Raw genomic sequence first — 56,667 nt, 5'->3', positions numbered from 1 at the left:
GGTGCTCGCGGAGTCGGCGGAGACGTCGGCCGCGGTGGCCGCGGAGGTCGCCGAGACCTCCACGGCCTCGGCGGACGAGACCCCCGAAGCCGCGGCGGCCTCGGGGACTGCCGAATCGGACGCTCCGGCCACGGACGCTCCGGCCACGGATGCCCCCGCGAAGGACGCTCCGACCAAAGAGAAGTAAGTAACACCGAGCCCCCGCCTTGCAATGTAAGGCGGGGGCTTTGTGTTGGGTAAGAATGTAGGGGTGCTCCAGCAAATATTCAGCCCCTCCGTCCAGCACACGCTCGACCTGATCGGCATCTTCGTCTTCGCCATCTCGGGCGCGCTGCTGGCCGTCCGCAAGAACTTCGACGTGTTCGGCATCGCCATGCTCGCGGAGGTCACCGCGCTGGGCGGCGGGGTGTTCCGCGACCTGGTCATCGGGGCGGTGCCGCCGGCCGCCTTCACCGACCTGGGGTACTTCCTCACGCCCCTGCTGGCCGCCCTGCTGGTCGTCTTCCTGCACCCGCAGGTGGAGCGCATCCAGACGGGCGTCAACGTCTTCGACGCGGCCGGCCTCGGCCTGTTCTGCGTCACGGGCACGACGAAGGCGTACGACCACGGCCTCGGCCTGACCGCGTCGGCCGCCCTGGGGCTCGCCACCGCCGTGGGCGGCGGAGTGCTGCGCGACGTGCTGGCCAACGAGGTGCCCTCGCTGCTGCGCTGGGACCGCGACCTCTACGCGGTCCCGGCGATGGCCGGCGCCGCCATGGTGGCGCTGTGCATCCGTTACGACATGCTCACCCCGCTGGCCAGCGGACTGGCCGCGGTCACCGCTTTCGTCCTGCGGTTGCTCGCGATGCGCTTCCACTGGCGAGCTCCGCGCGCCTGGAACCGTCGTTCGACGGTGCGTGAGGAGTAGTCCGCTTCCCGCCGACCACCGCGCGCTGGCCCATCTGCGTCGTCAGCCAGCGGAACGCCGGCGCCACCTGCGGCCGCCACAGCCCCATGGTGTGCCCGCCCGCGCTGCTCGGGATGTACACGACGTGCACGGTCGTCGGCGCCTTCGCCTCCTTGCGCAGGGCCATGGCCGCCTCGTAGCCGTCGTGCGGCTGGCCCGAGAGGTAGAGCGCCACCGGCGGCGGGACGGCGGCCTTGCGCAGCAGCAGGTACGGGTTGTTCGCCCGGCGCAGGGCCGGGTCCTGCGCGGCGAGCGAGTCGCGCTCGACCACCGGGTCGTTGTACCCGGACAGGCTCACCGCCGCCCGGTAGCGGTCGGGGTGGGCGACGGCGAGCTTGGTCGCGCAGTGGCCTCCCGCCGAGTACCCGGCGACCGCCCAGCCCTTGGGCGCGGGCTGGGCCCGGAAGTTGTCCGTGACCATCTTCGGCACGTCGACGCTGAGCCAGCTGTCGGCGTTGACGGTGCCGGCGACGTTGGCGCAGCCGGTGTCCACGCCGGGCAGCAGCGTGGTGCGCGGCGCGACCAGGATGAACGGCGCGACCTTGCCCTCGCGCATCAGCGGGGCCAGCTGCTCGTGCACGTGCAGCGTCCCGTACCAGGTCTTCGCGGACCCCGGGTAGCCGGGCAGCAGCTCCACGACGGGGAAGGCGCGGTGCGCGTAGGCCGGCTCGTCGTACTGCGGGGGCAGCCAGACGTAGACCTCGGCGTTCACACCGGAGACCCGGCCCTGGACCTGGGTGACGCGCACCCCGCCGGCCGCGCGCATCGCGGGGCCCTCGGCCTGCGTGAACTTCTGTCTGACCTTCGGCAGCCGGTCCAGCGCGATGCCGCCGGTGCCGTCGGCGCCCAGGTCGGCGGCCTGCTGCACATGGGTGCCGGTGCCCAGGAGGTCGTCCCAGGTGTCGTACAGGCCGTTGGAGTTGTTGACCATGACGAAGACCAGGGCCACGGCCGTGGTCTGGGCGAACAGCAGCATCATGACCCGGGCCGCGGCGCGCAGGATCCGCGGCCCGCGCAGTCGCGACCACAGCAGCAGCGGCAGCAGCACGGCGACGGCGGACAGCGCGATCAGGGTGTAGAGGAACGGAGTCCCGGTGAGGCTCATGTCCTTGCAGAGGGAAAACGGGGCGTCAAGGTTACGGACGAGTTCGGACACTTACCAAGAAATTGCGGACCCCGGCCGAGAACGCGCTCCCAGGGTGCCGTCGCCCGGCCGACGCGCACCGTGAAAAAGCTACCGCTTAGTAATCAAGTGTTGTAGCGTGCAGCCATGCCAGAAGCAGCTACTGCGACGGCCCGGCGGGCCGCCATCGGTGACAGTGAGTTCGACCGGGACACCGCGCTCACGCGACGTGCCCCCGGCGTCTACGACATCGACCTGTCGGCCGGCTGGACGATCATCAGCGCCGTCAACGGCGGATATCTCCTCGCCGTCCTCGGCCGCGCGCTCGCGGACGCCCTGCCGCACGACGACCCGTTCACGATCTCGGCGCACTACCTCACCGCCTCCCAGCCGGGCCCGGCCGTCGTCCGCACGGAGGTGGTCCGCTCCGGCCGCACCCTGTCGACCGGCCAGGCCTCGCTCCTGCAGTACGACGAGGAGGGCAACGAGGTCGAGCGGATCCGCGTCCTCGCCTCCTACGGCGACCTGGACGCTCTGCCGGACGACGTCCGCACCACGGCGAAGCCGCCCGCGTTCCCGCCCCTCGACCAGTGCTTCGGCCCCGAGGACGGACCGGCGCCGGTCGACGGCAGCTCCGCCATCGCCGACCGTCTGATGCTCAAGCTCGACCCGTCGACCCTCGGCTGGGCGCTCGGGCAGCCCTCCGGCAAGGGCGAGATGCGGGCCTGGTTCGGGCTGAAGGACGGCCGCGACCCCGACCCCCTCTCCCTCCTCCTCGCCGTGGACGCCCTGCCGCCCACCGCCTTCGAGATCGGCCTGCGCGGCTGGGTCCCCACCGTCGAGCTCACGGTCCACGTCCGCTGCCGGCCGGCTCCGGGCCCGCTGCGCGTCTCGATCACCACCCGCAACCTCGCCGGCGGCTTCCTGGAGGAGGACGCCGAGGTCTGGGACAGTGCGGACCGGCTGGTCGCGCAGTCGCGCCAACTGGCACGGGCCCGACTGGCCTGACAGTCGCTCTTGTCACGGACCTGTACCGGGCCGCCCCTCGGCCCCGGACGGGAAGTGCCAGGTCGGCGCGGTGACTTGAGACCCGATTTACCCGATGGACAGGCGGGGGACAGAGAGGGCTCAAGGAAGCCCCAGGCGCCGTTGGTTGAGTTCCGGCCTCAGGTTCTCCTCATCCTCCCTGGAGCTGTCTCTCATGAAGCGTGCGCTGATGCCCGTCCGTCTCGTCCCCGCGGTGGCGCTGCTGGCGCTCTCGCCCCTCGCCCTCGTGGCCTGCGGCTCGAACGACTCCTCCTCCGGCGGCGGCGCCTCCTCCCAGCGGTCCTGCCGGCCGCCGTCGGGAAACGGCTCGGGCATGCCGGGCGGCGCTCCGTCGGGAACCCCGTCGGGCGCTCCGACCGGGGCGGCCTCGGGGCAGCCGACGGCCACTCCGACCGGAACACCCACCGCCCTGCCCACCGGCATGCCGACCGGTGTTCCGTCCGGCGCTCCGAGCGGCGGCCCCGGCGCCGGTCAGGGTGGCCCCGCAGGCGGTCAGGGCGGCGGCTGCGGCGGTCCCGGAGGCGGCCAGGGGGCTCAGGGCCGGCAGGGTCAGCAGGGGCAGCAGGGCTGAGGGGCGGTTCGCCCACGTGGGCGGCGCATCCGGGAGCGGGTGCGCCGCCCCTGCGCGTGCCGGGCGTGCCGCGCACGCCGGGCGTGCCGGGCGCGCAGGGCGTGCCGCGCGTGCCGGGCACGCAGGGCGTGTCGCGCGTCGGATCGGGCGGCGGTGGCTCAATCCAGCCAGTGGTGGCGGCCGATGCTGATGAGCCGCATCTGGCGGGTGGCGAGCCGGTTGATCCGCTCCCGGTCCTCCGGCGAGCCCTCCAGCCCCTCCAGGAACAGCGAGGCCGTGATGAGCATCTGGTCGACGTACAGGTGCGAGAGCATCAGCAGGTCGTCGTCGCTCCAGCCCTCGGCCTCGGCGTCCTTGGCCAGTTCGACCTTCACCTCCTGGGCGAACCGGCCCAGTTGGTCCCGGATCGCCTCCCGCACCGGCTGGACTCCGCCATGTCGCTCCCGGGCGATGAAACGGACGTGTGCGGGGTACGCGTTGACATGACCGGCGATCAACTCCACAGCGCGTGTGATGCGTTCGGCGCTGGAGTCGGCGGACGTCACCGTGGTCCGGATCATCGGGTGCAGGCTGCCCAGCGCCTCCTCGACCAGGGCCACGCCCAGATCCGCGGTGGAGCGGAAGTGGCGGTAGAAGGCGGTCGGGGCGACCCCGACGGCGCGGGTGACCTCGCGCAGGCCCAAGCTGCTCAGGCTCTGCTCCTCCAGCAGTGCCAACGCCGCGTCCATGAGGGCCTGCCGGGTCTTCTGCTTCTGGGCCTGCCGAATGCCGAGGGTGTGACTCATGTCATCCAGTTAACAACTGTTCTCCGGAATTGAAAAGCCGCAGGACGCGCTAGACTCGAGAGTCAGTGAACAACTGTAACTACAACTGTTCACCCAAATTTTACGGAGGGGGATCCGATCCCATGCTGTTCCTCGTCGCCGCACTGCTGCTGCTCGGCGTCGTCCTGGGCACCGTCGCCCACGCGCCGTTCGCCTTCACCCTCGTGGCCGCCACCGTGATCGCCGCCTGGCTCGGCATCTTCGCGATCCGTGAGCGTCACGGCCGCCGGAACACCTCGACCCGCTGACCACCCCGCCGAACGACAGGAGTCGACCGACCATGCAACTCACCGCACCTGCCACGCGCCGCACCGGCGTCCGGGACGCAGACGGCATGGCCGTCGCGTCCTTCATCCTCGGCCTCCTCGGCCTGCTCGTCCTCAACCTCGTCCTCGGTCCGATCGCCATCGTCCTGGCCTCGGTGGCCCTCTGGCGGGGCACCGCCCGCCGTGGACGCGCCTACCTCGGCCTCGGGCTGGGCGTCGCCGACCTCCTGGTCCTGGTGGCGTTCATGCAGGCGGACTCGACGGTGTCCTGGAGCTTCTGAGCGCCGGGCCCACCTGGCAGCGAGGCGAGCCGGCCGGCCCCCGTAGAATCGGGGCACCATGGCATACCTCGACCACGCCGCGACCACGCCGATGCTCCCCGAGGCGGTCGAGGCACTCACCGCGCACCTGGGCCTCACCGGCAACGCCTCTTCCCTGCACGCAGCAGGCCGACAGGCCCGCCGCACGGTCGAGGAGGCCCGTGAGACGCTCGCGGAGGCGCTCGGCGCCCGCCCCAGCGAGGTCGTCCTCACCTCCGGCGGCACCGAGGCCGACAACCTCGCGGTCAAGGGCCTGTACTGGTCCCGGCGCGACGCCGACCCGGCCCGCACCCGTGTCCTGGCCAGCCCCGTCGAGCACCACGCGGTCCTCGACGCCGTGCACTGGCTCGGCGAGCACGAGGGCGCCACGGTCGAGTACCTGGCGGTCGACTCCTACGGCCGGGTCCACCCCGAGGCCCTGCGCGAAGCCCTCGCCCGCAACCCGCACGACGTGGCCCTGGCCACCGTCATGTGGGCGAACAACGAGATCGGCACGCTGATGCCGGTCCGCGAACTGGCCGACGTGGCCGCGGAGTTCGACGTCCCGCTGCATGCCGACGCCGTCCAGGCCTTCGGCCAGGTCCCCGTCGACTTCGGCGCCTCCGGCCTCGCCGCGATGACCGTCTCCGGCCACAAGATCGGCGGCCCCTACGGCATCGGCGCCCTGCTGCTGGGCCGCGAGCACACCCCCGTGCCCGTCCTGCACGGCGGCGGCCAGGAGCGCCACGTCCGCTCCGGCACCCTCGACGTCCCGGCGATCGCCGCCTTCGCCGTCGCCGGCCGCCTCGCCGCCGAACAGCGCGAGTGGTTCGCCCGTGAGATCGGCGCCCTGCGCGACGCCTTGATCGACGCGGTCCGCACGGCCGTCCCGGACGCGATCCTCGGCGGTGATCCCGTGGAGCGGCTGCCGGCCAACGCCCACTTCACCTTCCCGGGCTGCGAGGGCGACTCCCTGCTGCTACTCCTGGACGCGCAGGGCATCGAGTGCTCCACCGGCTCCGCCTGCACCGCCGGCGTCGCCCAGCCCAGCCATGTCCTGCTCGCCACCGGAACCGACCCCGACCTGGCGCGCGGCACCCTCCGCTTCTCCTTCGGGCACACCTCCACGGAGGCCGACGTCGAGGCCGTCGCCAAGGCGATCGGCCCGGCGGTGGAGCGGGCCCGAGCGGCGGGCCTCACATAGCGGGCCACCACCCCCCGTCACCGCGCACGGCCACCCGCCGCCACGCGTCACCGCGCACGGCCACCCGCCGCCACGCGTCACCGCGCACGGCCACCCGCCGCCACGCGTCACTGCGCGAGGGCCGGCGGACGCTCACGGCCGCCCATGGCCGATGCTCAGGCGGCGGCGGTGCGGGCCTCCCGCACGAGCCGCAGATACCGGTCCCAGTCCCAGTGCTCGCCGGGGTCGGTGTGGTCCGTCCCCGGCACCTCCACGTGTCCGATGATGTGTTCACGGTCCACGGGGATGTCGTACCGCCGGCAGATCGCGGCGGTCAGCCGGGCCGAGGCGGCGTACATCGCGTCCGTGAAGTCCTTCGGCCGGTCCACGAAGCCCTCGTGCTCGATGCCGACACTGCGCTCGTTGTAGGAGCGGTTGCCCGCGTGGTACGCGACGTCCAGCTCGCGGATCATCTGCGTGACCCGCCCGTCCCTGCCGACGATGTAGTGCGCCGCGGCCTTGTGCCCCGGGTCCTCGAACGCCTTCACCGCGCTGGCCAGATCGCCCTGGGTGACATGGATGACGACCATGTCTATCCCGTAGTCGTCCGGCCGGTCCGCCCAGCGGAAGTTCGCCTCCGACGCCGCCACCCACCGCGCGCCCCGGTAGTCCACCGCGCCCTCGACCCGCGCCCTGCGCACGCCCGGCAGCCGCCAGTACAGCCTCGACAACTCGTCACGCGCCAGCACACCCGTGCCGACGGCGGCCGCCGCCCCGCCGATCAGCAGGGCACGTCGCCCGATCCGCCGGTCGGAGTCGCTCTTCTTCTCCCCCATGTCCGTGCCCTTCCTCGCCCCTCGTGATCGTCAACGGATACTCGCGGGCCGCGGTTCCCGGCGACCCGTACCCTGGAAGGGTTATGACTGAGACCTCGCCGCGCCCCCGCCCCTTTCGCGTACTCGCCGCCATGTCCGGCGGCGTGGACTCCGCCGTCGCCGCCGCCCGCGCCGCGGAAGCCGGCCACGACGTGACCGGCGTCCACCTCGCGCTCTCCGCGAACCCGCAGTCGTTCCGCACCGGCGCCCGGGGCTGTTGCACCATCGAGGACTCCCGCGACGCCCGCCGCGCCGCCGACGTCATCGGCATCCCGTTCTACGTGTGGGACCTCGCCGACCGCTTCCGCGAGGACGTCGTCGACGACTTCGTCGCGGAGTACGAGGCCGGCCGCACCCCGAACCCCTGTCTGCGCTGCAACGAGAAGATCAAGTTCGCGGCGCTGCTCGACAAGGCGCTCGCGCTGGGCTTCGACGCGGTGTGCACCGGCCACTACGCCAAGGTGATCGTCAACGAGGACGGCACCCGCGAACTGCACCGCGCCTCCGACATGGCCAAGGACCAGTCGTACGTCCTCGGCGTCCTGGACGACCGCCAGCTCGCCCACGCGCTGTTCCCCCTCGGCGACACGGTGACGACGAAGGACGAGATCCGCGCGGAGGCCGAGCGCCGCGGCCTGGCGGTCGCCAAGAAGCCCGACTCCCACGACATCTGCTTCATCGCCGACGGCGACACCCAGGGCTTCCTCGCGAAGCGGCTGGGCAGGGCGGAGGGCGACATCGTCGACGAGTCCGGCGCGAAGATCGGCACCCACGAGGGCGCGTACGGCTTCACCATCGGCCAGCGCAAGGGGCTGCGCATCGGCACCCCGGCGCCCGACGGCAAGCCGCGCTACGTCCTCGACATCTCCCCGGTGGACAACACGGTGACGGTCGGCCCGGCCGCCGCCCTGGACGTGACCGCCCTGACGGCGATCAAGCCCCGCTGGTGCGGCGCCGCCCCGACCGGCCCCGGCGCCTACACGGCGCAACTGCGCGCCCACGGCGGCGAGACCGAGGTGACCGCCGAACCGGTCGACGGCCGCCTGGAGGTCACCTTCGCCGAGCCGGTCCGGGGTGTGGCCCCCGGCCAGGCGATCGTGCTCTACGACGGCACCCGCGTGGTGGGCTCGGCCACGATCGCGTCCACGGTGCGGGCGACGGCCGGGGTGGCCTGACCTACCCGCCGAAGACGGCCGGGGTGGCCTGACCTACCCGCCGAAGACGGCCGGGGTGGCCTGACCTACCCGCCGAAGAACTCCGCCAGCACCGGCGCCAGGACGTTCGGGTCGACCATGTGGGTCTGGCCCGGCAGCGTCCGGTACGTGCCGTCGGGGGCCGCGTCCGCGACCGCGCGCGTGGCCTCGCGCAGCCAGGGCGGACTGGCCTCGCCCGCGACGGCCAGCACGGGCACGCCGACCGACGCCAGCCGCTCCCGGGGCGGCCGCCCGTCGCCCATGACGGCGTCGTCGTGGGCGAGGCTGGGCGCGATGGCCTCCATCCCCGCCCACATGGGCGACTGACGGGCCCCCTGGATCATCTCCTCGGCCAGCCCGGTCAGCCGCAGGAACAGCTCGACAGCGTCCCCGCGGCGTCCCTGCGCGAGCGCCCGGGTGAGGTTCGCCGTGTACGCGGCGCGCTCCTGCACCGCCTCCTCGTCGAGGGCGAACGGCGTCTCGTACACGGCGACCCGGCTCACCGGCAGTCCGCCGGCCGCCGCCTCCAGCACCAGCGCGCCGCCGGAGGAGATGCCGTACAGCCCGGCCTCGCCGCCCGCCGCCTCCATGAGGGCCGCCAGGTCCTCGACCTCGCGCTCCACCGCGTACGGCTCGGTGTCGCCGCTCTCGCCGCGGCCCCGGCGGTCGTACCGGAGGACGGTGAAGCGGTCGGCGAGCAGCCCGGCCAGGGGCGCCATGGTGCCGCCCGTGGACATCGCTCCGCTCACCAGGATGACCGCCGGGCCGTGTCCGGCGCGGGTGTACGCGAGTTCGGTGCCGTCGCGGGAAACAGTCTTCTTGTCCATGCTCATGCAGACTGCCGCACGGCGCGGCGGTCGTCGGCCTGCGACACCCGGCCTACGGCACCTCGGCCTACGGCACCTCGGCCTACGGCACCTCGGCTTCCGGCGCCCCGGCTTCCGGCTCCCCCGCGTCCGAGACCTCCACTTCGTAGAAGCAGAGACGGCCCCTGATCTCGGCCACGTCCGGCTTGGGGTCGGGATACGCCCAGACGAGGTCCGCCGCGTCCTGCAGCGACCAGTAGGAGGCCGTGCCCTTGAAGGGGCAGTACGTGTGGGTGTCGGAGGGGGTCAGCAGGTCGAGCCGTACGTCGTCGGCGGGGATGTAGTACCGCACCGGACAACCGGTCTCGCGCAGCACGAGCGCCCGGTCGGTCTCGGCCAGCACGCGGCCCCCGTGGACGACCCTGATGTGCCGGTCGCCCTGCTCGATCGTGATCGTGTGTCCTCGGGTCATGCCGGGAAAGCACTGGCGGGCCCCCGGTTCTTCCCGCGTACGGTGGCCGCATGCGTATCTGTGTCTTCCTCTCCGCCGCCGACCTCGACGACCGGTACACCCGCCCCGCCCGCGAGTTCGCGGAACTGCTCGGCAAGGGCGGCCATGTGCTCGTGTGGGGCGGTTCCGACGTCGGCCTGATGAAGGTGGTGGCGGACGGCGTGCAGGAGGCCGGCGGACGGCTGTGCGGGGTGTCGGTGGGCTTCCTCGCGGCGAAGGCGCGGGCCGGCACCGACGAGATGGTCGTCGCCAAGGACCTCTCCGAGCGAAAGCGGCTGCTGCTGGAGAAGTCCGACGCCGTGGTGATCATGGTGGGCGGCACCGGGACCCTCGACGAGGCCACCGAGATCCTGGAGCTGAAGAAGCACGGTCACACGGACAAGCCGGTGGTGCTGCTGAACACCGCGGGCTTCTACGACGGGCTCAAGGAGCAGTTCCGGCGCATGGAGGACGAGGGGTTCCTGCCCCGCCCCCTCGCCGACCTGGTGTTCTTCGCGGAGGAGCCGGTGGCCGCGCTGGCCTACCTGGAGGAGAGCCAGGGCATCGCGTAGGGCCCGGGTGATGCGAGCATGGCGGGCATGGCTACTCATGTGATCACCGGAGCGGGCTCCGGCATCGGCGCGGCCGTCGCCCGCCGCCTGCACGCGCGCGGGGACGAACTCGTGCTGCACGCGCGCGACGCGGGCCGCGCGAAGGAACTGGCGGCGCGGTTCCCCGGCGCGCGGACGCTCGTCGGCGACCTGGCCGACCCCGACAAGCTGAGCTGGGCCTTCTCCCACCAGACGCTCCCCGACCGGGTGGACTCCCTCCTCCACGTCGCCGGAGTGGTCGACCTCGGCCCGGTGGGCGACCTCACCCCGAAGTCGTGGCGTCACCAGCTCAACGTCAACCTGATCGCCCCCGCCGAGCTGACCCGGCACTTCCTGCCCCAGCTGCGTGCCGCCCACGGGCACGTGCTCTTCGTGAACTCCGGGGCGGGCCTGCGGGCGAGCGCCGACTGGTCCGCGTACGCCGCCTCCAAGCACGGTCTGAAGGCGCTCGCGGACTCGTTGCGCCAGGAGGAGCACGGCAACGGCGTCCGCGTCACCTCCGTCTACCCCGGCCGCACCGCCAGCCCCATGCAGGCCAAGGTCCACCAGCAGGAGGGCAAGGAGTACGACCCTGCGGAGTGGATCGACCCCGAGTCGGTGGCGACGACGATCCTGATGGCGATCGACCTGCCGAGGGACGCGGAGGTCAACGATCTGACGGTGCGTCCGGGGCGCTGAGGGCGGCTTCGCGTTCCGGGTCGGCCTCCGCGCCTACGTACGCTTCACCTGTGAACGCACACTTCAGTTTCGGCCCCGCCACCGGTATCGGCTCCATGCCGGGCGGTGACGCCCGCGAGGCCGCCAAGACCGTCACCGGGTCCTTCGACGACTTCCCGCACCTGCCCGAACTGCCCGCCCGCGGCCCCGGCGCGGACATGATCGGCCGCACCGCGGGGATGCTCGTCGAGCTGTACGCGCGCGTGGAGCCCAGCGGGTGGCGGATCGGCGACCGGCCGGGGCGGGACACCAGGCGGGCCCGGTCCTGGCTGGGGGAGGACCTCGACGCGCTGGAGGAGTTCGCCCACGGCCACGAGGGGCAGGTCAAGGTGCAGGCGGTCGGGCCGTGGACGCTCGCCGCCGCACTGGAGCTGAAGCACGGCGAGGCCGCGCTCTCCGACCCCGGCGCCTGCCGCGACCTGGCCGGGTCCCTCGCCGAGGGTCTGCGCCTGCACCTCGCCGAGGTGCGCCGCCGGCTGCCGCGGGCGCAGCTCGTGCTCCAGCTCGACGAGCCCTCCCTCACCGCCGTGCTCCGCGGCCATGTGCGGAGCGCCAGCGGCTACCGCACCCACCGCGCCGTCGACCGGCAGGTCGTGGAGGCCACGCTCCGGGATGTCGTCGGGGTTCACGGCGACGGGCCCGTCGTGGTCCACTCGTGCGCACCGGACGTCCCGTTCGCCCTCCTGCGCCGGGCCGGCGCGGCGGCGGTCTCGTTCGACTTCTCGCTCCTCACCGAGCGTGACGACGACGTGATCGGCGAAGCGGTGGAAGCGGGCACCCGGCTCTTCGCCGGTGTCGTGGCGGGAGTGGACGGTCCATTGTCAGACCCTGCCGGTAGCGTCAGGGGTGTCAGGACGCTGTGGCGCAGGCTGGGACTGCAACCGGGGCTTCTCGCGGAGGCGGTCACGCTCACGCCGTCGTGCGGCCTCGCGGGGGCCTCTCCCGCGTACGCCCGCCAGGCCCTCGCCCACTGCGTCCGGGCGGCGAGATCCCTCGCGGACAACCCAGAGTAACGGGAGGACAACACGGTGGCCGGCGACAGGCAAGCGGAGACGACGGTGCCCACCGAGGCACGGGAGAAGCACGCGCAGCTCGCTGAGCAGATCGAGGAGCACCGCTTCCGGTACTACGTGAAGGACGCCCCCGTCATCAGCGACGCGGAGTTCGACAGGCTCCTGCGCGCCCTGGAGGCGCTGGAGGAGGAGTACGCCGAACTGCGCACGCCGGACTCGCCGACCCAGAAGGTCGCGGGCGCGTACGAGACGGAGTTCACGGCCGTCCAGCACCGCGAGCGGATGCTCTCGCTGGACAACGCCTTCGACGACCTGGAGCTCGCCGCGTGGGCCGAGCGCGTCCACCGGGACGTCGGCTCCTCGGTGTACCACTTCCTGTGCGAGCTCAAGGTCGACGGCCTCGCCGTCAACCTGACGTACGAGAACGGGCGCCTCACGCGCGCGGCGACCCGCGGCGACGGCCGCACGGGCGAGGACATCACGCCCAACGTGCGCACCATCGCGGAGATCCCGGACCGGCTCTCGGGCGACGGGGTGCCCTCGCTCGTGGAGATCCGCGGCGAGGTCTACTTCCCGATGGAGAAGTTCGAGGAGCTCAACGCGCGCCTGGTCGAGGCCGGCGACAAGCCCTTCGCCAACCCGCGCAACGCGGCGGCCGGTTCGCTGCGCCAGAAGGACCCGCGCGTCACCGCCTCCCGCCCGCTGCACATGGTCGTGCACGGCATCGGCGCCCTGGAGGGCTACGAGGGCCTCGGCCGTCTCTCCGAGGCCTACGACCTGCTCAAGACGTGGGGCCTGCCCACGTCCCGGCACAACAAGGTGGTCGAAGACCTCGACGGCGTGCGGGAGTTCATCGCGTACTACGGCGAGAACCGGCACTCGGTGGAGCACGAGATCGACGGGGTGGTCGTCAAGCTCGACGAGATCCGCCTGCAGGGCCGGCTCGGCTCGACGGCCCGGGCGCCGAGGTGGGCGATCGCCTACAAGTACGCGCCGGAGGAGGTCAACACCAAGCTCGTCGACATCAAGGTGGGCGTCGGGCGCACCGGCCGCGTCACGCCGTACGCCCAGGTCGAGCCGGTGACGGTGGCGGGTTCCGAGGTCGAGTTCGCCACCCTGCACAACCAGGACGTCGTCAAGGCCAAGGGCGTCCTGATCGGCGACACGGTGGTGTTGCGCAAGGCCGGTGACGTGATCCCGGAGATCCTCGGTCCGGTGGCGGACCTGCGCGATGGCACCGAGCGCGAGTTCGTGATGCCGTCCGAGTGCCCCGAGTGCGGGACGCCGCTGCGGCCCATGAAGGAGGGCGACGTCGACCTGCGCTGCCCCAACGCCCGCACCTGTCCCGCGCAGTTGCGCGAGCGGCTGTTCTACCTGGCCGGCCGCAAGGCCCTGGACATCGAGCACTTCGGGTACGTGGCGGCGGCCGCCCTCACCAAGCCGCTGGAGCCCGAGGACCCGCCGCTGGCCGACGAGGGCGACCTGTTCGACCTCACCATCGAGCGGCTGCTCCCGATCAAGGCGTACGTCCTCGACCAGGACAGCGGTCTGCCCAAGCGGGATCCGAAGACCGGCGAGGAGAAGATCGCCACGGTCTTCGCCAACCAGCAGGGCGAGCCGAAGAAGAACGCGCTTGCCATGCTGGAGAACATCGCGGCCGCCAAGGAACGCCCGCTGGCACGGATCCTCACCGGCCTGTCGATCCGCCATGTCGGTCCGGTCGCGGCGGAGGCGCTGGCCCGCGAGTTCCGTTCGATCGAGCGCATCGAGCAGGCGACCGAGGAGGAGTTGGCGGGCACCGACGGGGTCGGCGCCATCATCGCGGCCTCGCTCAAGGAGTGGTTCGCCGAGGAGTGGCACCAGGAGATCCTGCGCAAGTGGAGGGCGGCCGGCGTCCGCATGGAGGAGGAGGGCTCCGGGGAGGACGAGGGGCCGCGTCCCCTCGAAGGGCTGACGGTCGTCGTCACCGGCACCCTCGAACGCTTCACCCGTGACGGCGCCAAGGACGCCCTGCAGAGCAGGGGAGCCAAAGTGACCGGCTCGGTTTCGAAAAAAACGTCATTCGTCGTTGTGGGTGACAGCCCCGGATCAAAATATGACAAGGCGATGCAGCTCAAGGTGCCGGTCCTGAACGAGGACGGCTTCACGGTCCTGCTGGAACAAGGGCCGGAGGCGGCGGCCGAAGTGGCCCTTCCCACCGAGGAGTAGCCCGGAGCGGCGGTTGAAGGCCACCCGATCGGCGCATACCAGATGCATACGGGTGGCCGGGGCGCATTCGGGCAACCGTCGGCGACCGCTGCCCGTGGAAGCCTTCTGCGGCCTACTGTTGAGATGTGCGCCTGCCGTGCCCAGCTGCGGTCGGGGCATCCCCGGGCTCCGGGCGAGCGGGGGCAAGGGTTTTCCAACGCGGCGCCGCCCGGGGTTGTCGGGCAACGGGCCGCGTGGCGTGGGCACCGCCGGCTGTGAGAGGGACGGGAATGGAACCGACCGAGAGCGCCGCCCCGGACGCACGGCTGCGCCGACGCCGGGTCGCCGGCGTCTGGTGGGGGAGCCGGTGGCCGGTGCGCTCCGAAGGGCGTCCGGGCGCGGACGCGTACGTACCGCACACCGAGCCGCATTCCACCCTGGGCGCGCGCGCCTCCGTCCAGCCGCCCACCGGACTGCCCGGCGCCGAGTCCGACCGGCACCTGTCCTGGCCCGCGCTGCCCGCGGCCGTCGTCGGAGCGGCCGCCTTCGCCCTGGGCGCCGGGTTCTACCGCGCCTTCACCGGCGGCCACGCGCTCTTCCCGTCCGGCACGGTCGGCTGGTCGCTGGCCGTCCTGGCCGGAGTCATCGTCGGACACCTGGTCCTGCTCGGCCGGGCCCGCTGGTGGGGCGGCACCGGCTCCGGCGCCGCCCTCACCCTCGCGGTGCTGCTGCTGTACGGCTGGGTGCCCGCCGGAACGGTCAGCCTCACCGTCGTCGTACTGGTGGGCATAGCCCGGCGCCACCGCTGGCGGCAGGGCGCCCTGCACGGAGCGGTGGACCTCCTCGGCATCGGCGCGGGCGCCCTCCTGCTGGCCGCCTGCGGCCGGATACCGTCCGTGGAGCGCCCCTGGACCCCGGACAGCTGGTCGCTGTACACCGCCCCCCAGGTCGTCCTGGTGGCCGTCACCTACCTCGCGGTCACCCGCGTCCTGCTCTGGTACCTGCACGCCCCGCGCTCCGGCGGACTGCCCACCGTCGCCCGCACCGCCCTGGTCAGACAGGGCCTGGTCGCGGTCGCCCTGCTGGGCATAGCGCCGCTGATCTGCGTGGTGGCCGCGGCCGAGCCGATCCTGCTGCCGCTGTTCGCGATCCCGCTCATCGCCCTCGATTCCACCCTGTGGATAGCGCGGGCCCGCGCCGAGGAACAGCTGCGCGACCCGCTGACCGGGCTGCCCAACCGCCAGTGGCTCCTGGAACGCATCTGGACCGCCCTGGACGACGCCGAGCGCATCGGCGCCCGGGCCGCCCTGATGCTGATCGACCTCGACCGTTTCCGCTCGGTCAACGACACCCTCGGCCATCTCGCCGGCGATCGGCTGCTGCTGCAGATCGCCGACCGGCTGCGGCTCGCCCTCCCGCGCGGCGCGGAGGTCGCGCGGCTGGGCGGTGACGAGTTCGCCGTCTTACTGCCCGTGGCGGACTCCACGACCTCCGCGAGCCGTGTCGCCCGCGCGCTGGTCGCCGACCTGAGTTCGCCGCTCGACCTCGACGGCCTCACCCTCGTGTTGGAGGCCAGCGCCGGGGTCGCCGTCTTCCCCGACCACGCACTCGACGCCGAGGGCCTGCTGCGCCGGGCCGACGTGGCGATGTACCAGGCCAAGCGGGACCGCACGGGCGTGGAGGTGTACGAGTCCAAGCGCGACTCCAACACCCCCGACAGGCTCGGCCTGCTGGGCGACCTGCGGCGCGCCCTCGACGCGCACGAGGTGCAGCTGCACTACCAGCCGAAGGTCCGCTTCGACGGACAGGTGGCGGGGCTGGAGGCCCTGGTCCGCTGGGTGCACCCGGAGCGCGGGAAGGTTCCGCCGGACGAATTCATAGCGATCGCCGAGTCGTCCGGCCTGATGCCCCACCTCACCGAGTACGTGCTGGACACGGCGCTCGGCCAGGTCGCCCGGTGGCGGGCCCAGGGACTCTATGTGCCCGTCGCGGTGAACGTCTCCCCCCGCGACGTGCACACGCCGGGCTTCGCCGGATCCGTCGCCGCCCGCCTCGCCCGGCACGGAGTCCCCGCGGGAGCGCTCCAACTGGAGATCACCGAACACGTGCTGCTGGAGGACCCGCAGCGCGCCGCCGACACCCTCAACGGGCTGACCGGACACGGCGTGAAGATGTCCCTGGACGACTTCGGCACCGGCTACTCCTCCCTCGTCCACCTGCGCCGGCTGCCGGTGAGCGAGCTGAAGATCGACCGTTCCTTCGTCGCCCGGCTGGCCGTGGACGCCGAGGACGCCGAGATCGTGCGCTGCACGGTCGACCTCGCGCACTCCCTGGGGCTCGTGGTGGTCGCCGAGGGCGTCGAGGACGACGAGACCTGGGAACGCCTGCGCGACCTGGGCTGCGACGCCGTCCAGGGCTGGCTGGTGGCCGCGGCGATGCCCCCCGAGGAGACGACGGCCTGGCTGCGCGCCCGCGGCTCACGCGGCTGGCAGCGCCCCGCGGCGGCCCTCCCGGCAGCGGCGTCCGACGAGTAGCCGTCCCGGCCGTCGGCAAAGCGTTTCACGGGCATGCCGCCCCGCCCCATAGGATTGGGCCAAACCACACACTCACTCCACCCCAGAGGAACGCTGCATGCCTGGCATCACGCGCGAGGAGGTCGCCCACCTCGCCCGGCTGGCGCGTCTGGAGCTGAAGCCCGAAGAGCTCGAACACTTCGCGGGACAGCTGGACGACATCATCGGCGCGGTCGCCCGCGTCAGCGAGGTCGCCGACCAAGACGTACCGCCGACCTCGCACCCGCTCCCGCTGACCAACGTCATGCGGGCGGACGAGGTCCGTCCGTCGCTCACCCCCGAGCAGGCGCTCTCCGGCGCCCCGGCCCAGGAGCAGCAGCGTTTCAAGGTGCCGCAGATCCTGGGGGAGGACTAACCGACATGACGGACAACGTCACCATCATCAAGCTCACCGCCGCCGAGACCGCCGCGAAGATCGCCTCGGGCGAGCTCACGGCCGTCCAGGTCGCCGAGGCCCACCTGGCGCGCATCGAGGCCGTCGACGAGAAGGTCCACGCCTTCCTGCACGTCGACCGCGACGGCGCCCTCGCGCAGGCCCGCGCGGTCGACGAGAAGCGGGCCCGGGGCGAGAAGCTCGGCCCCCTGGCCGGCGTTCCGCTCGCGCTCAAGGACATCTTCACCACCGAGGGCATCCCGACCACCGTCGGCTCGAAGATCCTCGAGGGCTGGATCCCGCCGTACGACGCGACGCTCACCAAGCGGCTGAAGGCCGCCGACGTCGTCATCCTCGGCAAGACCAACATGGACGAGTTCGCCATGGGGTCCTCCACCGAGAACAGCGCCTACGGCCCGACCGGCAACCCCTGGGACCTCACCAAGATCCCCGGCGGCTCCGGCGGCGGCTCCTCCGCCGCGCTCGCCTCCTTCCAGGCGCCCCTGGCCATCGGCACCGACACCGGCGGCTCCATCCGCCAGCCGGCCGCCGTCACCGGCACCGTCGGCGTCAAGCCGACCTACGGCGCCGTCTCGCGCTACGGCATGGTCGCCTTCTCGTCCTCCCTCGACCAGGGCGGCCCCTGCGCCCGTACGGTCCTGGACGCGGCGCTGCTGCACGAGGTCATCGCCGGGCACGACCCGCTGGACTCCACGTCCATCGACGCGCCCGTCCCGCCGGTCGTCGAGGCCGCCCGCAACGGCAGCGTCGAAGGCATGCGCGTCGGCGTCGTGAAGCAGTTCCGCGGCGAGGGCTACCAGGCCGGCGTCATCCAGCGGTTCGACGAGTCCGTCGCGCTGCTGAAGGAGCTGGGCGCCGAGATCGTCGAGCTGGACTGCCCGTCCTTCGACCTCGCGCTGTCGGCGTACTACCTGATCGCGCCGTCGGAGTGCTCGTCCAACCTCGCCCGCTTCGACGGCCTGCGCTACGGCCTGCGCACCGGCGACGACGGCACCCGTTCGGCCGAGGAGGTCACCTCCCTCACCCGTGAGGCGGGCTTCGGCCCCGAGGTCAAGCGCCGCATCATGCTCGGCACCTACGCCCTGAGCTCCGGCTACTACGACGCGTACTACGGCTCCGCCCAGAAGGTCCGCACGCTGATCACGCGCGACTTCGAGAAGGCCTTCGAGCAGGTCGACGTGATCGTCTCGCCGACGACCCCGACCACCGCCTTCGCGATCGGCGAGCGCGCCGACGACCCGATGGCGATGTACCTGGCCGACCTGTGCACCATCCCGACCAACCTCGCGGGCAACGCGGCCATGTCGCTGCCCTGCGGTCTGGCCCCGGAGGACAACCTCCCGGTCGGTCTGCAGATCATCGCCCCGGCGCTGAAGGACGACCGTCTTTACAAGGTCGGCGCCGCCGTCGAGGCCGCCTTCGTGGAAAGGTGGGGGCACCCGCTTCTCGAGGAGGCTCCGTCGCTGTGAGTGCACTGAACAAGGCCAAGGGCTTCAAGAAGTCCAAGTCCGGCACGTACCTGTCCATGGCCGCCACCGCGTTCGGCGCGCTCGGCGTCGCCAAGCGGCTGAAGAAGGCCCGCGCGGAGAACGACACGCTGGTCCTGATCGACGCCACCGTGTCCGCCGCCGCCATCGTCACCGGCCTCGCCATCCTGTACCGCGAGCTGAAGCGGCTGGGCGACGACGACGTCCTGCTGGGCTGAGAGGGAAGTTTCACCGTGACCACCACGACCGACCTGGTGTCGTACGAGGACGCGCTGGCGTCGTACGACCCCGTCATGGGCCTCGAGGTCCATGTCGAACTCGGCACCAAGACGAAGATGTTCTGCGGCTGTTCGACCGAGCTCGGTCAGGACGCCAACACGCAGACCTGCCCCACCTGCCTCGGCCTGCCCGGCTCGCTGCCCGTCGTCAACGCGATCGGCGTCGAGTCCGCGATCAAGATCGGTCTCGCGCTGAACTGCGAGATCGCCGAGTGGTGCCGCTTCGCCCGGAAGAACTACTTCTATCCGGACATGCCGAAGAACTTCCAGACCTCCCAGTACGACGAGCCGATCGCCTTCAACGGCTACCTCGACGTGCAGCTGGAGGACGGCGAGACCTTCCGCGTGGAGATCGAGCGCGCCCACATGGAGGAGGACACCGGCAAGTCGACGCACGTCGGCGGCGCCACCGGCCGTATCCACGGCGCGTCCCACTCCCTGCTGGACTACAACCGCGCCGGCATCCCGCTCATCGAGATCGTCACCAAGCCGATCGAGGGCGCGGGCGAGCGTGCTCCCGAGGTCGCCCGGGCCTACGTGCGTGAGCTGCGCGAGGTCATCAAGGCGCTCGGCGTCTCCGAGGCCCGTATGGAGATGGGCCAGATGCGCTGCGACGTGAACCTGTCGCTGCGCCCGCACGGCCGGGAGAAGTTCGGCACGCGGTCCGAGACGAAGAACGTGAACTCGCTGCGGTCCGTGGAGCGTGCGGCCCGCTTCGAGATCCAGCGGCACGCGGCCGTGCTCAACGGCGGCGGCACGATCGTCCAGGAGACCCGCCACTTCCACGAGGACACCGGGTCCACGACCTCGGGCCGCGTGAAGGAGGAGGCCGAGGACTACCGGTACTTCCCGGAGCCCGACCTCGTCCCGGTGGCCCCGTCCCGCGAGTGGGTCGAGGAGATCCGCGCCGGGCTGCCGGAGCTGCCGCTGGCCCGCCGCAACCGGCTGGTCGCCGAGTGGGGCATCACCGCCCTCGACATGCAGTCGATCCTCAACGCCGGCGCGCTGGACCCGATCGTCGCCACGATCGACGCCGGCGCCGACGCGGCCTCCGCCCGCAAGTGGTGGATGGGCGAACTGGCCCGCAGCGCCAACGAGTCGGGCGTCGCGCTCGACGAGCTGGCCATCACGCCCGCGCAGGTCGCGCGGGTCGCCGAGCTGGTGAGCAAGGGCGACCTCAACGACAAGCTGGCCCGTCAGGTCATCGAGGGCGTCCTCGCCGGCGAAGGCGCCCCGGACGAGGTCGTCGAGAAGCGCGGGCTGAAGGTCGTCTCCGACGACTCGGCGCTGGGCACGGCCGTCGACGAGGCCATCGCGGGCAACCCGGGCATCGCCGACAAGATCCGCGGCGGCAAGGTGGCCGCGGCGGGCGCCCTGGTCGGCGCCGTGATGAAGGCCACGCGCGGCCAGGCCGACGCGGCCCGCGTCAAGGAGCTGATCCTGGAGAAGCTGGGCGTCACCGAGGGCTGAGGCCCGCACGATCGCCGCAGGGGTGCACCGCGAACCGGTGCACCCCTTTCCCCTGTCCCCGGCCCGACGCGCTACGCTCGCCCGCCATGAGTGCACGAACCGACTCCGACCCCCACAGCGACATAGAGGACCCGGACGAGGAGTACGGCACCGAGGACGCCCGGCGGGCCCGCTGGACGGCGACCGCCGCCGGAGCGCTGCTCACCCTCGCCGGCCTCGCCGCGTCCCTCATGCGCCTCACCCGCTCCGCCCCGGCCCTCGTCCCGTCGGCCTACGCCCTCGGCGCCGCGGTCTGCGCGCTGGCCGCGTTCCTCGGCTCCCGGGGCCGCACCCGGCGCGCCCTGTGGCTGCTCATCGTCGGCGTCATGGTGATGGCGTTCGGGGACCAGGCCGACTGACGCGGCCCGACTGACGTGGCCTGACAGGGCTGCCGTTATTGTCCTGTGATCTGTCTCCCACTCCTGTGAAAAGACACACGAACGAAACAAACGATCTCGTGCGCCTGCAAGAGTGATCCCGCATCGCTCATACGTTCTTTGCGGGCTGTTTCCCGGTCAAAGATCCACAATTCACCCTCCGGGAGCACGTCAGTGGCAGCCCTCGCACGTTGGTGTGTCCGCAACCGCCTCCTCGCGGTACTGCTCTGGCTTCTCGCCCTCGGCGGCACGGCCACGGCAGCCGTCGTCGCCGGGGCCGCGTACTCCAACGACTACGAGGTTCCCGGCACCGAGTCCGGCCGCGCCACGCGGCTGCTGACCGAGGGCTTCCCCGGTCTCGGCGGCGACAGCGACACCGTCGTCTGGCACACCGCCTCGGGCACGGTCCGCGCCGCCGACGTCGAACAGACCATGACCCGCGCCCTGGAGAAGATCGCCGACCTGCCCGGCGTGGCCTCCGTCGCCGGCCCCTACGGCGACCAGGGCAGGGCGCAGATCAGCAAGGACGGACACACGGCGTACGCCACCGTGGTCTTCGAGGACCGCGCCGAGGACGTCGGCAGGGGCCGGGCGCAGGCCGTCGTCGACGTCGCGGAGGCGGCCGGGACCGACGGGCTCCAGGTCGAACTGGGCGGCAGCGCCATCGCCCTCACCGAGTCCTCCGGCGGACATCTCGCCGAGGTCGCCGGCGTGGTCGTCGCCGCGGTGGTGCTGTTCCTCGCCTTCGGCTCGCTCGCCGCCTCCGCCCTGCCCATCGCCACCGCCCTGGTCGGCGTCGGCACCGCGTACGCCGGGATCGTGCTGCTCGGGCACGCCATGACCGTCGCCGACTTCGCGCCCATGCTGGGCATGCTGATCGGGCTCGGCGTCGGCATCGACTACGCGCTGTTCATCGTGACCAGGCACCGGCGCGGGCTGAAGCGCGGGCTCACGGTCGCCGAGGCCGCCGCCAACGCCGTCGCCACCACCGGACGCGCGGTCGTCTTCGCGGGCGCCACGGTGTGCATAGCCCTGCTCGGCATGCTGATCCTGCGGCTGAGCTTCCTCAACGGCGTCGCGATCGCCGCCTCACTGACCGTCGTGCTCACGGTCGCCGCGTCCGTGACGCTGCTGCCCGCCCTGCTGTCCTTCATCGGCATGCGCGCCCTCAGCCGCCGAGAACGCCGCCGGCTCGCCGAGCACGGGCCCCAGCCGGAGCTGCCGACCGGGTTCGCCGCCCGCTGGTCCGCGTTCGTGGAGCGCCACCCCAAGCTGCTCGGCTCGCTCGCCCTCGTCGTCATCGCCGTCCTCGCCCTGCCCACCTTCTCCCTCCGCCTGGGCAGCTCCGACCAGGGCAACGGCCCGGAGTCGGCCACCACCCGCCAGGCCTACGACCTGCTCGCCGAGGGATTCGGGCCGGGCGTGAACGGTCCGCTCACCCTGGTGACCCGGGTCGAGGGAGCCCAGGACCGGCTCCCCCTCGACAACCTCGACGCCGCCCTGCGCGCCACCGACGGCGTGGCGTCCGTGACGCCGGTGACCTTCGGCTCCGGCGGCCGCACCGCCTACCTCACCGTCGTGCCGCAGTCCGCTCCGCAGTCGCAGCGCACCAGTGATCTCGTCGACCGGCTGCGCGCCGAGGTGCTGCCCCGCGCCGAGACCGGCACCTCCCTCGACGTGCACGTCGGCGGGGTGACCGCCGGCTACGACGACTTCGCGGACGTCATCGTCGACAAGCTGCCGCTGTTCGTCGGGGTCGTCATCGGCCTGGGCTGTCTGCTGCTCCTGCTCGCGTTCCGGTCCGTCGGCATACCGCTCAAGGCCGCCGTGATGAACGTGGCCGCCGTCGCCGCCGCGTTCGGAGTCGTCGTGGCGATCTTCCAGTGGGGCTGGGGGAGCGAGCTGCTGGGCCTCGGCCGGGCCGGGCCGATCGAGCCGTTCCTCCCGGTCATCATGGTGTCGGTCCTCTTCGGCCTCTCCATGGACTACCAGGTCTTCCTGGTCAGCCGGATGTACGAGGAGTGGCTGGAGACCGGCGACAACCGGCGCGCCGTCCGGATCGGCCTCGCCGAGACCAGCCGGGTGATCAACTCCGCCGCCGTCATCATGATCTCCGTCTTCCTGGCCTTCGTCCTCAGCGGCGACCGGGTGATCGCCATGTTCGGCATCGCGCTCGCCGCCGCCGTCGCCCTCGACGCCTTCGTCCTGCGCACGCTGCTGGTGCCGGCGCTGATGCACCTGCTCGGCGGCGCCAACTGGTGGCTGCCCCGGCGGCTCGACAAGCACCTGCCGAGGATCAGCATCGAGCCGCCCGAGTGCCGTGCCGCCCATGAGAGGCTCAGCGAGGCAGTGGAGGAACTTCAGAAGGAGTCCCGACCGGATGTACGCGATATCGCTGGGTGACGACGGAGCCGAGCTGCGTCCCCTGGAGCCCTGGCACGCCGAGGAGTTCCTGGCGCACCTGGAGCGCGGCCGGGAGTTCATCAACCGGTTCGTCCCCTTCGGCTCGAAGGCCACCGACGCGGCGAGCGCGCGCGTGGCCCTCCAGCGCTACGCCGACATGCGGGCCGCCGACACCGGCTCCCTGCACGGCATCTGGCTGGACGGCAGGCTCGTCGGCGGGGTGCTGTTCCTCAACTTCGACGCCGAGGCCGCGAACTGCGAGGTCGGCTGCTGGCTGGAGCCCTCCGCCACCGGGCGCGGGCTGATCACCAGGGCCATGCGGGTGCTGATCGACTTCGCGGTGGAGCAGCGCGGGATCCAGCGGATCGAGTGGGTCGCCTCCGCGGGCAACGCGCCCAGCCTGAACGTCGCCCGCCGGCTCGGCATGACCCGCGACGGCGTGCACCGGCAGGCCTACCCCTATCGTGGGGTGCGGCACGACCTCGAGGTGTGGTCCGTGCTGGCCCAGGAGTGGCGCGAGGCACGCGCGCGTGCCGCTCACAACGATCATTAAGGGACCTCTCAGAGAGCGTCCGTACGGTGCGAGGTATGGGAACCAAGACTGCTGACGAGGCCGGCCCCGCGACCGGCGCCGAGACCAGGACCGACGAGGAGAAGATGGACCTCACCAAGACCGACGCCGTGGACGAGGCGACCCGGAGCGAGGAGCTCTCGGACGCCGAGGAGGACGTCGCCGGGTTCGCCGCCGAGGACGGTGAGGGCGTTCAGGAAGGCCCCACCGGCGTCGGCCAGGGTGCGGGCGCCGTCGTCTCCGCCGTGCTCGGCTTCGTGTCGCTCACCGGCAGCTGGATCGGCACCGTCGCCGGCGCCCGCCAGACCCTCGTCGGCCAGCTGGGGACCTCCTCTTCGGCGAGCGTCGCCAAGCAGATCCAGGCGGTCTACGGCGACGCCTGGCAGACCACCGCGCTGTGGGCGGGTCTGTTCGCGCTGGCCGCGCTGGTCACCGGCGTCGTGGTGCTGGCCCGCCCCGCCTTCGGCAGCCCCGCCCGTCCGCAGGCGGCCTGGATCAAGTCGGTCTCCTGGGCGGGCGTCGTCCTCGGTGTCATCGGCCTGCTCCTGGCCGTCCTGAAGTACACCGACGCACTGCTCGGCCTGCCCTCCGCGGGCTGAGTCCCCGCACGTCACGAGGGGCCTTAGGCCGGCCGTAAGCACCTTACGGCCGGCCTGAGGCCCCTTTGGCGCGTCTAAGGCCCCGACGGCGGCCGAAGATGCGGAACTCTCCCGATGTGGCACACCCCCCTGGGAGACGAAGGTTGAGGCATCGCACCAAGCGACACCGCACACCGGACTCCCAGGGGGACACACCATGTTCGCGTACGAACTCCAGCAGGCCCGCTCCGCCGAACTCCGCCGCCAGGCCGCGGAAGAGCGCCTGGCCCGCGAGGTTGCCCGCAGCGCTCGCACCGCCCGCCGCGAGGCCGCCGCACGCGCCGCCGCCGAGCGGTCCGACGGCGGCGCCGGGAGCGAATCGCATAGCCGCCGCCCACGCCGGCCACGGTTCCCCCGGCCGGCGTGAACGCCGACGTCGACCAGGGCGGCCGCACGGGGGTCGGCCGCCCTGCCGTCGAAGGCACGGCGATAACCGCTGGGCCCTCCCCGGACGCGCATGCGATGCTCGCCTCCGTGGAGACCAGGTCCGTCAGCCCCGTCTTCGTCGGCCGCACCGACGAGTTGGACACCCTGTACGACGCGCTCTCCCGCGCCGCCGCGGGAGAGCCGCAGGCGCTGCTCATCGGCGGCGAGGCCGGGGTCGGCAAGACCCGGCTCGTCGAGGAGTTCGCCACGGCCGCCTGCCGCCGGGGCGCCGTCCTCGCCCTGGGCGGCTGCGTCGAGATCGGCGCCGACGGGCTGCCCTTCGCCCCGTTCTCCACCGCCCTGCGCGCCCTGCGCCGCGCCCTGCCGGACGAACTGGCCGCCTGCGCGGCAGGCCAGGAGGAGGAACTCGCCCGGCTGCTGCCGGAACTTGGACACAGCGGGACCGCACGCCACGACGAGGAGGGCTTGGCCCGGCTCTTCGAACTCACCGCCCGGCTCCTGGAACGCGTCGCCGCCGAGCACACGGTCGTCCTCGTCCTGGAGGACCTGCACTGGGCCGACGCCTCCACCCGCCACCTGCTGTCCTACCTGCTGCGCACCCTGCGCACCGGCCGTCTCGTCGTGCTCGCCACCTACCGCGCCGACGACATCCACCGCCGCCACCCGCTGCGCCCCCTGCTCGCCGAACTCGACCGGCTGCGCACCGTCCGGCGCCTCGAACTGGACCGGCTCACCCGCGACGAGGTCTGCCGCCAGATCGCCGGCATCCTGGCCCGGGAACCCGACCCCGCCCAGGTCGACGACATCTTCGAACGCTCCGACGGCAACGCCTTCTTCGTCGAGGAACTGGCCGTCGCCGCCCACGAGGGCTGCTGCACCGGCCTCACCGACTCCCTGCGCGACCTGCTGCTCGTCCGCGTCGAGGCGCTGCCCGAGTGCGCCCAGAACGTCGCCCGGATCGTGGCCGAAGGCGGATCGACCGTCGAGTACCGGCTCCTCGACGCCGTCGCCCGGCTCGCCGAGGACGACCTCATCGAGGCGCTGCGCGCCGCCGTGAACGCCAACCTCCTGCTCGCCACCACCGACGGCGACGGCTACCGCTTCCGCCACTCCCTGGTCCGCGAGGCCGTGAGCGACGACCTCCTGCCCGGCGAACGCTCCCGCCTCAACCGCCGCTACGCCGAGGCCCTCCAGGCCGACCCGACGCTCGTCCCCGCCGACGAGCGCGTCATGCGGCTGGCCAGCTACTGGTACCACGCCCACGATCCGGCCAAGGCCCTGCCCGCCGTCCTCGACGCCTCCGTGGAGGCGCGCTCCCGGCGCGCCTACAGCGAGCAACTACGGCTCCTGGAACGGGCGATGGAACTGTGGGAGTCCGCCCCCGAGGACGTGCGGGCCGCGCTGCGCCCCGTCGACTACACCGAGGCCTACCCCCCGTGCGGCTGCGACCCCGCGACCACCCCCCTGCGCTACCTCGACCTCATGGCCGAGGCCACCGTCGCCGGCCGGTACAGCGGGGAACGCGAACGCTCCCTGACGATCGCCAAGCGGGCGCTGCGACTGCTGGAGGACGAGGACGACCGTCCCCCTGGCTCCCCACTTCCCTCGCGCCGGGGGGATCCCCAGCGCGCCGCCTGGTTCTGGGTGCAGCGTTCCCGCTTGGTCCGCTCGCTCGGGCGGGGCAGCGGCCGCGAGGAACTGACCACCGCGCAGGAGCTGGTGCGGGGTCTGCAGCCCAGCGAGGTGCACGCCGAGGTGCTCATCCACAGCGCCAAGTGGGCCACGATCCACGATCCCGGACCCGAGGCCTACGAGGCCGCCGAGCGGGCCGTGGAGTACGCGCGCATGATCGGCTCCCGCGAGACCGAGCTGGACGCCCGCCAGGTCCTCGGCGTCCTCATGGTCCACGCCGGGCACATCGAGGCCGGACTCGCCGAGCTGCATGAGGTCCGGGAACGGGCGCTCGCCGAGGACGCCCCCGCCGTCGCCCTGAACGCCTACGTCAACCTCCCCTCCGAGTTGGAGGCGGTCGGCCGTTCCCGGGAAGCCGTCCCGATGCTGGAGCAGGGCCTCGACTTCGCACGGCGGCACGGACAGCCCGACACCGAGGCCTGGGTGTGGGGCAACCTCGCCGAGTCCCTCCTGTCCCTGGGCCGTTGGGACGAGGCCGAGCGCGCCTGCGCCTCCGCCGGCCGGGTGGGCCAGGGCGTCGCGGTCCGGGGCGCCAACGCCACCCTCCGCGCCGAACTCGCCCTCGCCCGCGGCGACCTCGCCGAGGCCGACCGCCAACTCGCCGCCGGGCGGCACTTCTTCAGCTCCCACGCGCACGCCCCCCAGCACCATCTCCCTCTCACCCGCCTCGCCGTCCAGCTGGCCGCGGCCCAGGGCCGGCCGCTGGACGCCCGCGGCCACATCGCGCCCGTCCTCGACCGCGGCTTTCCGCCCGGCACCCAGCGCGACGCCTGGCCCCTGCTGCTCGCCGCCGCCTCCGCAGAGGGAGAGGCCCGAGCGCTGCCCGCCGCCGACGCGGGCCGCGCCGACCTCCTCGCCCGCATCCGGGCGGCCGCCCGGACGCTCGTCACCGTCGCGCCCGTCTGGCAGGCCCACGAACGCTGGGTCCGCGCCGAACTCCTGCGCGCCGAGGGCCGCACCGACCCGGACGACTGGTGCGAGGTCGTCAGCGCCTTCGAGTGCCTGGAACGCCCCTACGATCTCGCCCGCGCCCGGCACCGCCTGGCCGAGGCGCTGCTCTCCGCCGGCGGGGAGGCCGAGCGCGACCGGGCCGCCGAACTCCTGCGCCTCGCCCACGCGGTCGCCGTCCACCTCGGGGCCCGTCCCCTCGTCGACGCCGTCGGTCTGCTCGGCCGGCGCGCCCGCCTGTCCCTGGCCTCCGCCCCGGGCCGGCCGGACGCCCCGACCGGGCCCGTGGACCCGCTCACCGCCCTGGGCCTCACGGGCCGGGAACGCGACGTCCTGCGCCTGGTGTCCGAGGGCCGCACCAACCGCCAGATCGCCGAGGAGCTCTACATCTCCCCGAAGACGGCGAGCGTCCACGTCTCGAACATCCTGTCCAAGCTCGACGTCTCGGGCCGGGGCGAGGCGGCGGCGGTGGCCCACCGTCTGGGGCTGTTCCCGCCCAGCGCCGACGACCGGCTGGTCGCGGGATGATGGGCGGACCACGCCGACCGCGATCCGGCACGGCAGAGGAGAACGATGTTCAACCCCTTCGAGGAACTCTTCGCACCGGGCCGCAAGCACACCCGGGACGAGCAGAACCGGCTGGAGCTGACCCGGGTGGACGTCGGCGACGGCGATCCCGGGCGGGGGCCGATAGACCTCGCCTCCGGAAAGGTCGTGGTCCGGGCCGCCGAGCCGGAGCCCGCACAGGAGGAGACGACGGCGGTCGAGGCGACGGCGGTCGAGGCACCGGCGGTCGAGGCGACGGCGGTCGAGGCACCGGCGCAGGAGAAGACGGTGGACGAGGCGGCCGCGCAGGACGAGTGACGGCGTGGGAGGAGTGACCGCGCAGGACGAGTGACGGCGTGGGAGGAGTGACCGCGCTGGACGCGTGACGGTGCTCAGCTCACCCGCAGCTCCAGGATCCGGTCGTCCCCCGTCTTCGGGGCTCCGCGGCCGTCCGTGTTGCTGGTCGTGACCCAGAGCCTGTCGCCGCCCGCCGCCACCACCGTGCGCAGCCGGCCGTACCGGCCCTCGAGGAAGGGCTGCGGCGCGGCCGAGGCCGTCGTGCCGTCGAGCGGGATGCGCCACAGGCGCCGGCCCCTGAGTCCGGCCATCCAGATCGAGCCCTCGGCGTAGGCGATGCCGCTGGGGGAGGCCTCGTCGGGGTGCCACTGGGCTATCGGATCGCGGAACCTCGCGTTCTTCGACGTGCCCTCGGCCGACGGCCAGCCGTAGTCGGCGCCGGGCGCGATCGCGTTCAGTTCGTCCCAGGTGTCCTGGCCGAACTCCGAGGCGAACAGACGCTGTTCGGCGTCCCACGCCAGCCCCTGCACATTGCGGTGGCCGTACGAGTACACCGGCGAGTCCGGGAAGGGGTCGCCGGCGGCCGGTTCGCCCTCCGGGGTCAGGCGGAGGATCTTGCCGCCCAGGGACTTCCTGTCCTGGGCCAGACCCCGGTCGCCGCTCTCCCCGGTGCCGACGTACAGCATGCCGTCGGGGCCGAACGCGATCCGGCCACCGTTGTGGATCATGCCCTTCGGGATGCCCTTGAAGACCGTGTCGGGCGCCCCCAGCTGGTCGCCGGCCGGCCGCTTCGCGTCATAGATCATGCGGACGACGCGGTTGTCCGAGGCCGAGGTGAAGTACGCGTAGACCATGCGGTCCGAGGCGTAGTCGGGGGACAGGGCGAGACCCAGCAGACCTCCCTCGCCCGCGGCGGAGACGCCGGGCACCTCGCCGAGCTCGGTCTTCGCGCCCGTCTTCTCGTCCACCCGCGTGATCGTCCCCTCGTCGCGCGAGGCGATCAGCAGGCCGCCCTCGGGAAGGGGCGCGAGGCCCCAGGGGCTGTTCAGGCCCTCGGCGACCGTGCGCACCACCGTGACCGTGCCCTTCGCGGGCGGGGGCTTCTCGGCGGCCGGCGAGGTCCGCGCGGCCGTGGGACGGGGCGAGGCGCTCACGGAGGCCCCCGCCGACCCCCCGCCGCCGGAGGAACAGCCGGCGGTCGCCAGCAGGGCGCTCGCGGCCAGTACGGCCGACACAGCTCGACGTCGCACGATCATGGTCCCTTCGGCACGGTGGTTCCTTCGACAGGCTCCACTTGTCCTACGCGGCGCACGCCTCCCGGGTTCCCGATCCGCGTCGGCACCACCCTGAAGCGGCACTCACTCCCACGATCCCCTGGCCCCGGGCAGCCGCGCCATCTCCGCCAGGTCCTGCGGCGTCAGGCGCAGACCGGCCGCCGCCGCGTTCTCCGTCACCCAGCGCTCCTGCTTGGCGCCCGGGACCGGGACGACATGCCGGCCCTGCGCCAGCACCCAGGCCAGGGCGACCTGCGCCGCCGTCACGGTCTCGCCGTGGCGGGCGGCGACCCGGCGCAGGCCGACGACGATCGGCTGGTTCGCGGCCATCATCTCGGCGGTGAAGCGGGGGTGGCGGGCGCGCATGTCGTCCGGTTCGAAGCCCTGACCGGGGGTCAGCGTGCCCGTGAGGAAGCCGTTGCCGAGCGGCATCGCCGCCAGGAAGCCCACGCCCCGCGCCTCGCACCACGGCAGCAGGCTGCCCAGCGCCTCCGGCGACCACACCGACAGTTCCGCCTCCACCGCGCTCACCGGGAACACCTGCTGCACGCGCCGCAACTGCCGAATCGTTCCGTCGTGCAGTCCTCCCGACCGGCGACCGCCCCGCGCCCCCACCGCGCACAGCCCCAAGGCCCGTACCTTGCCCGCCCGGACGAGATCGGCCATCGCTCCCCAGGTCTCCTCGACCGGGACCTCGGGGTCGGGGCGATGCAGCTGGTAGAGGTCGATGACGTCCGTCTGCAGGCGTCGCAGCGACGCGTCGCAGGCCCGTCTCACGTACCCGGGACGGCCGTTGGCCACGATGTGCTGATCACCGACGAGCAGCCCGACCTTCGTCGACACGAACGCGTCCTCGCGCCGCTCCTTCAACACCCGCCCCAGCAGCAGCTCGTTGGTGAACGGGCCGTACATGTCGGCGGTGTCCAGCAGGGACGAGCCCGCGTCCAGCGCCCGGTGCACCGCCCGGAGCGACTCGTCGCCCCGCTGCCGCGACCCGCTGTACGCCCAGCTCATCGGCATGCACCCGAGGCCTACGGCCCCCACCTCGAGCGCCCCCGCGCCGATCGTCCTGCGCTCCACCTGCCCGAAACCCTCCCTCGCCAGACCCCCCAACCTAACCTCTGCGCCGACGCGCACCTGACATAGCCTCCTGGCATGACCGCTGACCTGGCACGTGACGTCTGGCTGCCCATCCCGCCGGAAGAGATCGAGGGCCTCCCGCAGGGCCCGCGTTACCGCTTCTGGAACGGAGAGGAGGACTTCCCGGCCGACCCGGCCGACTGCGTCTTCTACGTCGTCCCCTACATGAAGCCCGCCGAGCTCGGGCAGCGGCCGCTGCCCGCGATGAGCTCGCTGCAAGTGGTCCAGACCCTCTCCGCCGGCATCGACCACGTGCAGTCGGCTCTGCCCTCGTTGCCCCCCGGTGTGCGGCTGTGCAACGCGCGGGGGGTGCACGAGGCCAGCACGGCCGAGCTCACGCTCACGCTGATCCTCGCGTCGCTGCGCGGGATCCCCGACTTCGTGCGGGCCCAGGACCGGGGGGAGTGGCTCGGCGGCTTCCGGCCCGCGCTCGCCGACAAGAACGTGCTCATCGTCGGATACGGCTCCATCGGCTCCGCCATCGAGGACCGGCTCGTGCCGTTCGAGGTGGCGCGGGTGGCGCGCGCTGCGCGCTCCTGGCGCACGACGGCGCGCGGTCCCGTGCATCCGATCGCCGAACTGCCCGCCCTGCTCCCCGAAGCGGACGTCGTGATCCTGTGCACGCCGCTGAACGAGACGACGCTCGGCCTGGTCGACGCCGACTTCCTGGCCCGGATGAAGGACGGCGCGCTGCTGGTCAACGTGGCCCGCGGCCCGGTCGTGGACACCGAGGCGCTGCTCACCGAACTGGACAGCGGCCGCATCACCGCCGCCCTGGACGTCACCGACCCCGAACCCCTGCCCCCGGGCCACCGGTTGTGGACCGCGCCGGGCGTCCTCGTCAGCCCGCACGTCGGCGGCCCCACCTCCGCCTTCCGGCCCCGCGCCGAGCGCCTGCTGACGGACCAGTTGGACCGCTTCGTGAACCGGCGGCCGCTGCGCAACGTGATCCTTACGACGGGCACGGCGGACGGATCGTGACGGCCGTGGCGGTCCCGTAGGCCGGTCCGGACACCCTCCGCAGTCCTCCGGACGCGGTCTGTACCTCATCCGGGCGCATATGCCGATGATCGTCACGCAGCGTAGAGGAACTATGTCCCTGAGTGACGAGACTGGTGTATCGTCCCGACAGGGGCTGCGCCGCGCACGATCGGCGTCAGGGATGGACATTTCAGACTTGTGAGGGGGGCGACGGGCGATGCACGGCCTATGGACGAACGATCCGACGCGGCGGAGCCGCCGCCGGCGACCCTGGCGCTCGGCCGAGCGCGGACCCGGTCTCGGCACTCACCACGGCCCTCACCACCGCGGGTGCGGCGGCGGCCACGGGAGGCAGACGCAGCCGACGCCCCGGGACCCGGGGCGGCCGGGAGCGACGCGGACCGGGAGGTCGCGGTGAGTTCGCCGTCGACCTCCACGCCCCTCCTCGACGGAGTGCTGCGGCCGCAGCCCCCGGCGGGAAGGCCGCGCCCCGCGCCGCCGTCCGCCGACGGCACCGGATCGAACCTGGTCCACCAACTGCTGCTGGCCCTGCTGTGCGCGGGGTACGCCATCGGTTCCGCGGTCGGCTGGGGTTCGGACCGACTCGCGCTCATCATGGGCGACTTCGGGCTGACCGCCGCAGCCGGCACGGCCGCCGTCTCGTGCTTCCTCTACGGGCGCAGCCGCCGGGTCCGCTTTCGACCCGCCTGGCTGCTGTTCTCGCTCTCCTCGGTGATGGCGGCCTTCGGCAACCTGGTCTGGGGCTGGTACGAGGTGGTCCTGGGGCGGCCCGTGCCCAGCCCCAGCTTCGCCGACCTGTTCTTCCTGTGCTTCGCGCCCCCGGCCATCGTGGGGCTGCTCGTACTCGCCGCCCGCCCCATGACGAAGGCGGGCTGGGTCTGCCTGGCGCTGGACGCCTGGCTGATCGCCGGCTCGCTGCTCACGCTCTCCTGGAGCCTCGCGCTCGCCCAGGCGGCCAAGCTCGACGGTCCGAGCGTCTCGCACGCGGCGCTGTCCCTGGCCTACCCGCTGCTGGACATCGCCCTGGTCAGCATGGTGCTGGTGCTGCACTTCCGGCGCACCTCGGTGAACCGCACGGCGGTCAACACCGCCGTGGGCGCCCTCGCGCTGACCGTGATGTGCGACGCCCTGTTCACCTCACCGCTGCTGCACAACAACTACCGGTCGGGCCAGCTCCTCGACGCGGGCTGGTTCGCCGGCTCGCTGCTCCTGGCGTACGCGCCCTGGGCCGCCTCCCGTCGGCAGGCGGCGGACGAGGGACACACCCGCGTGGTGCGCGAGCACCTGCCCGGGCAGCGCCCCGGCGGGCACCCCCAGGTGCCTCCGCACGCGTCCGGCGCCGCACAGCCGTCCTCGCCGCAGACCCCGCTGCACATGCAGGCGCAGACGCCTCCCCAGGGGGGCGACCACGGCCGGTATCCGGTCACCCGGCCCATCACCGGCTCCCTGGCCGCGCTCACGCCCTATCTCGCCGCCGCCGTCTGCACCCTGGGGATCCTCTACAACGTCCTCAACGGCCGCAGCGTCGACCGCGTGGTGCTGCTGACCGGCGGCACGGTCGTGCTCGCCCTCGTGGTGCGCCAGGGGATCATGCTGCTCGACAACATCACCCTCACCCAGGAACTGGCGCAGAAGGAGAACCACTTCCGCTCCCTGGTGCAGGGTTCCAGCGACGTCATCATGATCGCCGCCCCCAGCGGCGTCCTGCGCTACGTCTCCCCGGCCGCCGCCGGGGTCTACGGGCGGCCCGCCGAGGAGCTCGTGGGCACCGAACTGGCCGGGCTCATCCACCCGGAGGACCTGGGGTGCGTGGTGCACGAGGTGCGCCGCTTCCTCGCCGCCAGTCCCCAGGACGAGCCCACCACCCGCATCGAGTGCCGGTTCCGTTCCGGCGACGGGGGCTGGCTCAACGTCGAGTCCACCGTCAACCGCCACCACGGCGGCCTGCTCTTCAACAGCCGGGACGTGACCGAGCGGGTACGCCTGCAGGCCCAGCTCCAGCACAACGCCGAGCACGACCCGCTCACCGACCTGCCCAACCGCGCGCTGTTCACCCGGCGCGTCCAGCAGGCCCTGTCCGGCCGGCGCAGCTCCGACCGGGGGCCCGCCCTGCGCAACACCGCGGTCCTCTTCATCGACCTCGACGGATTCAAGGCCGTCAACGACACCATCGGCCACGCGGCCGGCGACGAGCTGCTGGTCCAGGCGGCCCGCAGGCTCCAGGACGCGGTGCGCAAGGGCGACACGGCCTCCCGGCTGGGCGGCGACGAGTTCGCGGCTCTGATCGTCGGCGACGGCACCCGCGACCGCGCCGCCCGCGAACGGCACATACAGGAACTCGCCGACCGCCTCAGGATCACGCTCTCCCAGCCGTACCTCATCGACGGCAACGAGGTCCGGGTCGCCGCGTCCATCGGCGTCGCCTTCGCCGACCCGGGACTCGGCGCCGGTGAGCTGCTGCGCAACGCCGACCTCGCCATGTACCGCGCCAAGGCCGGCGGCAAGGGGCGGGTCGAGCTGTACAAGCCACAGATGCAGCAGGACGTCGTACGCAAGGTGGAGCTGGCCACGCGGCTGCGCGCGGCGCTGCACGACGGCGAGTTCGCGCTGCTGCACCAGCCCGTGGTGCGCCTCGAGGACGGCCGGATCTCGTCGGTCGCAGCCCAGGCCCGCTGGCGCTCCTCGCAGGGGGTGCTCTTCACGCCCGCCGAGTTCCTTCGGGTCGCCGAGGACAGTGACAAGACGGCCGAGCTGGGCCGCTGGATGCTGGAGGAGGCCGTCGAGCAGGCCGCCGACCGGACCGCGAGCGGGCTGACCCTGCCGGTGGTCGTGCGGGTGGGCGCACGGCGGCTCATCGACCGGTCGATGCCGCTGGGCTCCGTGGAGGCGTTGCTGACGCGGCACGGGCTGCCGTCCGGATCGCTGGTGGTCGAGCTCGCCGACACCGACCCGAGGGTGCCGCTGGACGAGCTGGAGCGCCGTCTGGGGGCCCTGAAGCGCCTCGGCGTCCGGATCGCCCTGGACGGCTTCGGCAGCGGCTACGCGGCCCTCACGGCGCTGCGCCGGCTGCCCGTCGACATCCTCAGGCTCGACCGCTCGCTGGTCGAGGGCGTCGTCGAGTCCGCGCGGCTGCACAAGATCACCAGCGGTCTGCTGCGGATCGCCGGCGACCTGGGGCTCCAGTCCCTGGCCGAGGGCGTCGACCTGCCCGAGCAGGTGGTCGCTCTGCGCGCGATGGGCTGCACGCACGGCCAGGGCATGGCCTTCTCCGGGCCGCTGGACGAGTACCGGCTGCGCCGGGCCCTCGCGACGGGCCGCTACCCGGTGCCGCACGGGCCCGCCGAGCCCGCGTTCGCGGGCGGGGGAACGGGGGTGTACACCAGTGGTGTCCACGCCGGTGGCGTCGCCGCCGGCGGTGTCACCACCGTCCTGGGGAGCGGAAGTGCCCTTCGCTCACATAATGAGACGCCCGTCCCACCCACTTGACAGTCGGTGCGCGCCAGGGGGAGGGTCAATGCCATGCGCACCCGAATTCTCGTACTTGGAAAGCGCGTCGGCTGAAGCTGGTGACGTCCGGGCGGACCGGAACTCGCAGCGACCCACACCCGGCGCGCTCCCCTCGCTTGCCTTTTGGCACGAGGGGTTTTTTGTTGCACAAAACCCGCAGCACCCCCCAGCACGACTCTCAGTAAAACCCTCAGCATCGAGAAGAGAATGCCGATGACCGAGCAGGCCACCGGGGCCCATCCGCAGCCGCGGCCCCGATCCGGAGGACAGCACTCCGCGTCCGTCGAGCACGTGACGGGTGCGCAGTCCCTCATCCGTTCTCTCGAGGAGGTCGGCGCCGACACGGTATTCGGCATTCCCGGCGGTGCGATCCTTCCCGCCTACGACCCGCTGATGGACTCGACGCGGGTCCGTCACGTCCTGGTCCGCCACGAGCAGGGCGCGGGCCACGCGGCCACCGGGTATGCGCAGGCCACCGGCCGGGTCGGTGTCTGCATGGCCACCTCGGGCCCCGGCGCCACCAACCTGGTGACCCCGATCGCCGACGCCCACATGGACTCGGTGCCGCTCGTGGCGATCACCGGCCAGGTGGCGTCCAAGGCGATCGGCACGGACGCCTTCCAGGAGGCGGACATCGTCGGCATCACCATGCCGATCACCAAGCACAACTTCCTGGTCACCAAGGCCGAGGACATCCCGCGGGTCATCGCGCAGGCGTTCCACATCGCCTCCACCGGCCGCCCCGGCCCGGTCCTGGTCGACATCGCCAAGGACGCCCTCCAGGCGAAGACGACGTTCTCCTGGCCGCCCGTCATGGACCTGCCCGGCTACCGCCCGGTGACCAAGCCGCACGCCAAGCAGATCCGCGAGGCCGCCAAGCTGATCACCGCCGCCAGGCGGCCGATCCTGTACGTCGGCGGCGGCGTCCTCAAGGCCGGCGCGACCGCCGAGCTGAAGGTCCTCGCCGAGCTGACCGGCGCGCCCGTCACCACCACGCTGATGGCGCTGGGCGCGTTCCCCGACAGCCACCCGCAGCACCTGGGCATGCCGGGCATGCACGGGTCCGTGGCCGCCGTGACCGGACTGCAGAAGGCCGACCTGATCGTCGCCCTCGGCGCCCGCTTCGACGACCGCGTCACCGGAAAGCTGGACAGCTTCGCGCCGTTCGCCAAGATCGTCCACGCGGACATCGACCCGGCGGAGATCGGCAAGAACCGCACCGCCGACGTCCCGATCGTGGGCGACGCGCGTGAGGTCATCGCGGACCTGGTCCAGGCGGTCCAGAAGGAGCACAGCGAGGGCCAGCAGGGCGACTACAGCGCCTGGTGGAAGGACCTGAGCCGCTGGCGCGAGACCTACCCGCTCGGCTACGACCAGCCCTCGGACGGCTCGCTCTCCCCGCAGCAGGTCATCGAGCGCATCGGACAGCTCGCCCCCGAGAACACGATCTTCGCCGCGGGCGTGGGCCAGCACCAGATGTGGGCCGCCCACTTCATCCAGTACGAGAAGCCCGCCACCTGGCTGAACTCCGGCGGTGCGGGCACCATGGGATACGCGGTCCCGGCCGCGATGGGCGCCAAGGCCGGCGCGCCGGACCAGGCGGTCTGGGCGATCGACGGCGACGGCTGCTTCCAGATGACAAATCAGGAGCTCACCACCTGCGCACTGAACAACATCCCGATCAAGGTCGCCATCATCAACAACGGCGCCCTCGGAATGGTCCGCCAGTGGCAGACGCTGTTCTACAACCAGCGCTACTCCAACACCGTGCTGCACTCCGGACCCAACGACGTGAACCCGGACGCCCGGGGCACGCGCGTCCCGGACTTCGTGAAGCTGTCCGAGGCCATGGGCTGCTACGCGATCCGCTGCGAGTCCCCCGACGACCTCGACAAGGTCATCGAGGAGGCGAACTCGATCAACGACCGCCCGGTCGTCGTCGACTTCATCGTCCACGAGGACGCGATGGTGTGGCCGATGGTCGCGGCCGGCACCTCCAACGACGAGATCATGGCCGCCCGGGACGTCCGCCCCGACTTCGGCGACAACGAAGACGACTGAGCGAGAGAGACGCAAAGAAGACATGTCCAAGCACACGCTCTCCGTCCTGGTGGAGAACAAGCCGGGCATCCTGGCCCGGATCGCCGCCCTGTTCTCGCGCCGCGGCTTCAACATCGACTCGCTCGCCGTCGGCGTCACCGAGCACGCCGACATCTCCCGCATCACGATCGTGGTGAGCGTCGACGCCCTCCCGCTGGAGCAGGTCACCAAGCAGCTCAACAAGCTCGTCGAGGTGCTGAAGATCGTCGAACTGGAGCCGGGACAGGCCGTTCACCGCGAACTCGTTCTGGTGAAGGTGCGCGCCGACAACGAGACGCGCTCCCAGATCGTCGAGATCGTCCAGCTGTTCCGCGCCAAGACCGTCGACGTCTCCCCGGAGGCCGTGACCATCGAGGCCACCGGCGGCAGCGACAAGCTGTCCGCCATGCTCAAGATGCTGGAGCCGTACGGGATCAAGGAGTTGGTCCAGTCCGGCACGATCGCGATCGGCCGTGGCGCCCGTTCGATCACGGACCGGTCGCTGCGCGCTCTCGACCGGTCGGCTTAAAACGCGGAGCGGGCGGTCGGCGTCATCCGACCGCCCGTATGCCGAGACCCCGAGACTTCCCTTCCGCCCGCCGTCATACGGTGGGACGCAACACCTGCATCCAAGGAGAGAACCCAAAGTGGCCGAGCTGTTCTACGACGCTGACGCCGACCTGTCCATCATCCAGGGCCGCAAGGTCGCGGTCATCGGCTACGGCAGCCAGGGCCACGCCCACGCCCTGTCGCTCCGTGACTCCGGTGTCGACGTCCGGGTCGGTCTGCACGAGGGCTCCAAGTCCAAGGCCAAGGCCGAGGAGCAGGGCCTGCGCGTGGTGACGCCGGCCGAGGCCGCCGCCGAGGCCGACGTCATCATGATCCTCATCCCGGACCCGATCCAGGCCCAGGTCTACGAGGAGTCCATCGCCCCGAACCTGAAGGACGGCGACGCGCTGTTCTTCGCGCACGGCTTCAACGTGCGCTTCGGCTTCATCAAGGCCCCGGCCGGCGTCGACGTCGCCCTGGTCGCCCCCAAGGGCCCGGGCCACCTGGTCCGCCGCCAGTACGAGGAGGGCCGCGGCGTCCCCGCGATCGCCGCGGTCGAGCAGGACGCCACGGGCAACGCGTTCGCGCTGGCGCTGTCGTACGCCAAGGGCATCGGCGGCACCCGCGCCGGCGTCATCAAGACCACCTTCACCGAGGAGACCGAGACCGACCTCTTCGGCGAGCAGGCCGTGCTGTGCGGTGGCACCGCGGCGCTGGTCAAGGCGGGCTTCGAGACCCTGGTCGAGGCCGGCTACCAGCCGGAGATCGCCTACTTCGAGTGCCTGCACGAGCTGAAGCTGATCGTCGACCTCATGTACGAGGGCGGCCTGGAGAAGATGCGCTGGAGCGTCTCCGAGACCGCCGAGTGGGGCGACTACATCACCGGCCCGCGCATCATCACGGACGCCACCAAGGCCGAGATGAAGCAGGTCCTCGCCGAGATCCAGGACGGCACCTTCGCCCAGAACTGGATGGACGAGTACCACGGCGGTCTGAAGAAGTACAACGAGTACAAGGACGCGGACTCCGAGCACCTGCTGGAGACCACGGGCAAGCAGCTCCGCAAGCTGATGAGCTGGGTGAACGAAGAGGCGTGAGCCTCGCGGACAGGGGTCGGAGCGCGCAGCTCCGGCCCCGTTGTCCATTCCGTCCGACCACGGACGGGTGATCCTTCCGCGGAGGCATGAGGCGACCTCCGTCGCAGCACTACACTGCTGCATATATACGCGTTCAGGCCCACAGCGTCGTGCGTCTTCCACGCGGCTAGCCCCCTCCTCCGCCTGCGGCCGTCGGGACGGCCGTCCGCACGCTTTGGACTTGTGAGGACTCACGTGAGCTCGAAACCTGTCGTACTCATCGCTGAAGAGCTGTCGCCCGCAACCGTGGACGCGCTTGGCCCGGACTTCGAGATCCGGCACTGCAACGGAGCGGACCGAGCCGAACTGCTCCCGGCCATCGCCGACGTCGACGCGATCCTGATCCGCTCGGCCACCAAGGTGGACGCCGAGGCGATCGCCGCCGCGAACAAGCTGAAGGTCGTCGCGCGAGCCGGCGTCGGCCTGGACAACGTCGACGTCTCCGCCGCCACCAAGGCCGGCGTGATGGTCGTCAACGCCCCCACCTCGAACATCGTGACCGCGGCCGAGCTGGCCTGCGGTCTGCTGCTCGCCACCGCCCGCCACATCCCGCAGGCCAACGCCGCGCTGAAGAACGGCGAGTGGAAGCGCAGCAAGTACACCGGTGTGGAGCTCGCCGAGAAGACCCTCGGCGTCGTCGGTCTCGGCCGCATCGGCGCGCTCGTCGCGCAGCGCATGTCCGGGTTCGGCATGAAGGTCGTCGCCTACGACCCCTATGTGCAGCCCGCGCGCGCCGCGCAGATGGGCGTCAAGGTGCTGTCGCTGGACGAGCTGCTCGAGGTCGCCGACTTCATCACCGTCCACCTGCCGAAGACCCCCGAGACGGTCGGTCTGATCGGCGACGAGGCGCTGCGCAAGGTCAAGCCGAGCGTGCGGATCGTCAACGCCGCCCGCGGCGGGATCGTCGACGAGGAGGCGCTGTACTCGGCGCTGAAGGAGGGCCGGGTCGCCGGCGCCGGCCTCGACGTGTACGCGAAGGAGCCCTGCACGGACTCCCCGCTGTTCGAGTTCGACCAGGTCGTGGCCACCCCGCACCTCGGCGCGTCCACCGACGAGGCGCAGGAGAAGGCCGGCATCGCGGTCGCGCGTTCGGTGCGTCTCGCCCTCGCCGGTGAGCTCGTGCCCGACGCGGTGAACGTCCAGGGCGGTGTCATCGCCGAGGACGTCAAGCCCGGTCTGCCGCTCGCCGAGCGCCTCGGCCGGATCTTCACCGCGCTGGCCGGCGAGGTCGCGGTCCGCCTCGACGTCGAGGTCTACGGCGAGATCACCCAGCACGACGTGAAGGTGCTGGAGCTGTCGGCGCTCAAGGGCGTCTTCGAGGACGTCGTCGACGAGACCGTCAGTTACGTCAACGCGCCGCTGTTCGCTCAGGAGCGCGGTGTCGAGGTGCGGCTGACGACCAGCTCGGAGTCGGCCGACCACCGCAACGTGGTGACCGTGCGCGGCACGCTCTCGGACGGCGAGGAGGTGTCGGTCTCCGGCACGCTGGCCGGTCCGAAGCACCTGCAGAAGATCGTCGCGGTCGGCGAGTACGACGTCGACCTCGCGCTCGCCGACCACATGGTCGTCCTCAAGTACGAGGACCGTCCGGGCGTCGTCGGCACCGTCGGCCGGATCTTCGGCGAGGCGGGCATCAACATCGCCGGCATGCAGGTCGCCCGCGCGGCGGTGGGCGGCGAGGCGCTGGCCGTGCTGACCGTCGACGACACGGTTCCCTCCGGGGTGCTGGCGGAGGTCGCGGAGGAGATCGGAGCGACGTCCGCTCGTGCCGTGAACCTCGTCTGAGGGTCGCCGCACGACTGGGGGCCGTCGCCCCCAGGCCCCTGCTTCGGCCTTGAAGGGGCCTCGTCCTCGAACGCCGGACGGGCTGAGAACCTCAGCCCGTCCGGCGTTCGTATGTGCCGCTACCTGTCGCTGACGCGACTGCGTCGCAGCGTCGCCGTCGCCGCCGTCGCGGCCCCCGCAAGGACCATCGCTCCCGCGATCGCCGCCCCCTGCATGCCGTGGGTGAAGGCCTCGCGGGCCGCCGCGGCCAGGGCGTCTCCCGTGCGCCCGGGCAGGTGGCCGGCGACGGCCAGCGCGCCGCCGAGGGTCTCGCGGGCCTCGGCCGGAGCCGAGGACGGCATGGCGTGGCGGTAGAGCGCCGTGCCGACGGAGCCGAGGACCGCCATCCCCAGCGCGCCGCCGAACTCGGCGCCCGTCTCCAGCAGCGAGGACGCCGAACCCGCGCGCTCGGCCGGGGCCGCGCTCATCGCCAGGTCCGTCATCTGGGAGAGGACCATGACGATGCCCGAGGCGAGGACCCCGCAGGCGGTCAGCACGAGCCACATCGAGTCGGTGCCGGCGAGGGCGAGCAGGCCGTAACCGGCCGCGCCGGTCGCGAAGCCCGCCGTCACGACGTGGGCGCGGTCGACGCCCTTCTGGACCAGCGAGGTGGCCAGCGGCGCCGCCATGCCGATCGGCACCGAGGGGAGCAGCGCCCACAGCGCCGCCTCCAGCGCGCTCTTGTCGAGGACCGACTGCAGGTACTGCGTGGTGAAGAAGGCCGAGCCCAGCATCCCGAACGAGGAGACGAGGTTCAGGACGACCGCGGGGGCGAAGCCGGGGCGACGGAAGAGGGCGGGGGAGATCATCGGGTCGGCGGCCGTGCGCTGACGGTGGACGAAGAGGGCGGCGAAGAGCAGGCCCACGGTGACCGAGACGACGTACCCGGTATGCCAGCCCTCGGAGGCGATCTCCTTGAGGCCGTAGATCACGGGGAGCACGGCGGCCATCGACAGCGGGACGCTCGGCCAGTCGAAGCGGCCGGGGGCGGGGTCGCGCGACTCCGGCAGCAGGACCGGGCCGAGGACCAGCAGCAGTGCCATCGCGGGCAGGTTGACCAGGAAGACCGAGCCCCACCAGAAGTACTCGACCAGGACGCCGCTCATCACGGAGCCGAGTGCGATGCCGCCGGTCATGACGCCGGACCACAGTCCGATCGCCTTCGCGCGCTGGCCGGGGTCGGTGAACATGGTGCGGATCAGGGCCATCGTCGAGGGCATCAGGGTCGCGCCGCCGATGCCGAGGACGGCGCGGGCGGCGATCAGGGTCTCGGCGCTGTCGGCGTAGGCCGCGATCAGTGAGGCGGCGCCGAAGGCGGCCGCGCCGATCAGAAGCAGCCTGCGGCGGCCCACGCGGTCGCCGAGCGAGCCCATCGTCATCAGCAGGCCGGCCAGGACGAACGCGTAGACGTCGAAGATCCACAGCTGCTGGGTGCCGCTGGGCTCCAGGTCCGCGCTGATCGCGGGGATGGCGAAGTAGAGGACGGAGACGTCCATGGAGACCAGCAGCAGCGGCAGCATCAGCACGCCGAGGGCGGTCCATTCGCGGCGGCCGGCACGGGCCGCCGGAGGTGTGGCGGTGCTCGTCGAGTTCGTCATGCCGAGGACTGTACGGACGTCTTAAACGCTTGTCTAGAACGAATGTATAAGTCATGCGTATGGGACGGTTGTATGGATCGGGGTAGGGTGGCGGGCATGGGACACCGTGAGGATCTGCTCGAAGGCGCCAAGCGCTGCCTGCTGGAGAAGGGCTTCGTGCGCACGACGGCGCGCGACATCGTCAAGGAGTCGGGGACCAACCTCGCCTCGATCGGCTACCACTACGGGTCGAAGGATGCACTGCTGGTCCAGGCCTACGTCTCGCTGATCGAGGGCCTCGGCGACACCTTCGACCCCGGCTGGGGCGCGGGCGACGCGTCCGCGTCCGCCCCGGGGTCGCTGGAGCGCTTCCAGGAGGTCTGGGGGAACGTCATCCGGTCGTTGCCCGAGGCTCGGGCCGTGTGGATGCTGAGCCTCGAGGTCATCCTCTACGCGGATCGGCTGCAGGAGGTGCGCAAGCTGCTCGCCGAGGCGCAGGAGCAGGGCCGTGCCGGGATCGTGCCCATGTTCAACGGCGTCCCGGAGGACCAGCTCGACAAGGAGACCGTCGAGACCGAGGGCCGCTTCTACCAGACCCTCCTGAACGGGCTCATGGTCCAGTGGCTCTTCGACCCGCCGTCGGCGACCGACGCGGCACAGCTCACCGAGGGGCTGCGTCGGGTGATCGCGGGGGCGGCCCGGAGCTGATCCGCCCGTCGCGCATCCGCAGGACGCGGTCCGCGACGTGTCCGACGACCGCCCGGTCGTGGCAGATGAAGAGACAGCCGAGGCCCAGGTCGTCCTGGAGGTCGGCCGGCAGGTTGAGGACGCCGGCCCGCACGGACGGGTCCAGGGCCGACACCGGCTCGTCGAGGACCAGCAGGCGCGGGTCGGAGGCGAGCGCGCGGGCGATGCCCACCCACTGGCACTGGCCGCCCGAGAGCTCGGCCGGGCGACGGTCGCCGTGCGACGGGTCCAGGCCGACCCGGTCGAGGAGTTCGGCCACACGGGCCGGGCCGTCGGTCGCGCTCCAGCGGCCCTGCACCCTCAGCGGTTCCGCGATCGCGTCGCGGACGCGGTGGCGAGGGCTGAGCGAACCGTACGGGTCCTGGAACACCGGCTGCATACGGGGGCGCAGCGGCCGCAGTTCCCGTTCGGTGAGGGACGTCAACTCCCGCCCTTCGAAGTGGACTTCGCCCTCGTCGGGGCGGCGCAGCAGCAGGACCGCCAGGGCGGTGGAGGACTTGCCGCAGCCGGAGGGGCCGTCGAGGGCGAGGGTCTCGCCGGGTTCGACGCAGAAGGACACGTGGTCGACGGCCGTCCTTGCGCCGTAGCGGACGACGAGGTCACGGACGTCCAGCAGCGGGCGGGTCATGCGAACTCCCGTATGGGATCATTGACTTCGGCCGCACGGTGGCAGGCGACGAGCCGTCCGGCCACCTCCCGTTCGGCCGGCTCCTCGCGTCGGCAGAGCTCGGTCCCCAGCGGACAGCGGGGTGCGAAGGCACAGCCCGGCGGCAGCGCGCCCGGAGCGGGCGGGGTGCCCGGCAGGGCGGGCAGACGACGGCGCCGGGGGCCGGACCCGGGGAGCGCGGCCGGCAGGCCCGCGGTGTACGGCGCCCGCGGATGCGTCGGCACCCGCCGCGCCGGGCCGGTCTCCACCGCGCGGCCCGCGTACATCACCAGCATCCAGCAGCGCGGCCTGGGACACGGGCACCGCCTCGACGATGTCGGCCTCGCCGCTGCGCAGGGCGGCGGCGCGGGCGGTGCCGTCGGGCACGAACCGTACGTCGATGCCGGGCGCCTTCGCCTTCGCGCCCCAGTAGGCGTCGTAACGGTCGAGGGAGGCGGAGGAGGTGCCGTCGACCTCGGTCAGCTCGAAGGGGCCGGTGCCGTTCACCGTCTCCCCGTGTACGCCCGCGCCGCGAGGATCGACAGCTGCGGCGAGCTCAGCCGCTGGGGGACCAGCGGGTCCTCGTCGGCGGTGGTGACGGTGACCGTGCCGGGGCCCGCGGCCCGCACGGTGAGTTCGATGCCGTCCAGGATGCGGGGCTTGGGGGTGGCGGTGGCGGCTGTGGTCAGCGACCGCACGACGGCTTCGGCGTCGAGCTTCGTGCCGTCGTGCAAGGTGACGCCGTCGCGTATGCGGAAGGTCCAGGTGCGGCCGGACCGCCGCCACGCGGTGGCGAGCGCGGCCTTCGGGTCGCCGGCCGCGTCCAGCTTCACGAGGGTCTCGGCGGTCGACCAGCGTGAGAGCTTGAAGGCGTCGTCGGAGAGCGGGGACAGCCCCGAGCGCGGGGGCTGCATCATCGCGACGCGCACCCGCCGGCCCTCCCCGTTCGTGGCGTCGCCGGTGGCGGACCCGCCGCCGGTGAAGCACCCGGTGAGCAGCGCCGAGGCGGCCGTGAGGGCGGTGACGGGGAGCAGGCGGCGAGCGGGCAGGCGCACGGAACCCTCCGGGTAAGGGGGTGATCGGGAGCGAGGGCGCCGACATTAGTATGATGATAATCATTTTCAGTAATGCCGTTGAAGGCGCTCGCCTCACGGCAGCCGGGTCGCCCGGATCAGGGCAGCCGGGCCGCCTTCAGGGTCATGTGCAGCAGCAGCCGGTCCTCGCCGTCGTCCAGGTCCAGACCCGTCAGCTGCTCCACCCGCGACAGCCGGTAGTACAGGGTCTGTCGGTGGATGCCCAGCTCCGCGGCCGCACGGCCGGCCTGGCCCGCGCAGTCGAGGTACACCTCCGCGGTGCGGGCGAGTTCCCGGTGGGCGGGGGCCAGCAGGGGCCGCACGGAAGGTTCCTGGGCCGCCTCGGGAGGCAGGGAGGTCAGCAGCCGGTAGGGGCCGACGGACGCCCACCGTGCGACCGGTCCCAGGCGCGGCTCCGCCAGCGCGGCCCGCGCCGACGCCGACGCCTCCTCCCAGGCGGCCCCGAGTTCGGCCAGTCCGACGCGCCCGGCCGCCACTCCGGCGGCGGCCCCTCCCGCCGCCGTCCCCCCTGCCCGCTCCAGCAGCCGCGTCGCCGCGGACGTCGCCGGGGTGAGGGTGTCCGCGGAGCGCAAGCGCACCAGCACCGCCAGGCACTGACCCGCCGTCGACCACGGCACCGTGCACAGCGCCGTCGCCCCCGGCAGCGTGCGCAGCGAGGGCGCCTCGTCCGGGTCGGCGGACGGCCAGGGGGCCACGCACACCACCGTGTGGGGGCCGTCCGCCCGGCTGCCGAGCGCGGTGCGCAGCTCCGCCACCGCCATGTCCCGGGGCCAGCCGCGCCCGGCGGTGAGCACAGCCCGCAGCTCCCGGGTGAGGTCGGCGCCGTGCTGGGCCTCGTCCGCGAGCAGGGCGCCGATCCGCACGGTCACCTCCATGGCGGCCGTCAGCTGCGCGTCCGACGGGCCGGGGTCGTCGTCCAGCAGCCAGACATAGCCGAGGGCGACCCCACGGTGCCGTACGGGGAGGCAGACGCGGCCGCGGTAGACCCCCGCCTCCGGGGTCGGCGGGATGCGGACCGGGCCGGTGGCGCGGGTGATGCCGAAGCCCTCGAACCAGGTGCGCACGGCCGTGGTCGAGCGCCGGGTCAGGATCGAGCGGGTGCGCACCGGGTCCAGCGCGGACGCGTCCAGCTCGTCCTCGCTGTCGTAGGCCCCGAACGCGATCAGCTCGAAGTCCCGGTTCTCCAGGGTCGCGGGGGCACCGAGCAGCTCCGAGATCTCGTCGACCAGCTCCTGGTAGTCACCCGCGTGGGAGGAAGATGCAGCATCGGCCGTCACCCGGGCATTCTCTCCCATTTCCGTGAGCGCTTCATACATCTGTATGAGATCTGCGGCACGGATGCGTGACAGCTGTCGATGGCCGACGATCGGAGAGATCCTTAGGTTTCACGGTGGTTCTCCGTGCCGTTCCCGGATCGTCGGGTATCGGCCTCGTATGGGTTGGTATGTGGAGGTGCCCCGTGCTGGGTCCCGTGATTCTCGCCGCGTCGCGCAGCGACCGGATGCGACGCCTGATCTCGGCGGCCCCGGTGACGAAACAGGTCGTGGACCGCTTCATCCCCGGTGAGACCGTCGACGACGTCGTGCCGATCATCGAGGAGCGCACCGCCCGCGGGCTGGAGCTGACGATGGACGTCGTCGGCGAGGACATCACCACCCCCGAACAGGCCGGCGCCGCCCGGGACGCCTACCTGGCCCTCGTCGACCGGCTGAAGGAGCTGGAGCTCGGCGAGCGGGTCGAGATGTCCGTGAAGCTGTCGATGTTCGGCCAGGCGCTGGACGGCGGGCACGAGCTGGCGCTCGCCAACGTGCGCCCGGTCGTCGAGGCCGCCGCCGCCATCGGCACCACCGTCACGCTCGACGCCGAGGACCACACCACCCTCGACTCGATGTTCGCCATCCACGAGGAGCTGCGGAAGGACTTCCCGCAGACGGGCTGCGTCATCCAGGCCTACCTCTTCCGCACCGAGGCCGACGCCCGCCGCCTCGCCGCGAACGGCAGCCGGGTGCGGCTCGTGAAGGGCGCCTACAAGGAGCCCGCCGAGGTCGCCCACCAGCAGAAGCACGAGATCGACAAGGCGTACGTGCGGATCCTGCGGACCCTGATGGAGGGCGAGGGGTACCCGATGATCGGGTCCCACGACCCGCGCCTGATCTCCATCGCCCAGGAGCTCGCCCGCCGAGCCGGCCGCAAGCCCGACGAGTACGAGTTCCAGATGCTGTACGGGATCAGGGGAGACGAGCATCTGCGGCTCGCCGCCGAAGGCCACCGCATGCGCGTCTACACCGCCTACGGCACCGACTGGTACGGCTACTTCATGAGGCGTCTCGCGGAGAAGCCGGCGAACCTGCGCTTCTTCCTGCGCTCCATGGTCAGCAAGGGCTGAGCCCGACCCCCGCTCGCAACACCGCTCAGTAAGGAGTTACCGAACTCATGGACGCTGTGACCCAGGTCCCCACCCCCGTCAACGAGCCGGTGCACGGCTACGCCCCCGGCTCGCCCGAGCGCGCCCGGCTGGAGGCCAAGCTCAAGGAGCTGGCCGACAACCCGGTCGACCTGCCCTGCACCATCGGCGGCGAGCAGCGGATGGGCGGCGGCGAGCGGTTCGACGTCGTGCAGCCGCACAACCACAAGGCCCGCCTCGGCACGTACGCCAACGCCACCCGGCAGGACGCCCAGGACGCGATCGACGCGGCCCTCGCCGCCGCGCCCGCCTGGCGCGCGATGTCCTTCGACGACCGCGCCGCGATCATCCTGCGCGCCGCGGAACTGCTCGCCGGACCCTGGCGCGAGACGCTCGCCGCCTCCACCATGCTCGGCCAGTCCAAGACCGCGCAGCAGGCGGAGATCGACTGCCCCTGCGAGCTGGTCGACTTCTGGCGCTTCAACGTCGCCTACGCCCGTCAGATCCTGGCCGAGCAGCCCCCGGCCAACTCCCCGGGCGTCTGGAACCGTCTGGACCACCGCCCGCTCGAGGGCTTCGTCTACGCGATCACGCCGTTCAACTTCACGGCCATCGCGGGCAACCTGCCGACCGCGCCCGCGCTGATGGGCAACGTGGTCGTGTGGAAGCCGTCCCCGACGCAGACGCACGCCGCCGTGCTGCTCATGCGACTGCTGGAGGAGGCCGGGCTGCCCAAGGGCGTCATCAACCTGGTCACCGGCGACGGCCTCGAGGTCTCCGAGGTGGCCCTGAACCACCGCGACCTCGCCGGCATCCACTTCACCGGCTCGACGAAGACCTTCCAGTACCTGTGGAAGACGGTCGGCGCCAACATCGAGAAGTACCGTTCCTACCCGCGTCTGGTCGGCGAGACCGGCGGCAAGGACTTCGTCGTCGCCCACCCGAGCGCCGACCGCGCCGTGCTGAAGACGGCCCTCACCCGGGGCGCCTTCGAGTACCAGGGCCAGAAGTGCAGCGCGACCTCCCGGGCCTACATCCCGGCGTCGATCTGGAACTCCGGCTTCAAGGAGGAGTTCGCGGCCGAGGTCGACCAGCTCGCCATGGGCGACGTCACCGACCTGTCGAACTTCATCGGCGCCGTCATCGACGAGCGGTCCTTCGCCAAGAACAAGGCCGCCATCGACCGGGCGAAGGCGGATCCGGCCTGCACGATCGTCGCGGGCGGCACCTACGACGACTCGGTCGGCTACTTCGTCCGCCCGACCGTCGTCGAGTGCACCGACCCGGAGAACGAGGTCTTCACGACCGAGTACTTCGGCCCGTTCCTCGCCGTGCACGTGTACGACGACAGCTCGGCCGAGGCGTACGACGAGATGCTGACGCAGATGGAGTCGGTGTCGGACTACGCGCTGACGGGCTCGGTCATCTCGAACGACCGTGCGGCCGCCGCGTACACGATGGAGAAGCTGCGCTACGCCGCCGGCAACTTCTACGTCAACGACAAGTCGACCGGCGCCGTCGTCGGCCAGCAGCCCTTCGGCGGCGGCCGCGCCTCGGGCACCAACGACAAGGCCGGCGCCCCGCAGAACCTGACGCGCTGGACGCTGACCCGCGCCATCAAGGAGACCCTGGTCCCGCCGACCGACTACACCTACCCGCACATGGGCTGACGATCCGTCAGCGTGCAGGAAGGGCCGGGCGATGCGCCCGGCCCTTCGCGTTTCCCGCGCGCGGCCGACGACGGCGTACGGCTGTGGGCCTCGCGGCAGGGGCGGGGCGAGCCCCTGGTGCTGTGCCGCGGGGGGCCGGGACAGTGGGACTGCTTCGGGAGCGTGGCGGCCCTGCTGGACCTGTCGGCGCAACGTCCTCGCCGGGCCTGGCGGCGGCGCTCAGAGGTTCCGGCCGAGGAAGTCCCCGATCAGGGCGGCGATCTGCCCCGCGTGCGTCTCCAGCGCGAAGTGCCCGGTGGGCAGCAGGTGCACCTCGGCCCCCGGCAGGTCCCGCCGGTAGGCGAGCGCGCCGGCCGGGACGAAGATCTCGTCACCGGCGCCCCAGACCGCCAGCAGCGGGACCTGGCTGGTGCGGAGGTACTCCTGGAAGGCCGGGTAGAGCGCGATGTTGGAGCCGTAGTCGGAGATCAGGTCGAGCTGGATCTCCGCCTGGCCGGGGCGGGCCATGCGGGCCGCGTCGTGTTCGTAGGCGTCGGGGCTGACGAGGTCCAACCGGTCTTCCGGAACGCCGTGCAGGTACTGCCACTTGATGCCCTCGGGGCTGCTGATCTCCCGGACGGGCGCCTCCGTCTGCGGGGTGCGCTCGGCGATCAGCGCCAGCACCGGCGCCCAGGCCTCCTCGCCCAGCCCCTCCTCGTAGGCGTTGCCGTTCTGGGTGATGACCGCCGTCACGCGCTCGGGGTGGGCGAGGGCGAGGCGCAGGCCGATGGGGGCGCCGTAGTCCTGGATGTAGAGGGCGTACCGCTCGAGGCCCAGCTCCTCGGTGAGCTCGTCGGTGATCTCGGCCAGCGCGGCGAAGTCGTACGTGAACTCGGAGGCGTCCGGGGCCGCCGAGCGGCCGAAGCCGAGGTGGTCGGGGGCGATCACGTGGTAGCGGTCGGCCAGGAGCGGGATCAGGTCGCGGAACATGTGCGAGCTGCTCGGGAAGCCGTGCAGGAGCAACAGGACCGGGGCGTCGGCCGGGCCCGCCTCCCGGTAGTGGATCTCATGGCCGCGGACCACGGCGCTGCGGTGGCGCACCCCGCCGTGGACGGAGGGGGCGACGCGGCGGACGGGGCGGAGGGTTCCGAGAGTCATGACGCGAGTGCATCACGTGACCATCTAACCGGTCAAGTGTTTTTTGAGGGTTAGAAACGCAGCTGCGGGTCGGGGGTCTCCGGGGGATGGGTGGGGATGTGGGCGGGGATGTGAGCGGGGGTGGGGGTGAGGGGGTGGGTGAACGTGCGGATCAGTGGGGCGGGAGGGGCGCGTGGGCCGGTCGCCGTCTCAGATAGTAGGAAGTCCGAGTAATTGTGGAGACAGTCGCGCGCTCCTCCCTTAGCTTTGTAGGAGCCGAACGTCTCGCTCGATCAAGCGAATGGCGGTCGTGAGCCGGGCCCCGTGCAGGCAACCCCTGCGGCCCCGCTCCCCGCCCCCCGGCGTCTCGTAACCCCTCTGGCACTCCCTGGAATTCGAAGGAGTCGATTCCCCATGGCCGAGACGACCGTCCGCCGCCGAGTCCGTCACGTCTCCCGTACGACCGAGTCCGACCGCAAGAACGCCGCCGCGGCGCTGCAGCGCGCCCTCGACCGCCGTGACAACGGCGGCGAGACCGGCCACTGAGAGCCGGCCACTGAGACCGGCCGCCGAGGCGGGTCACCGAGCCCGGTCGCCGAGACCGGTCTCCCCGCAGTCCGGGAGCCGCGCCCGCACGGGGTGCGGCGCGGGCGTCCGAACGGGACTTCGGGCCCCGCGCCGCTCCCTCGGCCCCCTGCCGTCCGCCGCGACACCGCTGTCCGCATGACGGACAGTCCGTGTCATCACATGGGACGAGGAGTAGGGTTCCCGCATGTCTCGCAGCCTCAATCTCGCAGTGATTCCCGGTGACGGCATCGGCCAGGAGGTCGTGACCGAAGGTCTCAAGGTCCTCTCCGCCGTCCTCCCGCAGGATGTGAAGCTGGAGACCAAGGAGTACGACTTCGGCGCCCGGCGCTACCACGCCACCGGTGAGACCCTCACCGACGCCGACGCCGAGGCGCTCAAGCAGCACGACGCGATCCTGCTCGGCGCGATCGGCGACCCGAGCGTCCCGTCCGGCGTCCTAGAGCGGGGCTTCCTGCTCAAGCTGCGCTTCCTCTTCGACCACCACGTCAACCTGCGCCCCTCGAAGCTCCTGCCCGGCGTCGCCACGCCGCTGGCCGGCCAGCCCGAGATCGACTTCATCGTGGTCCGCGAGGGCACCGAGGGTCCGTACACCGGCAACGGCGGCACGATCCGCAAGGGCACCCCGCACGAGGTCGCCACCGAGGTCTCCGTCAACACGGCCTTCGGTGTCGAGCGCGTGGTCCGCGACGCCTTCGCCCGCGCTCAGGCCCGCCCCCGCAAGAAGCTCACGCTGGTCCACAAGAACAATGTGCTGTCCTTCGCCGGTCACCTGTGGACGAACGTCTTCAACAAGGTGGCCGAGGAGTTCCCCGAGGTCAGCACGGACTACATCCACGTGGACGCCGCGACGATCTACCTGGTCACGGACCCCGGGCGGTTCGACGTCATCGTCACCGACAACCTGTTCGGCGACATCATCACCGACCTCGCCGCGGCCGTCTCCGGGGGCATCGGCGTCGCCGCGAGCGGGAACATCAACCCGTCCGGCGAGTTCCCGTCCATGTTCGAGCCCGTGCACGGCTCGGCCCCGGACATCGCCGGCCAGGGCAAGGCCGACCCCACCGCCACGGTCCTGTCCGTCGCCCTGCTGCTGCGCCACCTCGGCCACGAGGCCGAGGCGGTCCGCATCGAGGACGCCGTCTCCGCCGACCTGGCGGAGCGCGGTTCCCTGCCGGCGCGCAGCACCTCCGAGATCGGCGACGCGCTCTCCGTACGAGTAGCCGGCTGACCCCGCGCTGCACACATCGCTTCGAAGCCGCCGGGTCGCATCCGCACCCGGCGGCTTCTCCTGTGTCCGACCGGGTGTCACCATCAACCCTGGGTCGCATTCACGCCGTTTTCTTCCACGGACCCCGCTTGCGATAATCGAACGCGGAGCCGCGGTATGAGGCAATGCTCGGACGTCCTAGCACCGGCCACTGGCCGTACGGACGTGAGCGCGGCCCGTCACTACCCAACCGGTGAAGGACAACCACTCATGACGACGCCCACGATCGAGCTCAAGCCCTCCGCCAGCCCCACCTCCGCCGTCGAGCGGCAGGCGATCCTGGCGAACCCCGGGTTCGGCCGCCACTTCACCGACCACATGGTGACGATCAAGTGGACCGAGGGTCGCGGCTGGCACGACGGACAGCTCGTTCCGTACGCGCCGATCCCCCTCGATCCGGCGACCAACGTCCTGCACTACGCGCAGGAGATCTTCGAGGGCCTCAAGGCCTACCGCCGTCCCGACGGCTCCGTCGCCACCTTCCGTCCGGACCAGAACGCCAAGCGGTTCCAGCGTTCCGCCCGCCGCCTGGCGATGCCCGAGCTGCCGGTCGAGACGTTCATCGAGGCGTGCGACGCGCTCGTCGCCCAGGACAAGGACTGGGTGCCCGCGCACGGCGGCGAGGAGTCCCTCTACCTGCGGCCCTTCATGATCGCGACCGAGGTCGGCCTGGGCGTGAAGCCGGCCAACGAGTACCTCTTCATCGTGATCGCCTCGCCCGCCGGCGCGTACTTCCCGGGCGGCGTCAAGCCCGTCTCGATCTGGGTCTCCGAGGACCACGTCCGCGCCGTCCCCGGCGGCATGGGCGACGCCAAGACGGGCGGCAACTACGCCGCCTCCCTGCTCGCCCAGGCCGAGGCCGCCGCACAGGGCTGCGCCCAGGTCTGCTACCTCGACGCGGTCGAGCGCAAGTGGGTCGAGGAGCTCGGCGGCATGAACCTGTACTTCGTGTACGGGAACAAGATCGTCACGCCGTCCCTCACCGGCTCCATCCTGGAGGGCGTCACCCGCGACAGCCTCCTCACCGTCGCCCGCGACCTGGGGTACGAGGCCGAGGAGGGCCGCGTCTCGGTCGACCAGTGGCAGCGCGACTCGGAGAACGGCTCGCTGCGGGAGGTCTTCGCCTGCGGCACCGCGGCCGTGATCACCCCGGTCGGCACGGTCAAGCGCACCGGCGGCGAGTGGCAGCAGTCGGGCGGCGAGCCCGGCGAGGTCACCCTCAAGCTCCGCCAGGCCCTGCTGGACATCCAGCGAGGCACGGCCGAGGACAAGCACGGCTGGATGCACCAGCTGGGCTAGTCGCCACCTTCCTCCACAGCAGGGCCACCCCGACCGGGGTGGCCCTGCGGCGTCTCCGGGGGTGGCCACGGTTTGAGCAGCGCTCGAAAAATGGTCTCGGCATCTTTCAGCAGACTTCTGATTATCAGGGAAAAAGTTTAGAGTGCTGCTCAAACACGAGGAGGGCTACGTGCGACTCACCCCCACCGAACGCGACCGGCTGCTGCTCTTCGGGGCCGCCGAGCTCGCCCGGGCGAGAAGGGCCCGCGGGCTGCGGCTCAACGTGCCGGAGGCGACCGCGCTCATCGCGGACACCGTCTGCGAGGCCGCCCGCGACGGCGTCCGGCTCGCCGAGGCGATCGACCGGGCCCGCTCGGTGCTCGGTCCGCACGACGTGCTGCCCGGCGTCACGGACGTCGTCACCGAGGTGCACGTCGAGGCCGTCTTCGACGACGGCTCGCGGCTCGCGGTCGTCGCCGACCCGATCGGCGGAGGCGGCTCGGGGGACCGCGGACCGGGCGCGCTGCTGCCCGGGGCCGCGCACGCCGAGCCCGGGGCCGTCGTGCGGCTGACGGTCACCAACACCGCCGCCGTGCCCGTCTCCGTCACGTCCCACTTCCACTTCTTCGAGGCGAACCCGCGGCTGGACTTCGCGCGAGACGCCGCCTACGGGATGCGGCTCGCCGTGCCCGCCGGATCCTCCGTGCGCTTCGGGCCGGGGGAGAGCGTCGAGGTCGGGCTCCTGCCCCTCGGGGGCGACCGGGTGGCGATCGGCTTCGCCGGGCTGGTGGACGGGCCGCTGGACGCGCCGGGGGCGCGGGAAGAGGCCCTGCGCCGCGCCGCCGCCTGCGGATACCTGGGGGCCGAGGCGTGAACCCCTACGAGTACGCCGCCACCCACGGCCCGCGCGCCGGCGACCGCATCCGGCTCGCGGACTCCGGTCTCGTCGTCCGGGTGGAATCCGACTCCCAGCGCCACGGCGACGAGTTCCTCGCCGGGTTCGGCAAGACCGCCCGCGACGGACTGCACCTCAAGGCCGCCGCCGTCCGGGCCACCTGCGACGTGGTGATCAGCAACGTCGTCGTGATCGACGCCGTCCAGGGGATCCGCAAGGTGTCCGTCGGCATCCGCGAGGGACGGATCTGCGCCATCGGGCGGGCCGGCAACCCCGACACCCTCGACGGGGTGGACGTCGTCGTCGGCACCGGCACCTCGATCGTGTCCGGCGAGGGCCTCATCGCCACCGCGGGCGCCGTCGACACGCACGTCCACCTGTTGTCGCCGCGCATCATGGAGGCCTCGCTGGCCTCCGGCGTGACCACGGTCATCGGGCAGGAGTTCGGGCCCGTGTGGGGCGTCGGGGTCAACTCTCCCTGGGCGCTGCGGCACGCGTTCAACGCGTTCGACGCCTGGCCGGTCAACATCGGCTTCCTGGCCCGGGGTTCGTCCTCCCGCGACGCCCCCCTGGTGGAGGCGCTGGCCGAGGGAGGGGCCTCGGGCTTCAAGGTGCACGAGGACATGGGCGCCCACACCCGGGCGCTGGACACGGCGTTGCGCGTCGCCGAGGAGCACGACGTCCAGGTCGCCCTGCACAGCGACGGGCTGAACGAGTGCCTGTCCGTCGAGGACACCCTGCGCGTCCTCGAAGGCCGCACCGTCCACGCCTTCCACATCGAGGGCTGCGGCGGCGGTCATGTGCCGAACGTGCTGAAGATGGCGGGCGTGCCGAACGTCATCGGCTCCTCCACCAACCCCACCCTCCCCTTCGGCCGCGACGCCGTCGCCGAGCACTACGGCATGATCGTCTCCGTCCACGACCTGAAGACCGACCTGCCCGGCGACGCCGCCATGGCGCGCGACCGCATCCGCGCCGGAACGATGGGCGCCGAGGACGTGCTGCACGACCTGGGCGCCATCGGCATCACCTCGTCCGACGCGCAGGGCATGGGCCGCGCGGGCGAGACCGTCCGCCGCACCTTCGCCATGGCCGGGAAGATGAAGGCCGAGTTCGGCGCTCCGGACGACGACCACGACAACGAGCGCGTCCTGCGCTACATCGCCAAGCTGACGGTCAACCCGGCCATCGCGCACGGCCTTTCGCACGAGGTCGGGTCGATCGAGGTCGGCAAGCTCGCCGACATCGTGCTGTGGCGCCCCGAGTACTTCGGCGCCAAGCCGCAACTGGTGCTCAAGTCGGGCTTCCCGGCGTACGGAGTGGTCGGCGACCCCAACGCGGCCACCGACACCTGCGAACCCCTCGTCCTCGGCCCGCAGTTCGGCGCGTACGGCGCCACGCCCGCCGACCTCTCCGTCGCGTTCGTCGCGCGGGCAGCCCTCGACCGGGGCGGCGACTCGATGCCCACCCGCCGCCGCAGGGTGGCCGTCCGCGGCACCCGCGGCATCGGCCCCGCCGACCTGCGCCTCAACTCGCGCACCGGGACGGTGGACGTGGACCAGCGCACCGGTCTGGTCACCCTGGACGGCGAGCCGCTGCGCTCCGAGCCGGCCGACTCGGTGTCCCTGAACCGTCTCTACTTCCTCTGAACCTCCTCCGACTCCCAAGGACCAGCCCCATGAGCAAGGCAGCCGCCGACGGCTTCCGCATGCCCGCCGAGTGGACCCCGCACGAACGCACCTGGATGGCGTGGCCGGGACCCAACCCCACCTTCGCCGACCCCGACGCCCTGAGCGCCGCCCGGGCCGCCTGGGCCTCGGTCGCCCGCGCCGTCCGCCGCTTCGAACCGGTGACGGTGGTGTGCGGCCCCGGACAGTCGGCTCACGCCCGCGCGCTGCTCGGCCCGGGCGTCGAGACGGTCGAGCGCGACCTGGACGACGCCTGGATGCGCGACATCGGCCCCACGTTCCTCACCAACGGCCGTGAACTGGCCGCCGTCGACTGGACGTTCAACGGCTGGGGAGCCCAGGGCTGGGCCCGCTGGGAGCACGACGCGAAGATCGCCGCGTATGTCTCGGACCTCGCGGGCGCCAGGACGTACGCGTCCAAGCTCGTCAACGAGGGCGGCGCGATCCACGTCGACGGCGAGGGCACGGTCCTGCTGACGGAGACGGTCCAGCTCGGCCCGGAGCGCAATCCGGGGTGGACACGGGAGGAGGTCGAGGCGGAGATCCACGCGATGCTCGGCACCCGCAAGGCGATCTGGCTGCCGCGCGGACTCACCGGCGACTACCCTCCCCGACCGCAAGCCCCCGGCGAGACCCCCACGGGTTTCGGCACCCTCGGCCACGTGGACATCGTCGCCGCCTTCGCCCGTCCCGGAGTCGTCGTCGCCCACAGCCAGCCGGACCCGGCACACCCCGACCACGAGGTGACGCGGGAGGTCGTCGGGCTGCTGAGGGCGCAGACCGACGCGCGCGGCCGCCGTCTGGAGGTCGTCGAGGTCGCCGCCCCGACCGCCCTGGAGGCCGACGGACACTGGGCCGACTACTCCTACATCAACCACTACCTCTGCAACGGCGGCGTGGTGCTGTGCGGCTTCGACGACCCGCGCGACGAGCTC

The 56,667-nt window shown here is 72.1% G+C and carries 52 protein-coding genes and 1 pseudogene (2 of these 53 cut by a window edge); 39 read left to right on the top strand and 14 right to left on the bottom strand.

The genetic code is table 11. The features are described 5' to 3' along the window. A protein-coding gene (locus ACZ7DE_RS35055; protein ID WP_470768376.1) for an ABC transporter ATP-binding protein crosses the window boundary here: on the top strand, window positions 1-187 show its 3' portion. It extends 1,139 nt beyond the left edge of the window; 187 of the gene's 1,326 nt are visible here — the last part of the coding sequence; its start codon lies off the left edge, out of view; the stop codon is at window positions 185-187. Between the two features lie 63 nt (window positions 188-250). Further along, complete coding sequence (locus ACZ7DE_RS35050; protein WP_470768374.1) at window positions 251-907, top strand: trimeric intracellular cation channel family protein; 657 nt, start codon at window positions 251-253, stop codon at window positions 905-907. Here the strand turns inward: ACZ7DE_RS35050 and ACZ7DE_RS35045 are convergent. Then, window positions 816-2,051, bottom strand: a complete 1,236-nt coding sequence (locus tag ACZ7DE_RS35045; RefSeq protein ID WP_470768372.1) for an alpha/beta hydrolase — start codon at window positions 2,049-2,051, stop codon at window positions 816-818. The two genes, ACZ7DE_RS35050 and ACZ7DE_RS35045, sit on opposite strands and share 92 nt — an antisense overlap. A 165-nt stretch (window positions 2,052-2,216) precedes the next feature. Between ACZ7DE_RS35045 and ACZ7DE_RS35040 the strand changes: the two genes are divergently transcribed. Further along, a complete protein-coding gene (locus ACZ7DE_RS35040) occupies window positions 2,217-3,077 on the top strand; it encodes a thioesterase family protein (protein WP_470768370.1) in 861 nt (286 codons plus the stop codon). 193 nt (window positions 3,078-3,270) lie between these two features. Further along, window positions 3,271-3,687 carry a hypothetical protein gene (locus tag ACZ7DE_RS35035; RefSeq protein ID WP_470768368.1) on the top strand — a complete coding sequence of 139 codons (417 nt, stop codon included), beginning with the start codon at window positions 3,271-3,273 and terminating at the stop codon, window positions 3,685-3,687. A gap of 158 nt (window positions 3,688-3,845) precedes the next feature. On the opposite strand, the gene ACZ7DE_RS35030 is transcribed toward ACZ7DE_RS35035, so the two are convergent. Continuing rightward, window positions 3,846-4,472: a TetR family transcriptional regulator gene (locus ACZ7DE_RS35030; RefSeq protein ID WP_470768366.1), complete on the bottom strand. Its 627-nt coding sequence runs from the start codon at window positions 4,470-4,472 to the stop codon at window positions 3,846-3,848. Window positions 4,473-4,594: 122 nt separating this feature from the next. Between ACZ7DE_RS35030 and ACZ7DE_RS35025 the strand changes: the two genes are divergently transcribed. The 3 genes from ACZ7DE_RS35025 to ACZ7DE_RS35015 are packed head-to-tail and all read left to right on the top strand — an operon-like array spanning window position 4,595 to window position 6,280. Then, window positions 4,595-4,759 (top strand): hypothetical protein, encoded by a 165-nt coding sequence (locus ACZ7DE_RS35025; RefSeq protein ID WP_470768364.1) that lies wholly within the window; start codon window positions 4,595-4,597, stop codon window positions 4,757-4,759. Window positions 4,760-4,791: 32 nt separating this feature from the next. Next, window positions 4,792-5,058, top strand: a complete 267-nt coding sequence (locus ACZ7DE_RS35020) for a DUF4190 domain-containing protein (protein WP_470768362.1) — start codon at window positions 4,792-4,794, stop codon at window positions 5,056-5,058. A 58-nt stretch (window positions 5,059-5,116) separates the two neighbouring features. Further along, on the top strand, window positions 5,117-6,280 hold the full coding sequence (locus tag ACZ7DE_RS35015) for a cysteine desulfurase family protein (RefSeq protein WP_470768358.1): 1,164 nt from the start codon (window positions 5,117-5,119) through the stop codon (window positions 6,278-6,280). 155 nt (window positions 6,281-6,435) lie between these two features. On the opposite strand, the gene ACZ7DE_RS35010 is transcribed toward ACZ7DE_RS35015, so the two are convergent. Next, window positions 6,436-7,095, bottom strand: a complete 660-nt coding sequence (locus ACZ7DE_RS35010; protein WP_470768356.1) for an N-acetylmuramoyl-L-alanine amidase — start codon at window positions 7,093-7,095, stop codon at window positions 6,436-6,438. An 83-nt stretch (window positions 7,096-7,178) separates the two neighbouring features. On the opposite strand from ACZ7DE_RS35010, the gene mnmA reads away from it, so the two are divergent. Next, window positions 7,179-8,309 (top strand): tRNA 2-thiouridine(34) synthase MnmA, encoded by a 1,131-nt coding sequence (mnmA, locus tag ACZ7DE_RS35005; RefSeq protein ID WP_470768354.1) that lies wholly within the window; start codon window positions 7,179-7,181, stop codon window positions 8,307-8,309. Window positions 8,310-8,374: 65 nt separating this feature from the next. Here mnmA and ACZ7DE_RS35000 read toward each other — a convergent pair whose 3' ends face one another. Together ACZ7DE_RS35000 and ACZ7DE_RS34995 are read right to left on the bottom strand one after the other, a co-directional pair. Beyond that, window positions 8,375-9,154 (bottom strand): alpha/beta fold hydrolase, encoded by a 780-nt coding sequence (locus ACZ7DE_RS35000; RefSeq protein WP_470768352.1) that lies wholly within the window; start codon window positions 9,152-9,154, stop codon window positions 8,375-8,377. An 82-nt stretch (window positions 9,155-9,236) separates the two neighbouring features. Then, window positions 9,237-9,605, bottom strand: a complete 369-nt coding sequence (locus ACZ7DE_RS34995) for a DUF427 domain-containing protein (protein WP_470768350.1) — start codon at window positions 9,603-9,605, stop codon at window positions 9,237-9,239. A gap of 50 nt (window positions 9,606-9,655) precedes the next feature. On the opposite strand from ACZ7DE_RS34995, the gene ACZ7DE_RS34990 reads away from it, so the two are divergent. From ACZ7DE_RS34990 to ACZ7DE_RS34915, 16 genes are all read left to right on the top strand, one after another. After that, window positions 9,656-10,195 carry an LOG family protein gene (locus tag ACZ7DE_RS34990; RefSeq protein ID WP_470768348.1) on the top strand — a complete coding sequence of 180 codons (540 nt, stop codon included), beginning with the start codon at window positions 9,656-9,658 and terminating at the stop codon, window positions 10,193-10,195. Window positions 10,196-10,222: 27 nt separating this feature from the next. Next, entirely contained in the window at window positions 10,223-10,912 is a 690-nt protein-coding gene (locus ACZ7DE_RS34985; protein WP_470768346.1) for an SDR family oxidoreductase, read from the top strand. 50 nt (window positions 10,913-10,962) lie between these two features. Beyond that, on the top strand, window positions 10,963-11,964 hold the full coding sequence (locus ACZ7DE_RS34980; RefSeq protein WP_470768344.1) for a methionine synthase: 1,002 nt from the start codon (window positions 10,963-10,965) through the stop codon (window positions 11,962-11,964). A gap of 15 nt (window positions 11,965-11,979) precedes the next feature. Then, window positions 11,980-14,172: an NAD-dependent DNA ligase LigA gene (gene ligA / locus ACZ7DE_RS34975; RefSeq protein ID WP_470768342.1), complete on the top strand. Its 2,193-nt coding sequence runs from the start codon at window positions 11,980-11,982 to the stop codon at window positions 14,170-14,172. A gap of 269 nt (window positions 14,173-14,441) precedes the next feature. Beyond that, window positions 14,442-16,685: a putative bifunctional diguanylate cyclase/phosphodiesterase gene (locus ACZ7DE_RS34970; RefSeq protein ID WP_470768340.1), complete on the top strand. Its 2,244-nt coding sequence runs from the start codon at window positions 14,442-14,444 to the stop codon at window positions 16,683-16,685. A 97-nt stretch (window positions 16,686-16,782) separates the two neighbouring features. Continuing rightward, window positions 16,783-17,079, top strand: coding sequence for an Asp-tRNA(Asn)/Glu-tRNA(Gln) amidotransferase subunit GatC (gene gatC, locus ACZ7DE_RS34965; RefSeq protein ID WP_007384860.1), 297 nt, complete (start codon window positions 16,783-16,785; stop codon window positions 17,077-17,079). Window positions 17,080-17,084: 5 nt separating this feature from the next. Next, window positions 17,085-18,587: an Asp-tRNA(Asn)/Glu-tRNA(Gln) amidotransferase subunit GatA gene (gene gatA / locus ACZ7DE_RS34960; RefSeq protein WP_470768337.1), complete on the top strand. Its 1,503-nt coding sequence runs from the start codon at window positions 17,085-17,087 to the stop codon at window positions 18,585-18,587. After that, complete coding sequence (locus ACZ7DE_RS34955; protein ID WP_470768335.1) at window positions 18,584-18,823, top strand: hypothetical protein; 240 nt, start codon at window positions 18,584-18,586, stop codon at window positions 18,821-18,823. Before gatA ends, ACZ7DE_RS34955 begins: the two co-directional genes overlap by 4 nt. A 15-nt stretch (window positions 18,824-18,838) precedes the next feature. Next, window positions 18,839-20,353, top strand: coding sequence for an Asp-tRNA(Asn)/Glu-tRNA(Gln) amidotransferase subunit GatB (gatB, locus tag ACZ7DE_RS34950; RefSeq protein ID WP_470768333.1), 1,515 nt, complete (start codon window positions 18,839-18,841; stop codon window positions 20,351-20,353). 86 nt (window positions 20,354-20,439) lie between these two features. Beyond that, window positions 20,440-20,751 (top strand): hypothetical protein, encoded by a 312-nt coding sequence (locus ACZ7DE_RS34945; protein ID WP_470768331.1) that lies wholly within the window; start codon window positions 20,440-20,442, stop codon window positions 20,749-20,751. Window positions 20,752-20,943: 192 nt separating this feature from the next. Then, window positions 20,944-23,172, top strand: coding sequence for an MMPL family transporter (locus ACZ7DE_RS34940; RefSeq protein ID WP_470768329.1), 2,229 nt, complete (start codon window positions 20,944-20,946; stop codon window positions 23,170-23,172). Further along, on the top strand, window positions 23,150-23,725 hold the full coding sequence (locus tag ACZ7DE_RS34935; protein ID WP_470768327.1) for a GNAT family N-acetyltransferase: 576 nt from the start codon (window positions 23,150-23,152) through the stop codon (window positions 23,723-23,725). Before ACZ7DE_RS34940 ends, ACZ7DE_RS34935 begins: the two co-directional genes overlap by 23 nt. A gap of 35 nt (window positions 23,726-23,760) precedes the next feature. Next, entirely contained in the window at window positions 23,761-24,342 is a 582-nt protein-coding gene (locus ACZ7DE_RS34930; RefSeq protein WP_470768325.1) for a hypothetical protein, read from the top strand. A gap of 196 nt (window positions 24,343-24,538) precedes the next feature. Then, the gene (locus ACZ7DE_RS34925; protein WP_470768323.1) at window positions 24,539-24,748 is read left to right on the top strand and encodes a hypothetical protein; all 210 of its coding nucleotides are present in this window, start codon (window positions 24,539-24,541) and stop codon (window positions 24,746-24,748) included. 95 nt (window positions 24,749-24,843) lie between these two features. After that, the gene (locus ACZ7DE_RS34920; protein ID WP_470768464.1) at window positions 24,844-27,936 is read left to right on the top strand and encodes a helix-turn-helix transcriptional regulator; all 3,093 of its coding nucleotides are present in this window, start codon (window positions 24,844-24,846) and stop codon (window positions 27,934-27,936) included. Window positions 27,937-27,981: 45 nt separating this feature from the next. Then, complete coding sequence (locus ACZ7DE_RS34915; protein WP_470768321.1) at window positions 27,982-28,272, top strand: DUF6191 domain-containing protein; 291 nt, start codon at window positions 27,982-27,984, stop codon at window positions 28,270-28,272. Between the two features lie 74 nt (window positions 28,273-28,346). Here the strand turns inward: ACZ7DE_RS34915 and ACZ7DE_RS34910 are convergent, their stop codons facing one another. Next, complete coding sequence (locus ACZ7DE_RS34910) at window positions 28,347-29,507, bottom strand: PQQ-dependent sugar dehydrogenase (RefSeq protein WP_470768319.1); 1,161 nt, start codon at window positions 29,505-29,507, stop codon at window positions 28,347-28,349. A gap of 102 nt (window positions 29,508-29,609) precedes the next feature. Continuing rightward, a complete protein-coding gene (locus tag ACZ7DE_RS34905; protein WP_470768317.1) occupies window positions 29,610-30,605 on the bottom strand; it encodes an aldo/keto reductase in 996 nt (331 codons plus the stop codon). Between the two features lie 87 nt (window positions 30,606-30,692). Here ACZ7DE_RS34905 and ACZ7DE_RS34900 point away from each other — a divergent pair, with 87 nt between their 5' ends. The 6 genes from ACZ7DE_RS34900 to serA all read left to right on the top strand — a co-directional run bounded on the left by ACZ7DE_RS34900 (window position 30,693) and on the right by serA (window position 40,723). Further along, a complete protein-coding gene (locus ACZ7DE_RS34900; RefSeq protein ID WP_470768462.1) occupies window positions 30,693-31,646 on the top strand; it encodes a 2-hydroxyacid dehydrogenase in 954 nt (317 codons plus the stop codon). Between the two features lie 414 nt (window positions 31,647-32,060). Beyond that, complete coding sequence (locus tag ACZ7DE_RS34895; RefSeq protein WP_470768315.1) at window positions 32,061-35,153, top strand: putative bifunctional diguanylate cyclase/phosphodiesterase; 3,093 nt, start codon at window positions 32,061-32,063, stop codon at window positions 35,151-35,153. Between the two features lie 234 nt (window positions 35,154-35,387). Then, window positions 35,388-37,235 carry an acetolactate synthase large subunit gene (locus ACZ7DE_RS34890; RefSeq protein ID WP_470768313.1) on the top strand — a complete coding sequence of 616 codons (1,848 nt, stop codon included), beginning with the start codon at window positions 35,388-35,390 and terminating at the stop codon, window positions 37,233-37,235. A 22-nt stretch (window positions 37,236-37,257) separates the two neighbouring features. After that, window positions 37,258-37,782: an acetolactate synthase small subunit gene (ilvN, locus tag ACZ7DE_RS34885; RefSeq protein WP_470768311.1), complete on the top strand. Its 525-nt coding sequence runs from the start codon at window positions 37,258-37,260 to the stop codon at window positions 37,780-37,782. A 118-nt stretch (window positions 37,783-37,900) separates the two neighbouring features. Beyond that, complete coding sequence (gene ilvC / locus ACZ7DE_RS34880; RefSeq protein ID WP_470768309.1) at window positions 37,901-38,899, top strand: ketol-acid reductoisomerase; 999 nt, start codon at window positions 37,901-37,903, stop codon at window positions 38,897-38,899. 234 nt (window positions 38,900-39,133) lie between these two features. Beyond that, on the top strand, window positions 39,134-40,723 hold the full coding sequence (serA, locus tag ACZ7DE_RS34875; RefSeq protein ID WP_470768308.1) for a phosphoglycerate dehydrogenase: 1,590 nt from the start codon (window positions 39,134-39,136) through the stop codon (window positions 40,721-40,723). Between the two features lie 119 nt (window positions 40,724-40,842). On the opposite strand, the gene ACZ7DE_RS34870 is transcribed toward serA, so the two are convergent. Then, a complete protein-coding gene (locus ACZ7DE_RS34870; RefSeq protein WP_470768306.1) occupies window positions 40,843-42,360 on the bottom strand; it encodes an MFS transporter in 1,518 nt (505 codons plus the stop codon). A gap of 96 nt (window positions 42,361-42,456) precedes the next feature. On the opposite strand from ACZ7DE_RS34870, the gene ACZ7DE_RS34865 reads away from it, so the two are divergent. Next, the gene (locus ACZ7DE_RS34865; protein WP_470768304.1) at window positions 42,457-43,047 is read left to right on the top strand and encodes a TetR/AcrR family transcriptional regulator; all 591 of its coding nucleotides are present in this window, start codon (window positions 42,457-42,459) and stop codon (window positions 43,045-43,047) included. Here the strand turns inward: ACZ7DE_RS34865 and ACZ7DE_RS34860 are convergent. The 5 genes and pseudogenes from ACZ7DE_RS34860 to ACZ7DE_RS34840 form a co-directional block, all read right to left on the bottom strand. Then, on the bottom strand, window positions 43,001-43,714 hold the full coding sequence (locus ACZ7DE_RS34860) for an ATP-binding cassette domain-containing protein (protein WP_470768302.1): 714 nt from the start codon (window positions 43,712-43,714) through the stop codon (window positions 43,001-43,003). The two genes, ACZ7DE_RS34865 and ACZ7DE_RS34860, sit on opposite strands and share 47 nt — an antisense overlap. After that, window positions 43,711-44,028: an oligopeptide/dipeptide ABC transporter ATP-binding protein gene (locus tag ACZ7DE_RS34855; RefSeq protein ID WP_470768300.1), complete on the bottom strand. Its 318-nt coding sequence runs from the start codon at window positions 44,026-44,028 to the stop codon at window positions 43,711-43,713. Before ACZ7DE_RS34855 ends, ACZ7DE_RS34860 begins: the two co-directional genes overlap by 4 nt. A 55-nt stretch (window positions 44,029-44,083) precedes the next feature. Then, window positions 44,084-44,239 (bottom strand): annotated as a pseudogene (locus ACZ7DE_RS34850) (ABC transporter substrate-binding protein); the annotation flags it as partial. Next, entirely contained in the window at window positions 44,236-44,787 is a 552-nt protein-coding gene (locus ACZ7DE_RS34845; protein WP_470768298.1) for an ABC transporter substrate-binding protein, read from the bottom strand. The pseudogene ACZ7DE_RS34850 and the gene ACZ7DE_RS34845, both read right to left, overlap by 4 nt. Before the next feature lie 116 nt (window positions 44,788-44,903). Then, window positions 44,904-46,121, bottom strand: a complete 1,218-nt coding sequence (locus ACZ7DE_RS34840) for a PucR family transcriptional regulator (protein WP_470768297.1) — start codon at window positions 46,119-46,121, stop codon at window positions 44,904-44,906. A 164-nt stretch (window positions 46,122-46,285) separates the two neighbouring features. On the opposite strand from ACZ7DE_RS34840, the gene ACZ7DE_RS34835 reads away from it, so the two are divergent. Both ACZ7DE_RS34835 and pruA read left to right on the top strand, forming a co-directional pair. Then, window positions 46,286-47,212, top strand: a complete 927-nt coding sequence (locus ACZ7DE_RS34835; protein WP_470768295.1) for a proline dehydrogenase family protein — start codon at window positions 46,286-46,288, stop codon at window positions 47,210-47,212. 47 nt (window positions 47,213-47,259) lie between these two features. Next, window positions 47,260-48,900, top strand: a complete 1,641-nt coding sequence (gene pruA, locus ACZ7DE_RS34830; protein ID WP_470768293.1) for an L-glutamate gamma-semialdehyde dehydrogenase — start codon at window positions 47,260-47,262, stop codon at window positions 48,898-48,900. A 219-nt stretch (window positions 48,901-49,119) separates the two neighbouring features. On the opposite strand, the gene ACZ7DE_RS34825 is transcribed toward pruA, so the two are convergent. Further along, on the bottom strand, window positions 49,120-50,037 hold the full coding sequence (locus ACZ7DE_RS34825) for an alpha/beta fold hydrolase (protein ID WP_470768291.1): 918 nt from the start codon (window positions 50,035-50,037) through the stop codon (window positions 49,120-49,122). 393 nt (window positions 50,038-50,430) lie between these two features. On the opposite strand from ACZ7DE_RS34825, the gene ACZ7DE_RS34820 reads away from it, so the two are divergent. The 6 genes from ACZ7DE_RS34820 to ACZ7DE_RS34795 all read left to right on the top strand — a co-directional run. Next, the gene (locus ACZ7DE_RS34820; RefSeq protein ID WP_106971817.1) at window positions 50,431-50,562 is read left to right on the top strand and encodes a hypothetical protein; all 132 of its coding nucleotides are present in this window, start codon (window positions 50,431-50,433) and stop codon (window positions 50,560-50,562) included. Between the two features lie 226 nt (window positions 50,563-50,788). After that, window positions 50,789-51,832 carry a 3-isopropylmalate dehydrogenase gene (locus ACZ7DE_RS34815; protein WP_470768289.1) on the top strand — a complete coding sequence of 348 codons (1,044 nt, stop codon included), beginning with the start codon at window positions 50,789-50,791 and terminating at the stop codon, window positions 51,830-51,832. Between the two features lie 249 nt (window positions 51,833-52,081). After that, the gene (locus ACZ7DE_RS34810; RefSeq protein ID WP_470768287.1) at window positions 52,082-53,170 is read left to right on the top strand and encodes a branched-chain amino acid aminotransferase; all 1,089 of its coding nucleotides are present in this window, start codon (window positions 52,082-52,084) and stop codon (window positions 53,168-53,170) included. Window positions 53,171-53,339: 169 nt separating this feature from the next. Continuing rightward, entirely contained in the window at window positions 53,340-54,023 is a 684-nt protein-coding gene (ureA, locus tag ACZ7DE_RS34805; RefSeq protein WP_470768285.1) for an urease subunit gamma, read from the top strand. Then, window positions 53,996-55,693, top strand: coding sequence for an urease subunit alpha (locus ACZ7DE_RS34800; protein ID WP_470768458.1), 1,698 nt, complete (start codon window positions 53,996-53,998; stop codon window positions 55,691-55,693). Before ureA ends, ACZ7DE_RS34800 begins: the two co-directional genes overlap by 28 nt. A gap of 29 nt (window positions 55,694-55,722) precedes the next feature. Then, a protein-coding gene (locus ACZ7DE_RS34795; RefSeq protein WP_470768283.1) for an agmatine deiminase family protein crosses the window boundary here: on the top strand, window positions 55,723-56,667 show its 5' portion. Its footprint extends 120 nt past the window's final position; only the first 945 of its 1,065 coding nucleotides appear in the window; its start codon is at window positions 55,723-55,725; its stop codon lies beyond the right edge, outside the window.

This window comes from Streptomyces sp. NPDC037083 (genome assembly GCF_055606485.1).
This window is presented reverse-complemented; position numbering and strand designations above follow the sequence as displayed.

Bases quoted from the DNA above. Each gene is read 5' to 3' on its own strand.
- ACZ7DE_RS35045 (WP_470768372.1), bottom strand. From the start codon at position 2,051: ATGAGCCTCACCGGGACTCCGTTCCTCTACACCCTGATCGCGCTGTCC.
- ACZ7DE_RS35040 (WP_470768370.1), top strand. From the start codon at position 2,217: ATGCCAGAAGCAGCTACTGCGACGGCCCGGCGGGCCGCCATCGGTGAC.
- ACZ7DE_RS35035 (WP_470768368.1), top strand. From the start codon at position 3,271: ATGAAGCGTGCGCTGATGCCCGTCCGTCTCGTCCCCGCGGTGGCGCTG.
- ACZ7DE_RS35030 (WP_470768366.1), bottom strand. From the start codon at position 4,472: ATGAGTCACACCCTCGGCATTCGGCAGGCCCAGAAGCAGAAGACCCGG.
- ACZ7DE_RS35025 (WP_470768364.1), top strand. From the start codon at position 4,595: ATGCTGTTCCTCGTCGCCGCACTGCTGCTGCTCGGCGTCGTCCTGGGC.
- ACZ7DE_RS35020 (WP_470768362.1), top strand. From the start codon at position 4,792: ATGCAACTCACCGCACCTGCCACGCGCCGCACCGGCGTCCGGGACGCA.
- ACZ7DE_RS35015 (WP_470768358.1), top strand. From the start codon at position 5,117: ATGGCATACCTCGACCACGCCGCGACCACGCCGATGCTCCCCGAGGCG.
- ACZ7DE_RS35010 (WP_470768356.1), bottom strand. From the start codon at position 7,095: ATGGGGGAGAAGAAGAGCGACTCCGACCGGCGGATCGGGCGACGTGCC.
- mnmA (WP_470768354.1), top strand. From the start codon at position 7,179: ATGACTGAGACCTCGCCGCGCCCCCGCCCCTTTCGCGTACTCGCCGCC.
- ACZ7DE_RS35000 (WP_470768352.1), bottom strand. From the start codon at position 9,154: ATGGACAAGAAGACTGTTTCCCGCGACGGCACCGAACTCGCGTACACC.
- ACZ7DE_RS34995 (WP_470768350.1), bottom strand. From the start codon at position 9,605: ATGACCCGAGGACACACGATCACGATCGAGCAGGGCGACCGGCACATC.
- ACZ7DE_RS34990 (WP_470768348.1), top strand. From the start codon at position 9,656: ATGCGTATCTGTGTCTTCCTCTCCGCCGCCGACCTCGACGACCGGTAC.
- ACZ7DE_RS34985 (WP_470768346.1), top strand. From the start codon at position 10,223: ATGGCTACTCATGTGATCACCGGAGCGGGCTCCGGCATCGGCGCGGCC.
- ACZ7DE_RS34970 (WP_470768340.1), top strand. From the start codon at position 14,442: ATGGAACCGACCGAGAGCGCCGCCCCGGACGCACGGCTGCGCCGACGC.
- gatC (WP_007384860.1), top strand. From the start codon at position 16,783: ATGCCTGGCATCACGCGCGAGGAGGTCGCCCACCTCGCCCGGCTGGCG.
- gatA (WP_470768337.1), top strand. From the start codon at position 17,085: ATGACGGACAACGTCACCATCATCAAGCTCACCGCCGCCGAGACCGCC.
- ACZ7DE_RS34945 (WP_470768331.1), top strand. From the start codon at position 20,440: ATGAGTGCACGAACCGACTCCGACCCCCACAGCGACATAGAGGACCCG.
- ACZ7DE_RS34935 (WP_470768327.1), top strand. From the start codon at position 23,150: ATGTACGCGATATCGCTGGGTGACGACGGAGCCGAGCTGCGTCCCCTG.
- ACZ7DE_RS34930 (WP_470768325.1), top strand. From the start codon at position 23,761: ATGGGAACCAAGACTGCTGACGAGGCCGGCCCCGCGACCGGCGCCGAG.
- ACZ7DE_RS34925 (WP_470768323.1), top strand. From the start codon at position 24,539: ATGTTCGCGTACGAACTCCAGCAGGCCCGCTCCGCCGAACTCCGCCGC.
- ACZ7DE_RS34920 (WP_470768464.1), top strand. From the start codon at position 24,844: ATGCTCGCCTCCGTGGAGACCAGGTCCGTCAGCCCCGTCTTCGTCGGC.
- ACZ7DE_RS34915 (WP_470768321.1), top strand. From the start codon at position 27,982: ATGTTCAACCCCTTCGAGGAACTCTTCGCACCGGGCCGCAAGCACACC.
- ACZ7DE_RS34910 (WP_470768319.1), bottom strand. From the start codon at position 29,507: ATGATCGTGCGACGTCGAGCTGTGTCGGCCGTACTGGCCGCGAGCGCC.
- ACZ7DE_RS34890 (WP_470768313.1), top strand. From the start codon at position 35,388: ATGACCGAGCAGGCCACCGGGGCCCATCCGCAGCCGCGGCCCCGATCC.
- ilvN (WP_470768311.1), top strand. From the start codon at position 37,258: ATGTCCAAGCACACGCTCTCCGTCCTGGTGGAGAACAAGCCGGGCATC.
- ACZ7DE_RS34870 (WP_470768306.1), bottom strand. From the start codon at position 42,360: ATGACGAACTCGACGAGCACCGCCACACCTCCGGCGGCCCGTGCCGGC.
- ACZ7DE_RS34865 (WP_470768304.1), top strand. From the start codon at position 42,457: ATGGGACACCGTGAGGATCTGCTCGAAGGCGCCAAGCGCTGCCTGCTG.
- ACZ7DE_RS34860 (WP_470768302.1), bottom strand. From the start codon at position 43,714: ATGACCCGCCCGCTGCTGGACGTCCGTGACCTCGTCGTCCGCTACGGC.
- ACZ7DE_RS34855 (WP_470768300.1), bottom strand. From the start codon at position 44,028: ATGCTGGTGATGTACGCGGGCCGCGCGGTGGAGACCGGCCCGGCGCGG.
- ACZ7DE_RS34840 (WP_470768297.1), bottom strand. From the start codon at position 46,121: ATGGGAGAGAATGCCCGGGTGACGGCCGATGCTGCATCTTCCTCCCAC.
- pruA (WP_470768293.1), top strand. From the start codon at position 47,260: ATGGACGCTGTGACCCAGGTCCCCACCCCCGTCAACGAGCCGGTGCAC.
- ACZ7DE_RS34825 (WP_470768291.1), bottom strand. From the start codon at position 50,037: ATGACTCTCGGAACCCTCCGCCCCGTCCGCCGCGTCGCCCCCTCCGTC.
- ACZ7DE_RS34820 (WP_106971817.1), top strand. From the start codon at position 50,431: ATGGCCGAGACGACCGTCCGCCGCCGAGTCCGTCACGTCTCCCGTACG.
- ACZ7DE_RS34815 (WP_470768289.1), top strand. From the start codon at position 50,789: ATGTCTCGCAGCCTCAATCTCGCAGTGATTCCCGGTGACGGCATCGGC.
- ACZ7DE_RS34810 (WP_470768287.1), top strand. From the start codon at position 52,082: ATGACGACGCCCACGATCGAGCTCAAGCCCTCCGCCAGCCCCACCTCC.